Annotated in this window: 51 protein-coding genes and 2 pseudogenes (2 of these 53 only partly in view); 32 read left to right on the top strand and 21 right to left on the bottom strand. The window is 66.4% G+C overall.

The features are described 5' to 3' along the window. Window positions 1-690: the 5' portion of a prolipoprotein diacylglyceryl transferase gene (lgt, locus tag WKH79_RS11885; protein WP_341858996.1), read on the bottom strand. Its footprint begins 186 nt before the window's first position; 690 of the gene's 876 nt are visible here — the first part of the coding sequence; the start codon lies at window positions 688-690; its stop codon lies off the left edge, out of view. Between the two features lie 164 nt (window positions 691-854). On the opposite strand from lgt, the gene WKH79_RS11880 reads away from it, so the two are divergent. Together WKH79_RS11880 and WKH79_RS11875 are read left to right on the top strand one after the other, a co-directional pair. Continuing rightward, complete coding sequence (locus WKH79_RS11880; RefSeq protein ID WP_341858995.1) at window positions 855-2,549, top strand: class I adenylate-forming enzyme family protein; 1,695 nt, start codon at window positions 855-857, stop codon at window positions 2,547-2,549. Further along, window positions 2,546-5,305, top strand: coding sequence for a [protein-PII] uridylyltransferase (locus tag WKH79_RS11875; protein ID WP_341858994.1), 2,760 nt, complete (start codon window positions 2,546-2,548; stop codon window positions 5,303-5,305). The genes WKH79_RS11880 and WKH79_RS11875 overlap by 4 nt, the downstream gene beginning before the upstream one ends. A 42-nt stretch (window positions 5,306-5,347) precedes the next feature. Here WKH79_RS11875 and WKH79_RS11870 read toward each other — a convergent pair whose 3' ends face one another. After that, window positions 5,348-6,019 (bottom strand): YggS family pyridoxal phosphate-dependent enzyme, encoded by a 672-nt coding sequence (locus tag WKH79_RS11870; protein ID WP_341858993.1) that lies wholly within the window; start codon window positions 6,017-6,019, stop codon window positions 5,348-5,350. Window positions 6,020-6,041: 22 nt separating this feature from the next. Here WKH79_RS11870 and WKH79_RS11865 point away from each other — a divergent pair, with 22 nt between their 5' ends. The 4 genes from WKH79_RS11865 to ald all read left to right on the top strand — a co-directional run bounded on the left by WKH79_RS11865 (window position 6,042) and on the right by ald (window position 11,844). Continuing rightward, window positions 6,042-6,569: a thiamine phosphate synthase gene (locus WKH79_RS11865; protein ID WP_341858992.1), complete on the top strand. Its 528-nt coding sequence runs from the start codon at window positions 6,042-6,044 to the stop codon at window positions 6,567-6,569. Between the two features lie 56 nt (window positions 6,570-6,625). Next, on the top strand, window positions 6,626-8,959 hold the full coding sequence (locus tag WKH79_RS11860) for a DNA translocase FtsK 4TM domain-containing protein (RefSeq protein ID WP_050601653.1): 2,334 nt from the start codon (window positions 6,626-6,628) through the stop codon (window positions 8,957-8,959). Between the two features lie 73 nt (window positions 8,960-9,032). Next, window positions 9,033-10,607: a DUF389 domain-containing protein gene (locus tag WKH79_RS11855; RefSeq protein ID WP_341858991.1), complete on the top strand. Its 1,575-nt coding sequence runs from the start codon at window positions 9,033-9,035 to the stop codon at window positions 10,605-10,607. Window positions 10,608-10,728: 121 nt separating this feature from the next. Further along, window positions 10,729-11,844, top strand: a complete 1,116-nt coding sequence (gene ald, locus WKH79_RS11850) for an alanine dehydrogenase (protein WP_341858990.1) — start codon at window positions 10,729-10,731, stop codon at window positions 11,842-11,844. A 1-nt stretch (window position 11,845) separates the two neighbouring features. On the opposite strand, the gene WKH79_RS11845 is transcribed toward ald, so the two are convergent. Both WKH79_RS11845 and WKH79_RS11840 read right to left on the bottom strand, forming a co-directional pair. Further along, window positions 11,846-12,238 (bottom strand): acyl-CoA thioesterase, encoded by a 393-nt coding sequence (locus WKH79_RS11845; protein WP_341858989.1) that lies wholly within the window; start codon window positions 12,236-12,238, stop codon window positions 11,846-11,848. Next, a complete protein-coding gene (locus WKH79_RS11840; RefSeq protein ID WP_341860123.1) occupies window positions 12,235-14,376 on the bottom strand; it encodes a S9 family peptidase in 2,142 nt (713 codons plus the stop codon). The genes WKH79_RS11845 and WKH79_RS11840 overlap by 4 nt, the downstream gene beginning before the upstream one ends. A gap of 151 nt (window positions 14,377-14,527) precedes the next feature. Here WKH79_RS11840 and WKH79_RS11835 point away from each other — a divergent pair, with 151 nt between their 5' ends. The 5 genes from WKH79_RS11835 to WKH79_RS11815 all read left to right on the top strand — a co-directional run bounded on the left by WKH79_RS11835 (window position 14,528) and on the right by WKH79_RS11815 (window position 19,878). After that, window positions 14,528-16,333: an aminopeptidase P family protein gene (locus WKH79_RS11835; protein WP_341858988.1), complete on the top strand. Its 1,806-nt coding sequence runs from the start codon at window positions 14,528-14,530 to the stop codon at window positions 16,331-16,333. 62 nt (window positions 16,334-16,395) lie between these two features. After that, a complete protein-coding gene (locus WKH79_RS11830) occupies window positions 16,396-16,791 on the top strand; it encodes a VOC family protein (protein ID WP_230832127.1) in 396 nt (131 codons plus the stop codon). A gap of 198 nt (window positions 16,792-16,989) precedes the next feature. Then, window positions 16,990-17,676, top strand: a complete 687-nt coding sequence (locus tag WKH79_RS11825; RefSeq protein WP_063511011.1) for a hypothetical protein — start codon at window positions 16,990-16,992, stop codon at window positions 17,674-17,676. A gap of 49 nt (window positions 17,677-17,725) precedes the next feature. Beyond that, complete coding sequence (locus tag WKH79_RS11820; protein WP_341858987.1) at window positions 17,726-18,466, top strand: response regulator; 741 nt, start codon at window positions 17,726-17,728, stop codon at window positions 18,464-18,466. After that, entirely contained in the window at window positions 18,463-19,878 is a 1,416-nt protein-coding gene (locus tag WKH79_RS11815; RefSeq protein WP_341858986.1) for an ATP-binding protein, read from the top strand. The genes WKH79_RS11820 and WKH79_RS11815 overlap by 4 nt, the downstream gene beginning before the upstream one ends. Here the strand turns inward: WKH79_RS11815 and WKH79_RS11810 are convergent. Then, complete coding sequence (locus WKH79_RS11810; protein ID WP_341858985.1) at window positions 19,875-21,449, bottom strand: helicase HerA-like domain-containing protein; 1,575 nt, start codon at window positions 21,447-21,449, stop codon at window positions 19,875-19,877. The two genes, WKH79_RS11815 and WKH79_RS11810, sit on opposite strands and share 4 nt — an antisense overlap. A gap of 113 nt (window positions 21,450-21,562) precedes the next feature. Between WKH79_RS11810 and pabB the strand changes: the two are divergent. The 5 genes and pseudogenes from pabB (at window position 21,563) to WKH79_RS11785 (ending at window position 25,627) form a co-directional block, all read left to right on the top strand. Beyond that, window positions 21,563-23,378 (top strand): annotated as a pseudogene (gene pabB / locus WKH79_RS11805) (aminodeoxychorismate synthase component I). A gap of 103 nt (window positions 23,379-23,481) precedes the next feature. After that, entirely contained in the window at window positions 23,482-24,138 is a 657-nt protein-coding gene (locus WKH79_RS11800) for an RNA pseudouridine synthase (protein WP_050601643.1), read from the top strand. Beyond that, complete coding sequence (gene arfB, locus WKH79_RS11795) at window positions 24,131-24,535, top strand: alternative ribosome rescue aminoacyl-tRNA hydrolase ArfB (RefSeq protein WP_050601642.1); 405 nt, start codon at window positions 24,131-24,133, stop codon at window positions 24,533-24,535. The genes WKH79_RS11800 and arfB overlap by 8 nt, the downstream gene beginning before the upstream one ends. 187 nt (window positions 24,536-24,722) lie before the next feature. Continuing rightward, window positions 24,723-24,890 carry a 50S ribosomal protein L33 gene (gene rpmG / locus WKH79_RS11790; RefSeq protein ID WP_050601641.1) on the top strand — a complete coding sequence of 56 codons (168 nt, stop codon included), beginning with the start codon at window positions 24,723-24,725 and terminating at the stop codon, window positions 24,888-24,890. Between the two features lie 74 nt (window positions 24,891-24,964). Next, on the top strand, window positions 24,965-25,627 hold the full coding sequence (locus WKH79_RS11785) for an outer membrane lipoprotein carrier protein LolA (RefSeq protein ID WP_050601640.1): 663 nt from the start codon (window positions 24,965-24,967) through the stop codon (window positions 25,625-25,627). Between the two features lie 268 nt (window positions 25,628-25,895). Here WKH79_RS11785 and WKH79_RS11780 read toward each other — a convergent pair whose 3' ends face one another. Further along, window positions 25,896-27,347: an alkaline phosphatase gene (locus tag WKH79_RS11780; RefSeq protein WP_341858984.1), complete on the bottom strand. Its 1,452-nt coding sequence runs from the start codon at window positions 27,345-27,347 to the stop codon at window positions 25,896-25,898. Window positions 27,348-27,439: 92 nt separating this feature from the next. Here WKH79_RS11780 and xth point away from each other — a divergent pair, with 92 nt between their 5' ends. Genes xth through WKH79_RS11765 form a run of 3 tightly spaced genes read left to right on the top strand, consistent with a single transcriptional unit; the run spans window position 27,440 to window position 29,798 of the window. Continuing rightward, the gene (xth, locus tag WKH79_RS11775; RefSeq protein ID WP_341858983.1) at window positions 27,440-28,231 is read left to right on the top strand and encodes an exodeoxyribonuclease III; all 792 of its coding nucleotides are present in this window, start codon (window positions 27,440-27,442) and stop codon (window positions 28,229-28,231) included. A 35-nt stretch (window positions 28,232-28,266) separates the two neighbouring features. Then, window positions 28,267-29,286: a GTP cyclohydrolase II gene (gene ribA / locus WKH79_RS11770; protein WP_341858982.1), complete on the top strand. Its 1,020-nt coding sequence runs from the start codon at window positions 28,267-28,269 to the stop codon at window positions 29,284-29,286. Next, window positions 29,283-29,798 (top strand): N-acetyltransferase, encoded by a 516-nt coding sequence (locus WKH79_RS11765; RefSeq protein ID WP_156494032.1) that lies wholly within the window; start codon window positions 29,283-29,285, stop codon window positions 29,796-29,798. Before ribA ends, WKH79_RS11765 begins: the two co-directional genes overlap by 4 nt. On the opposite strand, the gene WKH79_RS11760 is transcribed toward WKH79_RS11765, so the two are convergent. The 6 genes from WKH79_RS11760 to recQ form a co-directional block, all read right to left on the bottom strand. Beyond that, window positions 29,776-30,762 (bottom strand): right-handed parallel beta-helix repeat-containing protein, encoded by a 987-nt coding sequence (locus tag WKH79_RS11760; protein ID WP_341858981.1) that lies wholly within the window; start codon window positions 30,760-30,762, stop codon window positions 29,776-29,778. The genes WKH79_RS11765 and WKH79_RS11760 overlap by 23 nt on opposite strands. Before the next feature lie 61 nt (window positions 30,763-30,823). Beyond that, window positions 30,824-31,087, bottom strand: a complete 264-nt coding sequence (locus WKH79_RS11755; RefSeq protein ID WP_341858980.1) for a hypothetical protein — start codon at window positions 31,085-31,087, stop codon at window positions 30,824-30,826. Beyond that, window positions 31,084-32,055, bottom strand: coding sequence for an alpha/beta fold hydrolase (locus WKH79_RS11750; RefSeq protein ID WP_341858979.1), 972 nt, complete (start codon window positions 32,053-32,055; stop codon window positions 31,084-31,086). Before WKH79_RS11750 ends, WKH79_RS11755 begins: the two co-directional genes overlap by 4 nt. A 1-nt stretch (window position 32,056) precedes the next feature. Further along, window positions 32,057-32,251, bottom strand: coding sequence for a hypothetical protein (locus tag WKH79_RS11745; RefSeq protein WP_082847412.1), 195 nt, complete (start codon window positions 32,249-32,251; stop codon window positions 32,057-32,059). 22 nt (window positions 32,252-32,273) lie between these two features. After that, window positions 32,274-33,188: an SPFH domain-containing protein gene (locus WKH79_RS11740; RefSeq protein ID WP_063505314.1), complete on the bottom strand. Its 915-nt coding sequence runs from the start codon at window positions 33,186-33,188 to the stop codon at window positions 32,274-32,276. A gap of 57 nt (window positions 33,189-33,245) precedes the next feature. Continuing rightward, window positions 33,246-35,015, bottom strand: a complete 1,770-nt coding sequence (gene recQ / locus WKH79_RS11735; RefSeq protein WP_341858978.1) for a DNA helicase RecQ — start codon at window positions 35,013-35,015, stop codon at window positions 33,246-33,248. Window positions 35,016-35,136: 121 nt separating this feature from the next. Between recQ and WKH79_RS11730 the strand changes: the two genes are divergently transcribed. From WKH79_RS11730 to WKH79_RS11705, 6 genes are all read left to right on the top strand, one after another. Further along, window positions 35,137-35,424 (top strand): hypothetical protein, encoded by a 288-nt coding sequence (locus WKH79_RS11730; RefSeq protein ID WP_063511608.1) that lies wholly within the window; start codon window positions 35,137-35,139, stop codon window positions 35,422-35,424. 89 nt (window positions 35,425-35,513) lie between these two features. Continuing rightward, window positions 35,514-35,765 carry a hypothetical protein gene (locus tag WKH79_RS11725; protein ID WP_341858977.1) on the top strand — a complete coding sequence of 84 codons (252 nt, stop codon included), beginning with the start codon at window positions 35,514-35,516 and terminating at the stop codon, window positions 35,763-35,765. Further along, a complete protein-coding gene (locus tag WKH79_RS11720; protein ID WP_341858976.1) occupies window positions 35,762-36,946 on the top strand; it encodes an acyl-CoA dehydrogenase family protein in 1,185 nt (394 codons plus the stop codon). The genes WKH79_RS11725 and WKH79_RS11720 overlap by 4 nt, the downstream gene beginning before the upstream one ends. Window positions 36,947-36,948: 2 nt before the next feature. After that, a complete protein-coding gene (locus tag WKH79_RS11715; protein WP_341858975.1) occupies window positions 36,949-38,187 on the top strand; it encodes a CoA transferase in 1,239 nt (412 codons plus the stop codon). A 3-nt stretch (window positions 38,188-38,190) separates the two neighbouring features. After that, complete coding sequence (locus WKH79_RS11710; RefSeq protein ID WP_341858974.1) at window positions 38,191-39,423, top strand: acetyl-CoA C-acetyltransferase; 1,233 nt, start codon at window positions 38,191-38,193, stop codon at window positions 39,421-39,423. Further along, a complete protein-coding gene (locus WKH79_RS11705; RefSeq protein ID WP_341858973.1) occupies window positions 39,423-40,277 on the top strand; it encodes a MaoC family dehydratase N-terminal domain-containing protein in 855 nt (284 codons plus the stop codon). The genes WKH79_RS11710 and WKH79_RS11705 overlap by 1 nt, the downstream gene beginning before the upstream one ends. Here the strand turns inward: WKH79_RS11705 and ppk2 are convergent. Beyond that, window positions 40,274-41,044 carry a polyphosphate kinase 2 gene (ppk2, locus tag WKH79_RS11700; RefSeq protein WP_341858972.1) on the bottom strand — a complete coding sequence of 257 codons (771 nt, stop codon included), beginning with the start codon at window positions 41,042-41,044 and terminating at the stop codon, window positions 40,274-40,276. The genes WKH79_RS11705 and ppk2 overlap by 4 nt on opposite strands. 53 nt (window positions 41,045-41,097) lie before the next feature. On the opposite strand from ppk2, the gene phhA reads away from it, so the two are divergent. Beyond that, window positions 41,098-42,036, top strand: a complete 939-nt coding sequence (gene phhA / locus WKH79_RS11695) for a phenylalanine 4-monooxygenase (RefSeq protein ID WP_341858971.1) — start codon at window positions 41,098-41,100, stop codon at window positions 42,034-42,036. A gap of 90 nt (window positions 42,037-42,126) precedes the next feature. Here phhA and WKH79_RS11690 read toward each other — a convergent pair whose 3' ends face one another. From WKH79_RS11690 to WKH79_RS11675, 4 genes are all read right to left on the bottom strand, one after another. Next, window positions 42,127-42,378 (bottom strand): hypothetical protein, encoded by a 252-nt coding sequence (locus WKH79_RS11690; protein WP_050601624.1) that lies wholly within the window; start codon window positions 42,376-42,378, stop codon window positions 42,127-42,129. 230 nt (window positions 42,379-42,608) lie between these two features. Continuing rightward, window positions 42,609-42,863, bottom strand: a complete 255-nt coding sequence (locus tag WKH79_RS11685) for a GlsB/YeaQ/YmgE family stress response membrane protein (RefSeq protein ID WP_050601623.1) — start codon at window positions 42,861-42,863, stop codon at window positions 42,609-42,611. A gap of 109 nt (window positions 42,864-42,972) precedes the next feature. Then, a complete protein-coding gene (locus WKH79_RS11680) occupies window positions 42,973-43,788 on the bottom strand; it encodes an undecaprenyl-diphosphate phosphatase (RefSeq protein ID WP_063506293.1) in 816 nt (271 codons plus the stop codon). Window positions 43,789-43,830: 42 nt separating this feature from the next. Further along, window positions 43,831-45,660, bottom strand: coding sequence for an ABC transporter transmembrane domain-containing protein (locus tag WKH79_RS11675; RefSeq protein ID WP_341858970.1), 1,830 nt, complete (start codon window positions 45,658-45,660; stop codon window positions 43,831-43,833). 164 nt (window positions 45,661-45,824) lie between these two features. Between WKH79_RS11675 and phaZ the strand changes: the two genes are divergently transcribed. After that, the gene (gene phaZ, locus WKH79_RS11670) at window positions 45,825-47,078 is read left to right on the top strand and encodes a polyhydroxyalkanoate depolymerase (RefSeq protein ID WP_063506291.1); all 1,254 of its coding nucleotides are present in this window, start codon (window positions 45,825-45,827) and stop codon (window positions 47,076-47,078) included. 119 nt (window positions 47,079-47,197) lie between these two features. Here the strand turns inward: phaZ and WKH79_RS11665 are convergent, their stop codons facing one another. After that, entirely contained in the window at window positions 47,198-48,376 is a 1,179-nt protein-coding gene (locus WKH79_RS11665) for an acetyl-CoA C-acyltransferase (RefSeq protein WP_050601619.1), read from the bottom strand. Between the two features lie 55 nt (window positions 48,377-48,431). Continuing rightward, window positions 48,432-48,881 (bottom strand): MaoC family dehydratase, encoded by a 450-nt coding sequence (locus WKH79_RS11660; protein WP_050601618.1) that lies wholly within the window; start codon window positions 48,879-48,881, stop codon window positions 48,432-48,434. Window positions 48,882-49,037: 156 nt separating this feature from the next. On the opposite strand from WKH79_RS11660, the gene WKH79_RS11655 reads away from it, so the two are divergent. Further along, window positions 49,038-50,900 carry a sulfatase-like hydrolase/transferase gene (locus WKH79_RS11655; RefSeq protein WP_341858969.1) on the top strand — a complete coding sequence of 621 codons (1,863 nt, stop codon included), beginning with the start codon at window positions 49,038-49,040 and terminating at the stop codon, window positions 50,898-50,900. 72 nt (window positions 50,901-50,972) lie between these two features. Here the strand turns inward: WKH79_RS11655 and WKH79_RS11650 are convergent, their stop codons facing one another. Continuing rightward, the gene (locus tag WKH79_RS11650) at window positions 50,973-52,382 is read right to left on the bottom strand and encodes a DUF5935 domain-containing protein (protein WP_230832146.1); all 1,410 of its coding nucleotides are present in this window, start codon (window positions 52,380-52,382) and stop codon (window positions 50,973-50,975) included. Beyond that, a complete protein-coding gene (locus tag WKH79_RS11645; protein ID WP_050601615.1) occupies window positions 52,375-52,557 on the bottom strand; it encodes a hypothetical protein in 183 nt (60 codons plus the stop codon). Before WKH79_RS11645 ends, WKH79_RS11650 begins: the two co-directional genes overlap by 8 nt. 79 nt (window positions 52,558-52,636) lie before the next feature. On the opposite strand from WKH79_RS11645, the pseudogene WKH79_RS11640 reads away from it, so the two are divergent. The 4 genes and pseudogenes from WKH79_RS11640 to gltB form a co-directional block, all read left to right on the top strand. Continuing rightward, window positions 52,637-53,859, top strand: a pseudogene (locus WKH79_RS11640) (TIGR04063 family PEP-CTERM/XrtA system glycosyltransferase). Between the two features lie 28 nt (window positions 53,860-53,887). After that, window positions 53,888-54,601: a hypothetical protein gene (locus WKH79_RS11635; RefSeq protein ID WP_341858968.1), complete on the top strand. Its 714-nt coding sequence runs from the start codon at window positions 53,888-53,890 to the stop codon at window positions 54,599-54,601. Beyond that, window positions 54,583-54,948 (top strand): hypothetical protein, encoded by a 366-nt coding sequence (locus WKH79_RS11630; RefSeq protein ID WP_341858967.1) that lies wholly within the window; start codon window positions 54,583-54,585, stop codon window positions 54,946-54,948. The genes WKH79_RS11635 and WKH79_RS11630 overlap by 19 nt, the downstream gene beginning before the upstream one ends. A gap of 234 nt (window positions 54,949-55,182) precedes the next feature. Continuing rightward, window positions 55,183-56,202, top strand: the beginning of a protein-coding gene (gene gltB / locus WKH79_RS11625) for a glutamate synthase large subunit (protein ID WP_341858966.1). Its footprint extends 3,636 nt past the window's final position; the window shows 1,020 of its 4,656 coding nt (coding positions 1-1,020); its start codon is at window positions 55,183-55,185; the stop codon falls past the right edge of the window.

Below are 56,202 nucleotides of genomic sequence, written 5' to 3'. Positions count from 1 at the left end.
CCCCAGCCCCATGCCGATGGTGAAGACCGCCACCAGCAGGCCGGGCCGGTGCCGGGCACGGGTCTGCCAGAACAATGCCAGCAGCAGCAGCCCCAGCAGCAGCCCTTCGAAGCCTGCCTGGTACAGCTGGCTGGGGTGGCGCGGGAGCTGGTCGGGATCGGTCGGGAAGACCATCGCCAGCGGGAAGTCGCTGGCAACCGCGCGCCCGTAGAGTTCGCCGTTGACGAAATTCGCCAGCCGCCCGAGCATATAGGCCAGCGGCACGTTGACCGCGATATAGTCGCAGATGCGCAGCCAGTTGAGCCCGCCGCGCCAGGCGACCCAGCTGATCGCGATCAGCACGCCGATGACCCCGCCGTGGAAGCTCATCCCGCCTTCCCACAGCTTGAACACGTCCGCGCTGGCGAACAGTTCGGGCTTGTAGAACGCCGCATAGCCGATCCGCCCGCCAAGGATGACGCCGAGCGTGCAATAGAAAAACAGGTCGTCGGCATGGCGCTGCGCCATCGGCGCGCCGGGGGCCTTGATCATCTTCGACAGGTGCCAATAGGCGAACAGGATGCCGAGCAGGTAGGCGAGCGAGTAGAACCGCAGCTGGAACCCGCCGACCTCGAACAGATAGGGCCGCAGCCCCAGATTTTCCCAGTAGATCGGCTCTGCCGCGCCCGATGCAGCCAGTAGTGACAGCAAGTGGTTATCCCCTTAGAGGTGAGTCGAAGGCCGCAACCGGCGACCCATCGGGGCGGCTTTTGGCATAGCAGGGGTTTTGGGGAAAGCCTGCGTCGAGCCGCAATTACTGCGCGAGCCTCGATCACGGGGCCGCGCGCCGATTTGGAGAGGACACTACACCACCCATGCCGACACAACTCGACAAGGATATCAGCCGGATCACCCAGGCGGTTACCGCACCGGGACAGATGTTCGAACTGACCGAAACGACGCGCCGCGGCGTCACCATGCCGGCGTTCAAGAACGCGCCGCCCAGCCTGGCGCATTTCTTCGCGCATTTCTGCAACGAGAAGAAGGACGAGCTGTTCATCGTCGATGGCGACATGCGGCTGACCTTCGGCGAAGTCTGGCATGCCGCCAGCCATGTGGCGCATAGCCTGGCAAGCCAGCACGGGATCGAAAAGGGCGACCGCGTGGGTATCGCCGCGCGCAATTCGGCCAATTGGATCATCGCCTATATGGGCGTGATCATGGCGGGCGGCTGCGCGACCCTGCTCAACGGCTGGTGGACCGGCGAGGAAATGGCTTACGGAATCGGCCTGTGCGACTGCAAGCTGGTGCTGGCCGATGCGCAGCGCGCCGAGCGGCTCGAAGGCGTCGAACACGGTGCGAAGGTCGTCGTGTTCGAGCACGGCGTCCCGTCGGAAGGCCTCGCTCCCGTATGGGCGGCGGGCGACACCGCCATGAGCATGCTGGGGCAGATCGGCCCCGACGATCTCGCCACCATTCTCTACACCTCGGGTTCGACCGGGCACCCCAAGGGGGCCTATTCGGATCATCTCGGCGTCGTTTCGGGCACGATGAACTACGTCTGCCAGACCGCGATGATGCTGCAGCTGCTGACCGAGCGCGGCGAAGCCCCGACCGTCCAGCCCAGCGCGCTGGTGGCGGTGCCGCTGTTCCACGTCACGGGCGAGGTCCCGCTGTTCCTGCAGAGCTTCGCCATGGGCCGCAAGCTGGTGCTGATGCCCAAGTGGGATGCGACCAATGCGCTCGAACTGCTCGACCGGGAACAGATCACCTATTTCGTCGGCGTGCCGCTGATGAGCTACGAGATCGCGGTTCACCCGGAACGCGAGAAATACGATCTGTCGCAGTGCAAGACCTTTGCCGGCGGCGGTGCCGCGCGCCCGATCGAACACGTCAAGAAGATCAAGGATGCCTTCAAGGACGGCTTCCCCGCGCTGGGGTATGGCCTGACCGAGACCAACGGCGTCGGCGCGGGCAATCTCAACGAGAACTATCTCGCCAAGCCCAACAGCACCGGCATGCCTTCGCTGCCGCTGGTCGACATGGCGATTCTCGACGACGATGGAAAGCCGCTGCCGCAGGGCCAGATCGGCGAGGTCTCGATCCGCTCGGTGTGCAACTTCCTCGGCTATTGGAAGAACGAGGATGCCACCAAGGCGGCCTATTCCGACGATGCCTATTTCCGCACTGGTGACCTCGGATACCTCGATGAAGACAATTATCTCTTCATCGTCGACCGCAAGAAGGACATCATCATCCGCGGCGGCGAGAACATCAGCTGCATCGAGGTGGAGGAAGCGATCTACGCGCATCCGAAGGTTGCCGAATGCTCGGTCTTCGGCCTGCCCGACGAACGCTTCGGCGAAATCCCGGCCGCAGTCTATTACCCGCATCCGGGACAGACGCTGTCGGTCGAGGAATTGCAGGACTTCCTGCGCGAGCACATTGCCCCCTTCAAGATCCCCTCGGTGATGTGGCAGAGCGAGGAACAACTGCCCCGCCTCGGCACGCAGAAGGTCGACAAGCGGACGGTCAAGGCCACCTACGCCAAGGAGCATCTTCCGGCTTGAGCACGACCCAGGTTCCCCGCCAGCGCGCGATCATCGACAGGCGCAGGCTTGCCTCCGAAATCGGCTCGCTGGTGGAGGAGCATGGCGAGCAGGCGCGTGGGCCGGTCGTGCAGCTGCTCAAGACCGCGCTCGACAAGGGGCGCGCCGAACTCGAGAGCCGGCTGGAGGCCAAGCCTTCGGCCGGCCACGAGAATGCGGGCGGTTTCGCCTTCCTCATCGACCAGCTGATCCGGGTGATCCACGATCACGCGACCACCCATCTCTACCCCAGCGCCAACCGTTCGCAGGCCGAACGGCTCACGGTGATCGCGGTGGGCGGCTATGGCCGCGCGGAAATGTCACCGCATTCGGATGTCGATGTCGCCTTCCTCGTCGGCGGGAAGAAAACCGCCTGGTGCGAACAGGTGGTCGAGGCGATGCTCTACCTGTTGTGGGACCTCGGGCTGAAGGTCGGCCATTCGACCCGCACGCTGGACGAGGCGATGCGGCTGTCGAAGAACGATCTGACCATCCGCACCGCGCTGCTCGAAGGACGTTACGTCTGGGGCGACCAGGAGCTGTTCGAGGAAGGTTCGCGGCGGTTCACCGCCGAGGTCGTGCAGGGCAATCAGCGCAATTTCGTCACCGAGAAACTGGCCGAACGCAACGCTCGTCACAAGCGCATGGGCGACAGCCGCTACGTCGTCGAACCCAATGTGAAGGACGGCAAGGGCGGGCTGCGCGACCTCCACACGCTCTACTGGATCGGCAAGTTCATCCACCGGGTACGCACCGCCTCCGAACTGGTCGATGTCGGCCTGTTCACCCCGGCCGAGTATCGCAGCTTCCGGCGCGCGGAAAACTTCCTGCTGGCGGTGCGCAGCCACATGCATGTGATCACCGGCCGCGCCGAGGACCGGCTGACCTTCGATCTGCAGCGGCGCATTGCCGAACGCATGAATTTCGCCGAGCGGCCGGGCAAGAGTTCGGTCGAACGGTTCATGCAGTTCTATTTCCTGCAGGCGAAACGCGTCGGTTCGCTGACCGGCGTGTTCCTCGCGCATATCGACGACCAGTTCGAAGCCAAGACCGCGCGGCGCGGCTTCTTCGCCGGCTGGAAGCAGAAAGCCCGCCAGCTCAAGGGCTATCGCGTGTTCGGGGGCAAGATCGCCGCGCCTTCGGACGACTGGTTCAAGAAGGACCCGGTCCGGCTGATCGAGATCTTCCAGCTGGCCGAGGCCGAAGAGCTGGAGATCCATCCCGAAACCATGCGGCAGGCCGACCGCGACAGCGGAGCGATCGACAATGCGGTGCGCGAGGATCCGCGCGCCAACGCGCTGTTCCTCGACCTGCTGTGCGGCCGCAACGATCCCGAAATGGTGCTGCGCTGGATGAACGAGACGGGCGTGTTCGGCAAGTTCGTGCCCGATTTCGGCAAGGTCAATGCGCAGATGCAGTTCGACATGTACCACCACTATACGGTGGACGAGCACACCATCCGCGCGATCGGCCTGCTCAACCAGATCGAGAAGGGCGAACTGGCCGACGACCATCCGCGCGCCACGCGGCTGATCCACAAGGTCGGTTCGCGCCGCACGGCCTATGTCGCGGCGCTGCTGCACGATATCGCCAAGGGCCGCGGGGGGGATCATTCGGTGCTCGGCGCCGAAGTCGCCGAGGACCTGTGCCCGAGGTTCGGCCTCAGCCCCAGCGAGACCGAAATGGTCGCCTGGCTGGTGCGCAACCACCTGCTGATGAGCCACACCGCACAGAAGCGCGATCTGACCGACCCCAAGACGATCGAGGATTTCGTCGCGCTGGTGCAAAGTCAGGAACGGCTGCGCCATCTGGCCATCCTGACCGCGGTCGATATCCGCGCGGTCGGGCCCGGTACGTGGAACAGCTGGAAGGGGCAGTTGCTGGGCGAGCTGTACGATGTCTCAAGCGAACGGCTGCGGCTTGGCCACATGCGCCACGGGCGCGAACAGAAAATGGCCTACAAGCAGCAGGAAGTCGCCAAATTGCTGGGCGAGGACGCCGCGCTGGTCGATGAACTCGCCAAGACCATGGGCGATGCCTACTGGATCGCCGAGCCGACCGATATCATCGCGCTCAACCTGGTGCATTATGCCGCCGCCCGCGCGGCCGAACACGAGCTGTCGATCCACTGCGAATATTACGAAGCACGCGGGGCGACGCTGGTGACCGTGATCGCCGCCGACCATCCGGGCCTGTTCTACCGCATTGCAGGCGGCATCCACCTGGCGGGCGGGAACATCATCGACGCGCGCATCCACACCACCCGCAAGGGCTGGGCGCTGGACAATTTTCTCGTCCAGGACCCGCATGGCGAACCCTTCGCCGAGGCCGGCCAGCTCGACCGGCTGAAGAAAAGCATCGCCGATGCGCTGGCCAACAAGGTCGACCTCGCCCCGCGGCTGGCGCAGCGCCCGCTGCCGCACAGCCGGGCCCGCGCCTTCGACGTCGCCCCGCGCGTGTTGTTCGACAACAAGGCGTCGAACAAGTTCACCGTCATCGAAGTCAATGCGCGCGACCGGTCAGCGCTGCTCAACCGGCTAGCCCGCGCGCTGTTCGAAAGCCGGCTGGTGGTCCATTCCGCGCATGTCACCAATTACGGCGAACGCGCGGCGGATACCTTCTACGTGACCGATCTCACGGGCGGGAAACTGCAGCCGGGCGACCGGATGAACCGGATCGAAGCGCGGCTGATGGAAGCGGCCAGCGATGCCACGCAGGACCGGCTAGAGAACGCCTAGCCCTGCACCCCTCCGTCTTGCCGTTCGAGGACGGTCGAGCAGCTACCGCGCAGCAGGACGGGCGCCGAACAGGGCCGTGCCCACGCGCACATGCGTCGCACCCAGCTTGATCGCGGTTTCGTAATCCCCGCTCATTCCCATGCTGCGCCCTTCCAGCCCGTGATCGCGCGCCAGCTTGTCGAGGAAAGCGAAGAACGGAGCTGGCTCGATGTCCTGCGGGGGCAGGCACATCAGGCCCGCCAGCGGAATGTCCGCCTGCCGCGCCTGTTCGATCAGCGCGGGCAATTCCGCCACCGGGCAGCCCCCCTTCTGATCCTCTTCACCGACATCGACCTGGATGAAGCACGGCACGCGCCGGCCTGATTTGTCCATCGCCTTGCCCAGCGCCTTCACCAGGCTGGGGCGATCGAGCGAGTGGATCGCGTCGAACAGGGCGACCGCGTCCTCCGCCTTGTTCGATTGCAACTGCCCGATCAGGTGCAATTGCACCGCCGGATAGGCTTCGCGCAGCGCGGGCCATTTGCCCTGCGCCTCCTGCACGCGGTTCTCGCCGAAGTGGCGCTGTCCTTCGCGCAGCAGCGGTTCGATCGCCTCTGCGGGATGCATCTTGCTGACCGCGATCAGCGTCACTTCTTCCGGTTCGCGGCGGGCGATCCGGCAGGCGGCGGCAATATTGGCCTGCACGTGTTGAAGCGGGGTCTCTGCCTTTTCCATCTCAGCGCGCTATAGCGACAATATGCGCGATAAACAGTCCTTGCCGCTGATCTGGTTGCTGAGCGATGCCCGCAACGATGCGCAGCTGGAACAGGCGCTCGCCGACCTGCCGCGGGGATCGGGTTTCGTCTTTCGCCACTACCACCTGCCCCCCGATGTGCGGCGCGCGCGATTCGATACGCTCGCTGCGTGCGCGCGGCGGCGCGGGCATGCAGTGGTCCTTGCGGGGCCGCAGGACTGGGGCGCCGATGGCCGCTATGGTGCGCCCGAGCGGCTGGGGCCGGGCCTGCGCCTCGCGACTGCGCATGACCGCGCCGAGATCGAAGCCGCGCTGGCCGCGCGCGCCGACGGTATCTTCCTGTCGCCGGTGTTTCCCACCGCGTCGCATCCCGGGGCAAGCACACTGGGCAGCGCCGGGTTTCACGCGCTCGCACGCCTGTCGAGCGTACCGGTGATCGCGTTGGGGGGCATGACCGCGGCGCGCGCGCGCGACCTTGGCTGGCCGCGCTGGGGGGCGATCGACGGACTCGCTTCGACGAAGGCCGCTTGACGGGCGACTCCCCGAAGATTCATACTGCGCACTTTCTACGGATCAGGGGAACACCGATGGCCTCGCGCGCAGGCGCAGCACCAGACTGGCGCGCGGCATTTCGCCGCAGCTTCCGCCGCGCCACGCACATGGCGGGCGCAGGACTGCTGTTCGTGCTGCTGGTCTTCCTGACGCTGGCGCTGGCCAGCTACACCCAGACCGATCCCAGCCCATCGACTGCCGCGAGCGATGCCAACATCGGCAATTGGATGGGCGCCAGCGGGGCCTGGGCCAGCGAACGCGCGCTCAATTTCCTCGGCCTGCCCGCCGTCCTGCTGCTGCCATTGCTCTATATCGCGGCGCGCCGGCTGTGGAGCGGCGTCGAGCGCGACGACGAGGACGAGACGCCCGGTCGCTGGTGGCGACCCCTGGCCATGCTGCTGGCCGCAATCGCCTTGCTCGGCACGGTGCTGGCGCTGGTGTTCGAACCGGGTAGCGGCAGCCTGCCCGCAGGACCCGGCGGTCTGTTCGGGCAATTGGGCGGCCTCGGGATCGAAGCGGTTGCCGAACGCTTCGGCGGCAGCTTTGCCGGCTGGATCGTGCTGGCGCTGGCGCTGGCCGCGCTGGGCGGCGGTATCGCGCTGGTCACCCGGGTGTTCGCGCTCGACTGGGCGCAGTTCCTGACACTGCCCGAATTCGTCAAGCGCAAGGCGCAGCTCCCCGAATTCGACCTGCCGCTGGCGCCCAAGAAACAGAAGCGCGCCGCCCCCGCCGCAAACGCGCCCGAAGACGCCGATCTGCCGGTTCGCGAACCGCGCCGCGCGCCCGAAATCGCCGACCCGGCGCCCACCCCCGCCCAGCCCAAGCCGGCCACGGCGAAGCAGCGCGACATGTTCGCCAATTACCAGTTGCCGAGCCAGGACCTGCTCGACGACGCGCCCGACAACACCGCGCCCAAGCTCGACAAGATGGCGCTCGAACGCAATGCGCGGCTGCTTGAGAACGTGCTCGACGACTTCAACGTGAAGGGCGAGATCACTGCGGTCCGCGCAGGTCCGGTGGTAACCATGTACGAGCTCGAGCCGGCGCCGGGCATCAAGGCCAGCCGCGTGGTCGGCCTGGCCGAGGATATCGCGCGCAACATGAGCGCGATCAGCGCGCGCGTTTCGCCCATCCCGGGCCGCACGGTAATCGGCATCGAACTGCCCAATGCCGACCGCCAGATGGTCAGTTACAAGCAGCTGTCCAATTCGGCCGCCTTCGTCGACCACAAGGGCAGCCTGCCGATGATCCTGGGCAAGGACATCGCCGGCGAACCGATCGTCGCCGATCTTGCCGCCATGCCGCACCTGCTGGTCGCGGGCACCACCGGTTCGGGCAAGTCGGTCGGCCTCAATGCGATCCTGCTGTCGCTGCTCTATCGCTTCACGCCCGACGAATGCCGCCTGATTCTGATCGACCCCAAGGTGCTGGAACTCAAGAGCTACGACGATATCCCGCATCTCCTTAGCCCGGTCGTCACCGAACCGCACAAGAGCGTGCGCGCGCTTAAATGGGCGGTCGAGGAAATGGAGAAACGCTATCGGATGATGTCGTCGGTCAACTCGCGCAATATCGCCGGCTTCAACGAAAAGATCCGCAAGGCGGCCGAAAAGGGCAAGCCGCTCGGCCGCCGCGTGCAGACCGGCTTCGACCCCGAAACGGGCGAGGAACTCTACGAGGAAGAGCAGCTCGATTACCAGCCGCTGCCGCTGATCGTGCTGATCGTCGACGAGCTGGCCGACCTCATGGTCACGGTGGGCAAGGAAATCGAGGTGCTGATCCAGCGGCTGTCGCAGAAAAGCCGCGCCGCCGGCATCCATCTGATCATGGCGACGCAGCGCCCCTCGGTCGACGTCATCACCGGCGTCATCAAGGCCAACCTGCCCACCCGGATCAGCTTCAAGGTCACCAGCCGCATCGACAGCCGCACGATCCTGGGCGAACAGGGCGCCGAGCAGCTGCTGGGCAAGGGTGACATGCTCTACAAGCCCAATACCGGCGCGATGATCCGCGTCCACGGTCCCTTCGTCTCCGACGAGGAGGTCGAGCGGGTGGCCGATCACTGGCGCGGACAGGGCAAGCCCGACTATGTCGATGCGGTCACCGAGGAGCCCGAGGACGGCGGCTTCAATTTCGAGGACGAGTTCACCGCCAGCGACAATCCCGACGAGCGCAAGTATCGCCAGGCCTGCCAGATCGTGATCGAGAACCAGAAGGCATCGGGTTCGTGGCTGCAGCGCCAGATGGGCGTGGGCTACAACACCGCGGCCAAGTGGATCGAGCGGATGGAAAGCGAAGGCCTGGTCGGCCCCGCCAACCATGTCGGGCGGCGCGAGATCTTCCGCGATCAGGACGGCAACCCGCTGTAGCCATGCCCCGCACCGGCCCCACCGGGCAAATTAGGCGCGACGCGAGCAGATCAACGGGTTAGATCGTCCGGCGATGAGTATTGCGAGCGAAACGACCGGACAGGTCGCCCGGGAAGAGAAGGCCGACAAGGCAGATGGCACTGCCCGCCGGCCGATCAGCCGCTGGACGATCCTGCGCGCATTGGCCGAAATCCGTATCTGGTGGCGCGACGGCGTGGTCGCCGATCTCGATCATGTCGCCACGGTCGAACGGGTTCGCGGCGAATCGCTGCTGACCAGCCGCTATATCTTCATGACTGCGATGAGCGCAGGCATCGCCATCCTCGGCCTGCTGCTGTCCTCGCCGGCCGTGGTGATCGGCGCCATGCTGCTATCGCCGCTGATGAACCCGATCATCGGTACCGGCTTCTCGCTCGCCACCGGTGATGCGGGCTGGTTGCGCCGCTGCGGCAAGGCGCTGATCGCCGGGTCGATCTTCGCCATATTATTCTGCGCGCTGATCGTGTTCCTTTCGCCGCTGCAAACCGTGACCGAAGAAATCGCCGCGCGCACCCGGCCCAACCTGTTCGACCTGCTGGTCGCGCTGTTTTCCGCGCTGGCGGGTTCCTATGCGGTGATTCGCGGGCGCGAAGGCACGATCGTGGGCGTTGCCATCGCCACCGCCTTGATGCCGCCGCTGGCGGTGGTGGGCTTTGGCCTCGCGACGTTCAACTGGACGGTCTTCGGCGGCGCGCTGGGGCTCTACGTCACCAACCTCGTGACCATCGGGCTGACCGCGGCCGTGATGGCGCGGCTGTACGGCTTCCAGTCGGACCTGACGCACCGCCAGAGCCGGGTGCAGTCGATCGGCATCATGGCAATCTTCATCGCGCTGGCGGTGCCGCTCGCCTTCTCGTTGCGCACCATTGCCTGGGAAGCCAATGGCCAGCGGATCGTCAATCAGGAAGTGGCGGAAGCCTTTACCGACCGCGCACGGGTGGAACAGCCGATCGTCAACTGGGCCGCCAAACCGGTGACGGTCTCGGCCAGCGTCTTCACCCCCGAGTTCAACCCGTCGGCCGACACCGATGTGGCCGAGCGCTTGGCCGAACGGCTGGGCCGGCCGGTGGTCGTCACGATCGACCAGTTCCAGGTCGGCACCGATCCGCGCGCGGCCGAACAGGCGGCGCTGGCGCAGGCGCGCGCACGCGAGGCCGCCGAAGCAAGCGAGCGCCAGATTGCCGCGCTGGGCCGCAGCCTCGCGCTGATTGCAGGGGTCGAGCGCAAGGATGTGCTGCTCGACCGGGAGAACCGCCGCGCGCGGGCCGACGCGCGGCCGCTCGAGGGGCTCACGCTCGCCGGCTACCGCGAGCTCGAACAGCGGCTTGAAAACTCCACCCCGGGCTGGGCGGTCGAACTGCGCCCGCCGCTGTCGGCATTGCCCGAGATCAGCGTTGCCGAAGACGGTCTCGACAGCGCGAATGCGAGCCGGGTCGCCCTGATCGCATGGGCGGCGCAGCGTTCGGGCGTCAGGGTATCGCTGTCGGGGAGCGAAGCCGCGTTGCAGGCGGTCACCGGCGCGCTTGGCGATGACACCCGCCTGTTCGACACGCGAACCGAAGGCGAAGGCAATACGGTCGTGGCCGACTGGAGTGTGGCGACCGAATAGCGGCGCGGGAGCGGGCCGACACGAGCGGCACGGGCCACGGGCGCAGGGCGAAGCGGGCGGGCCGGGCTTGCCGCATCTTGGTTGCAGTTGTAACGGACGCGCGCAACCAAGGAGTCCCCCCATGCGCATCGGCAGCCCCAAGGAAATCAAGAACCACGAATACCGCGTCGGCCTGACGCCCGAGAGCGCGAAAGAGCTCGTCATGCAGGGCCACGAGGTGTGGATCGAGACGGAAGCGGGCTGCGGCATCGACGCGACCGACGAGCAGTATATCGCTGCGGGCGCGAAGATCGTCGACGGACCGGACCCGATCTTCGCCGAATGCGAAATGGTGGTGAAGGTCAAGGAACCGCAGGCTGTCGAACGCAAGAAATTGCGCGAGGGCCAGATTCTCTACACCTACCTGCACCTTGCGCCCGATCCGGACCAGACGAAGGAACTGCTCGACAGCGGCGTCACCGCGATCGCCTATGAAACGGTGACCGGGCCGCGTGGCCAGCTGCCGCTGCTCAAGCCGATGAGCCAGGTCGCCGGCCGGATGAGCGTGCAGGCCGGCGCCAGTGCACTGGAGAAGGCGCATGGCGGACGCGGCGTGCTGCTTGGCGGTGTCCCGGGCGTGATGCCCGGCAAGGTCGTGGTGATCGGCGGCGGCGTGGTTGGCTTCAATGCCGCGCAGATGGCGGTCGGCCTCGGTGCCGACGTGACCATTCTCGACCGCGATCCCGAAGTGCTCGAAAAGGTCGGCACGCATTTCGAGGCGCGCGCCAGCACGCGCTTTTCCAACGCGGCCAATCTCTACGACGCAGTGACCAATGCCGATCTGGTGATCGGGGCAGTGCTGATCCCCGGGGCCGCGGCTCCCAAGCTGGTAACGCGCGACACGCTGCGCGATATGCAGAAGGGCGCGGTGCTGGTCGACGTCGCGATCGACCAGGGCGGCTGCTTCGAAACCAGCAAGCCCACCACCCATGCCGATCCGACCTATGTCATCGACGATGTCGTCCATTACTGCGTGGCCAACATGCCCGGCGCAGTGGCGCGCACGAGCACCTATGCGCTCAACAACGTGACGCTGCCGCATGCGCTGCGCATCGCGCGGATGGGCTGGAAGGATGCGCTCGCCGCCGATCCGCATCTCGCCGAAGGGCTGAACGTCCACCGCGGCGAAGTGACCTATGAAGCGGTCGCCACCGAACTCGGCTACGACTATCGCCCGACGGCGGAACTGCTGCGCTAGGTCAGACGAACGGCGCGATCACTTCGGGGCGCACCCGCGCGGGGCGCCCCGAAGTGCGATCGAGCATGGCCCAGGTGGTCGCCGCGCTGACGATCACCCGGCCCGCCGCATCGCGAAAATCGACGCGGCGCAGCGACTTGGCGCCGCGTGCCCCGCCCTCGATCCAGGTCGTGCCTTCGACGCTCTGCCCCAGGTCGATATTGCCGCGGTAGTCGATCTCGTGGCGGACCACGAGCCAGACAAATTGCTCGCGGTCCTCGGGCCGCGCGGCGGCGTCCCAATGCGCGGTCGCCATGTCCTGTATCCACTGCACCCACACCGCATTGTTGACGTGCCCCATCTCGTCGATGTGGCGCGCCTCCGCAGTGAAGCTGCGGGTGAAGCTGGGTATCACTCGGCCTCGCCCATCTGCCACAGGATGAAGGCGACCTCTTCGGCGGTTTCGTAGATCGACTGGAAACGGCCCGACTTGCCGCCATGACCCGCACCCATATTGGTCTTGAGCAGCAGCTCGCTGTCGCCGGTCTTCACCTCGCGCAGCTTGGCGACCCATTTGGCGGGTTCCCAATAGGTCACGCGCGGGTCGTTGAGGCCGGCGGTCACCAGCATCGGCGGGTAATCCTGCGCCGTCACCTGGTCATAGGGGCTGTAGCTGAGGATGTAGGCGAAGGCCTGCTTGCTCAGGATCGGGTTGCCCCATTCCGGCCATTCGCCCGGCGTCAGCGGCAGTTCTCCGTCGAGCATGGTCGACAGCACATCGACGAAGGGCACATGCGCCACCACCGCGCCCCACAGCTCGGGATCGGTGTTGACCACCGCGCCCATCAGCTCGCCGCCCGCCGAACCGCCCGAAATGCTGATCCGGCCTTTCTCGGTATAGCCCTTGGCGACCAGCCCCTTCGCCACGTCAACGAAATCGTTGAAGGTGTTGGTGCGTTCGTTGAGCTTGCCCTGCAGGTACCACTTGCGGCCCAGGTCGTCGCCGCCGCGAATATGCGCGATGGCATAGGCATAGCCGCGATCGACCAGGCTCAGCCGCGAGGTCGAGAAGCCCGGCGGTACCGCATAGCCATAGGCGCCGTAGGCATAGAGGTGCAGCGGCCCGGTCTTCGGCCGGTCCTTGCGCATGATGATGCTGACCGGAACCATCGTGCCGTCGCGCGCGGCGATCTCGACACGCTCAGTGGTGTAGAGCGCGGGGTCGTAACCGCTGGGGATTTCCTGCTGCTTGAGCAGTTCGAGCTCGCCCGTGGCGACGTGGTAGTCATAGACCGAATCCGGCGTGACCATGCTCTCGTAGGCCAGCCGCAGGGTGTCCTGGTCGTATTCGGGATTGTTGCTCAGCCCTGCGCTGAAGCTCGCTTCGGCAAAGGCGATCGGCTTGACCAGATTGGCATCCTTGTAGGAGCGCAGCTGGATCTGGTCGAGCCCGCGCAGTCGCCCTTCGGTGACATAGAAGTCCTTGAACAGTTCGAAACCGGTCAGGTAAAACTCGTCCGATCCGGAGATCAGCGTGGTCCAGTCGCCCGGCGTCTCGAGCTTGGCGGTCGCCAGCCGGAAATTGACGTGGTCGTCATTGGTATGGACCCACACCATCCCGTCGCGCACATCGACATCGTATTCGACGCCCTTCTGCCGCGGCTTGACCAGCACCTGCTCCGCCGTGGGATCGCTGGCGGGCACCAAGCGGACTTCGCTGGTCTCGTTATCGCCGGTCGAGATGATCAGCCAGTCTTCCTGCGCCGACAGGCCGGTGCCGACGCGAAAACCCTCGTCCATGGTTTCGCGGTAGAGTTCGACGTCTTCGCTGACCGGCGTGCCGAGGACATGCATGGTCGCATCGTGGACGCGCCAATTGTCGTCCGCAGTGCCATAGACCAGCGCCGTGTCGTTCTTCACCCAGACGAGGTCCGACAGCGTGCCGGGGATCTCGTCGGGCAGCAGTTCGCCCGTTTCCAGGTCCTTGATCCGCGCGGTAAAGCGTTCGGAGCCGTTGGTATCGGCCGAATAGGCGAGATAGCGGCCGTTCTGCGACACCGAAAACGCGCCCAGGCGGAAATATTCGACCCCTTCGGCCAGCGCGTTCTCGTCGAGGATCAGGACGTCGTCGCCCCCGGCAACCGGCTTGCGGTAATATTTGCGGTATTCCGCGCCTTCCTCGAACTCCGACCAGTAGAGATAATCCCCGCGGCGCTGCGGCACGGTGGAATCGTCTTCCTTGATGCGCGCCTTCATCTCCGCGAACAATTCGTCGACCAGCGGCTGCTGCGGCTTCATCCGCGCTTCGAACCACGCGTTTTCGGCCTTCAGATGGTCGAGCACGTCCTCGTCGTCGATCGTCGGATAGGACTGGTCGCGCAGCCAGTGATAGGGGTCGGAAATCGTGATCCCGTGATGCGAATAGCTGTGGTCGCGTTTTTCGGCAGTCGGCGGCGAAGTCGGCTGTGGCACTGTGGTCCCTTCGGAGTTCTGGGCGTGGAGCGGCGCGCTGAGCGCCAGCGATGCGGCAGATAGGAACGCGGCGTATCGCATGAAAGGCATAGGTGGTCCTCCCCGGGCGGCGCAAAACTGGAAAGGAGCGCCGCGGATGACTATGACGGGGGAGTGATTATGCGGCTGCGCCACGCGCCGCAAGCACCGAGTCGCTCCCCAGCGCGACCGGCGCGAAGGAAAGGATTTCTCGATGCTGATGCAGACCCATGAAGCCCGTCTCGACGGATTGCGCAAGGAACTGGCCCGCCGCGGCCTCGACGGCTTCGTCATTCCCATCTCGGACGAGCACATGAGCGAATATGTCGGCTCCTATGCCCAGCGTCTCAACTGGCTGACCGGTTTCGGCGGCAGCGCCGGAAGTGCCGCCGTGCTGCAGGACCGCGCAGCGATGTTCACCGACGGGCGCTATACCGTTCAGGTGCGCGAGCAGGTCAACGGGGCGCTGTACGATTACGAGGATGTGCCTGCCACATCGCCCGCCAAATGGATCGCCGCGCACGCGCCCGAGGGGGCGAAGATCGGCTATGACGCATGGCTGCACGGGATCGGCTGGGCCGAGGAGGCCGAAGCCGTATTCGCCCGCAAGGGCATCGAACTGGTCCCGGTGGACGGCAATCCGATCGATGCGATCTGGGACGACCGTCCGCAGGCCTCGCTGGCTGCAGCGGTGCCGCATGGCGACGCGCATGCCGGACGCTCGAGCGCCGACAAGCGTTCCGAAGTGGCCGACTGGCTCAAGCAGGAAGGGTATGATGCGACCGTCGTCAGCGCGCTCGATTCGGTCGCGTGGCTGCTGAACATGCGCGGCAGGGATGTCGACAACACTCCGGTCGCGCTGTCCTATGTCCTGGCGCATGCCGATGGCACTGCCGAACTGTTCATCGCGCCCGACAAGGTCACGCCCGAACTCACCCAGCATCTGGGCAATGCGGTGACGGTGCGCGACCGCGCGGAATTCGTACCCGCGCTCGAGGCGCTGGACGGCAAGCGGGTCGCGGTCGATCCGAACCATGCGGTGGCGGGCATCTTCCACGCGCTGGAACAGGGCGGCGCCAGCGTGGTGCGCACCGACGATCCGACCGTGCTGCCCAAGGCGATCAAGAACCCGGCCGAACAGCATGGCCACCGCGATGCCCAGTCGCGCGATGGTGCCGCCGTGGCGCGGTTCCTGCGCTGGCTCGGCATCGAAGCGCCCAAGGGCGGCGTCGACGAGCTCGCCGCGGCGGCCAAGCTGCGCGAATTCCGCGAAGCGGGCGGCCTGCTCAAGGATGCGAGCTTCGACACGATCAGCGCCGCAGCGGGCCATGCCGCGCTGCCGCATTACAAGGTCGATGAAGACAGCAATATCCCGATCCCGCCGTCGTCGATCTACCTCGTCGATTCGGGCGGCCAGTATCTCGACGGCACCACCGACATCACCCGTACCGTGTGGATCGGCCCGGGCGAGCCCAGCGCCGAGATGGTCGAGCGCAACACGCGCGTGCTCAAGGGCCATATCCAGCTCGACATGCAGAAATTCCCCGATCGCACCACTGGCGGTGCGCTCGACGCGCTGGCGCGGATGCATCTGTGGAACGGCGGGGTCGATTACGGCCACGGCACCGGGCATGGCGTCGGCAGCTTCCTTTCGGTCCACGAGGGCCCGCAGCGGATCAGCAAGCCGGGCGGCGCCTTCCCCGGCACCGAAACCCCGCTGCGCGAGGGGATGATCCTGTCGAACGAGCCCGGTTACTACAAGCCCGGCGAATACGGCATCCGGATCGAGAACCTCGTGCTGGTGGTCGATGCGGGCCTTGCGGACAGCGAGGGCAAGTATCTCGGCTTCGAAACGCTGACGATGGTTCCGCTCGACCGGACGCTGGTCGACCGCGCGCTGCTCAGCGAGGCCGAGATCGGCTGGTGGAACGACTATCACACCGCGGTCTACGCCACGCTTGCCCCGCAGCTCGAGGGCGATGATCTCGCCTGGCTCGAGGAGCAATGCGCGCCCTTGTAGGCCAGATCATGTTCCCCTAATGTTCCGCCGGTCGCGAGTCGTTTTCGACAAGGAGAGTGCAGATGATCGGATATGTGACAGTGGGGACCAACGATCTCGAGCGGGCGGCTCGGTTCTACGATCCCATCGCGGCCGAACTGGGCGTGGGGCGGATGATGGATTTCGACAGCTTCATTGCCTGGGGGGCGATGGATGGCGCGCCGGGCATCGCGGCAACCAAGCCGTTCGACGGGAACGAGGCCAGTGTGGGCAACGGCACGATGGTGGCGCTTCAGGCGAAGGACCGCGACCAGGTCCGCCGGCTGTATGACATTGCGCTCGCCAATGGCGGCAGCGACGAGGGCGAACCGGGACCGCGCGGCGAGCCCGATGCCAATGGCATGGTGTTTTATGCGGCCTATTTCCGCGACCCGGATGGCAACAAGCTCAACGCCTTCCTGATGGACAAGGCGGCCTGACGGGGCGATCGCGCCGACGCGCTTGCTGCGCGATGAACGCGGCCGGCGGCGTGATACCTTCCGTTACAATTCAGGCCAGGTTCGGGATATTGCTGCGACATTGTCGGCCTAGAACAGGGACACGAGCTGCGGCGGGCATGACCTCCCTCCCCTCAGACCCCGGTCCGTCACAGCTCTTCAGTCCTTTGGAGATATCCTATGAACAAGACCATCCTTGCCCTTTCCGCCGCCGCACTGGCGCTGACCGGTACCACCGCGATCGCGCAGCACCGCGGGGCGCATAATCCCGATACCGATGGCAACGGCAGTGTCACGCTGACCGAAATGCAGGCCGCGAGCGCCGAACGTTTCGCCCGCATGGATGCCAATGGCGACGGCGTGATCAACGCTGCCGACCGCCAGGCGCGCGGTGCCCAGATGTTCGCCCGCGCCGATGCCAATGGTGACGGCGAGCTCACCGCAGCCGAAATGCAGGCCGCCCGCGAGGCGCGCAAGGCCGATCGTCCCGAGCGCGGCGAACGCAGCGAACGGCGGGCCAAGCGCGGCGGTGACCGGACCGAACGGATGGCCCAGCGTTTCGCGCAGGCCGATACCGACAATTCGGGCGGCCTCTCGCAAGCCGAACTCGCCGCAATGCACGAAGCGCGCGGCGAACGCGGCAAGCGGGGCAACCGCGGCGGGAAGCGCGGCGGCATGTTCCTGAGCGCCGATGCCAATGGCGACCAGGCGATCAGCCGCGCCGAATTCGATGCCGCGGTGCAGGCACGTTTCGCCAAGCTCGACAGCGATGGCAATGGCGCGATCTCGGCCGAGGAGCGCGAAGCCCACAAGGCGGAACGCCGGGCCGAACGGCAGGCCAAGCGCGGCGAGCGCCGCGGCCAGTAACGCTTGATCGCATGGACCGCTGGACGGTAGGCGCGCAAGTGCAAGACCTATGACCGAACCCGCGCCCACCTCCATCCTGCTCGTCGATGACGAGCCCAGCCTGCGCGAACCCCTGGCGGAGTATCTCTCCCGCCAGGGGTTCGTCGTGCGCGACGCGGACAGCGCCGCGCAGGCGCGCACGCTGATCGCGCAGGAATTGCCCGATCTCGCCCTGCTCGACATCATGATGCCGGGCGAGGACGGCTTGTCGCTGTGCCGCCACCTCGTCGAAAGCCGCGGCCTGCCCACGATCCTGCTGACCGCCAAGGGCGAAGCGATGGACCGGATCATCGGATTGGAAATCGGCGCCGACGATTATGTCACCAAGCCGTTCGAACCGCGCGAGCTGGTGGCGCGCATTCGTTCGGTGCTGCGCCGCGCCGAACGGCCGGCCGCTGCGGCGGCGGACGAGGAGCTGCTCTACCATTTCGAGGGCTGGCAGCTCGATCCGCTCAAGCACCGGCTGACCGATCCGACCGGCGCGCTCGTACCGCTGTCGACTGCCGAGTTCCGCATGCTCCGGGCGTTTTGCGATCATCCGCGCCAGGTGCTCGACCGCGACCGCCTGCTCGATATGGTGCAGGGGCGCGAAGCCCAATTGTTCGACCGCGCGGTCGACAACCAGATCAGCCGGCTGAGACGCAAGATCGAAACCGACAGCCGCAATCCCCATTTCATCCAGACCGTGCGCGGCGGCGGCTATCGCTTCGGCGCCGAAGTGACGCGCGTCGCGCGCGGCGAGACGGCATGACGCGATTGCTGCCGCGCAGCCTGCTGGGCCAGGTCATGCTGGCACTGGCCGCGGCGCTGCTGATCGCACAGGCGATTTCGGCAGTCATGCTGTACCGGGCCGCATCCGAACGGCGCGAGTTCGCACTGGCCAGTGCCGCCAGTTTCCAATTGCTGGCCGGCCAGCGGCGCGATCTGCGCGGCGAGCGGCGTGCCTCCGGCCCGCCCCGTCCAGTCACTCGCCGCATCCCCGGTGCCGAGCGCGGCCTGCGCCTTCCCCGCCGAATCCGCTTTACCGAGACGGCTGCCGTTCCGCTGCTTCCCGGCGAGAGCCGCAACCCCGCGCGCGAAGCCACCATAACCCAGCAGCTCGAACGGCAGGGGCTGGCCGTGGCCGAAGTGGTCGCGACCGAGCGCGCCGTATCGGCCGATCCGCTGATCGCGCAGTCCGCGGCCGATTCCCCCGAATGGCGCGAGCGGCTGCCCGCAAACCGCGAGACATTGCTGGTCGTGGGACTGAGGCAGGCGGGCAGCGACGACTGGCAGGTCGCGCGCCTTGCCGTGCCACCGCCCGATCGCGGACCCGTGCGCTCGCTGGTGCTGCAGACGGTGATCCTGTTCCTCGTGCTGGTCGGCCTGCTCTATTTCGTCCTGCGGCGGATCACCCGCCCGCTGGCCACGCTGGCCGAGCGCACGCGGCGTTTCGGCAGCGGCGCGGTCCCCGGCGAGCCGCTCAGCCCGAGCGGTCCCGACGATGTCCGCCGGTTGATCCACGCGCATAATGCGATGGAGGCGCGGATCGGTTCGATGCTCGACGAGAAGGACGTCATGCTCGGGGCGATCGGCCACGACCTCAAGACCCCTCTGGCGGCGCTGCGCGTGCGCATAGAAAGCGTCGAGGACGAAGCCGCACGGGCAAAGATGGCGGCCACGATCGAGGATATCACCCGCACGCTCGACGAGATCCTTTCGCTCGCGCGGATCGGGCGCAGCGACGCCCCGCCCGAGATGACCGAACTGGGCGCGCTGGCCGCTTCGGTGATCGAGGAATTCGAGGACATGGGCCAGCCGGTCACGCTTGCCAGCGGGAGCCGCATCGCCGCGGCGGTCCATCTCACCTGGCTCAAGCGCGGGCTGCGCAACCTGGTCACCAATGCGCTGCGCTATGCCGGCACGGCGCAAGTCAGCGTGCTGCGCGAGAACGGCATGGCGGTGCTGCGGGTGGAAGATGATGGCCCCGGCATTCCCGAAGAGCGCATCCACGACATGCTCGAACCGTTCACGCGCGGCGAGGCCAGCCGCAATCGCGAAACGGGCGGGTCGGGGCTGGGGCTGACGCTCGCGCGTGCGGTGGCCGAACAGCATGGCGGCACGCTGTCGCTCGCCAATCGCGCGCAGGGCGGCCTGCGCGCCGAGATCCGCCTGCCGCTCTAGCGCATCAGGCCGCCGACCAGATTGCGGACGAAACGGCCCGCGATGCTGCCGCCGAATTCAGTGGCGATCGTCCCCGCCGCAGAGGTTGCCGCAGTGCGCACCGGATTGGCACGGCTGGTCCGGCCCATCACCTTGGCCGCGATGATCGAGGCCGCGCTACTGGCGGCGGCCCCTGCCGCGGCCTTGCCTGCACGCTCCCATAGCGAAGTGGTCTTGCGGCTGCGCTTGCGCACTTCCTTCTCGCCCTTCTCGGCGACTTCCTCGGCAGTGGCGGCGGCGTCGGCGGCCTTGGCAGCAAGCACTTCCTCGGCGCTTTCACGATCGACCGCGACGTCGTATTTGCCATCGACCGCGCTCACCGAATTGACGATCGCGCGTTCCTTCTCGGTCACCGGGCCAAGCCGCGATTGCGGAGGCTTGATCAGCGTCCGCTGGACCACGGTGGGCGCGCCGTCCCCGTCGAGCGTCGAGACCAGCGCCTCGCCCACCTTGAGCTCGGTGATCGCCTGCTCGACATCGAGTTCGGGATTGATGCGGAAGGTCTCCGCTGCCGCCTTGATCGCCCGCTGGTCGCGCGGGGTGAAGGCGCGCAGCGCATGCTGGACGCGGTTGCCCAGCTGGCCGGCGATCTTCTCGGGAATGTCCACCGGGTTCTGCGTGACAAAATAGACCCCGACGCCTTTCGAGCGGATCAGGCGGACGACCTGTTCGACCTTGTCTTCGAGGGCTTCGGGCGCATCATCGAAGAGAAGGTGCGCTTCATCGAAGAAGAACACCAGCTTCGGCTTGTCCGGGTCGCCCACTTCGGGGAGGCTCTCGAACAGTTCGGCGAGCAGCCACAGCAGGAAGGTGGCATAGAGCTTGGGCGCGCGCATCAGCTTGCTCGCGGCGAGCACGTTGATGACGCCGCGACCCTGCGCATCGCATGCGAGGAAATCGTCGATTTCCAGCGCAGGCTCGCCGAAGAACCTGTCGGCGCCCTGGCTCTCGAAGCTGAGCAGCTGGCGCTGGATCGCGCCGACGCTCTGTTTGGCCACATTGCCGTATTTGCCCGACAGGTCTTTCGCATTGTCGTAGGCATAGGCCAGCATCGATTGCAGATCGCCCAGGTCGAGCAGCAGCAGCCCGTTGTCGTCGGCATAGCGGAAGACGATGTTGAGCACGCCTTCCTGCGTCTCGTTCAGGTCGAGCAGCCGTGCGAGCAGCATCGGGCCCATTTCCGAGATGGTGGTGCGGATCGGGAAGCCCTGTTCGCCATACAGGTCCCAGAACACCGCGGCGTTGTCGGCATAGGCGTAATCGTCCATGCCCAGTTCCTGTGCACGCGCCTCGAGCTTGTCGGCATGCTTGAATTGCGGCGATCCCGCCAGCGAGACCCCGGCGAGGTCACCCTTCACATCGGCGACGAACACCGGCACCCCATGCGCCGAAAAGCTTTCGGCAAGGCCCTGCAAAGTAACCGTTTTCCCGGTCCCGGTGGCGCCCGCGATCAACCCGTGCCGATTGGCCTGGTCGAGCCGCAGGTGCTGGCGCTGGCCATTCGCCCCCAGTCCCAGAAAAATCTCGCTCATGCACTCAATTCCCATTCCGCAGGCCCGCCGATGCCGGCCATCTGACGCAGCCTTGTGGGTGCGGTCAAGCAATCCCTCGACAGGCGCTGCGCTTGCGGTAAAGGCTGGCACCGATGGCGGAACGGCAGCCCTTTGTCCTGCTCGACGATGCGCGTGAAACGGGCGCAGCCGATGCCTTGCTGTTCGAAAACCCGCGCCGGGTCTTCGTTGCCCACCGTCCCGAACAAGTCGCCCGGGTGCTTGCCGATGCCGATGACGCGCGCCGCGAAGGCGGCGAGCTGGCGGGCTATATCGCCTATGAGGCCGGGCTCGCGCTCGAAGACCGGCTGGCCGACCGCGCGGCGGTGCGCAGCGGCGGTGCGGGTCCGCTGGTGTGGCTGGGCCTGTTCGGCGAACCGGTCCGGATCCCCGCTGACGAAATGCCGCACTGGCTGGCGGCGCGCGCACCGGGTGGCGGCAGCGTCGGCCCGCTGGAACCGCAGCTTTCGCCCGGCGGCTATACGCAGGCCTTCGCGCAGTTGCAGGAGGCGATTCGCGCGGGCGATATCTACCAGGCCAACCTGACTTTCCCGCTGGCGGGCGGCTTCTCGGGCGATCCGCTGGGCCTCTATGCCGCGCTCAGGCCTGCGGCGCAGGCCGGTTACGGCGGCGTGGTTTTCGACGGCGCGCACTGGCTGCTCAGCCTCAGCCCCGAACTGTTCGTGTCGCTTAAGGACGGCGAGGCCAAGGCCAAGCCGATGAAGGGCACGCGCCCCCGCGGCGGAGATAGCGCCGCGGACGACGCGCTGGCGGGCGAGCTGGCCGCATCGGTCAAGGACAAGGCCGAAAACCTGATGATCGTCGACCTGATGCGCAACGACCTGTCGCGCGTCGCGGAAGCGGGCAGCGTGCGCGTCGACAATCCGTTCGCGGTCGAAAGCTACCCGACAGTGCACCAGATGGTCAGCGTGGTGCGCGCGCGGCTCAAGCCGGAATGCGGCGCAGCCGACCTCGTGCGTGCGCTGTTCCCCTGCGGATCGATTACCGGCGCCCCCAAGATCCGCGCGATGGAATTGATCGACGCCGCCGAACGCGACCCGCGCGGGCCCTATTGCGGCGCGATCGGGCGGATCGGCGCGGGGGGCGATGCCGCCTTCAACGTCGCGATCCGGACGCTGCGGCTGACCGAGATAGAAAACGCCCGCGGCAAGGCCGTGCTGGGTGTCGGCGGGGCGATCGTCGCCGACAGCGAGCCGCGCACCGAATGGCGCGAAGCGCTGCTCAAGGGCGCTTTCGCGCGCACGTCCTCGCCCGCGCATCAGGCCGCGCAATTCGACCTGATCGAAACCATGCGCTTCGTCCCCGAAACCGGGATCGCCATGCTCGAGACCCATCTCGAACGGCTGAAGGCGAGCGCTGGAGAACTGGGCTTCTCCTTCGACCGGCACGATGCCCGCAACCAGCTGCACGCGCTGTGTTTCGTGCTGGAGAAGCCAAGCCGCGTGCGCCTGCTTGCTGCACGTTCGGGTGCGATCGCGCTCGAGGCGCAGGACATGCCCGCGCCCTGGGGCGAGCCGGCCCGCTGCATTATCCTGCCGCTGCCCGTCGATCCGGGCGACTGGCGGCTGCGCCATAAGTCGAGCGACCGCGGGTTCTACGACGAGGCGCGCCGCGTGGCGCAGCCGCATGACGCCGACGAGGCGCTGTTCGTGCGCGAGGACGGCCTGCTCACCGAAGGCAGCGTCACCAACATCTTCGTCCCCGGCCCCGACGGAGTGCTGCTGACCCCGCCCGCCCGGCTGGGCCTGCTGCCCGGTGTCTTCCGCCGGACGCTGATCGAGGAAGGCCGCGCGCGAGAGGCGGAATTGCAGAATCGAGGACCTCGCGGGCGGCTTCATGCTCGGCAATGCGCTGCGGCTGATGATGGATGCGCGGCTGGTCGGGGAATGACGCCCGCACGCCTGCCGCTTGTCGCGCGGCGGGTTTTTCTTCAAGGACGGCGCATCCCTCCCCCTACGGCCCTTCGACACGCTCGGGGCGAACGGAAAGCTCTATGTCCCATATCCCCATCCTGTTCGAAGACGGCGAAGCGCTCGTCATCAACAAGCCTTCCGGGCTGCCGATCGAACGCCCCCGCCGCGGCGGGGCCTCGCTCGAGGACCATTTCGAGGAATTGAAGCTGGGTTTCCAGCGCGCGCCCATGCCCGTGCACCGGATCGATACCGATACCAGCGGCTGCCTGCTGCTGGCGCGCAACGCCAAGGCGCTCAAGCGCTTTGCCAAGGCGTTCGAGGAACGCCTGGTCGAGAAGCGCTATCTCGGGGTGCTGTCGGGCGTGCCCGCCGATAGCGAAGGCACGATCGAACTGTCGCTGTCCAAGATCAGCAGCGCGGAAAAGGGCTGGCGGATGATCGCCGCGAAAAAGGGCAAGCCCTCGATCACCCATTGGCGGGTGCTGGCCGAGCACGGTGGACACACGCTGGTGGAATTCCGCCCCGAAACCGGGCGGACGCACCAGATCCGCGTGCATTGCCAGGCGGGGCTGAACCTGCCGCTGCTGGGCGACCCGGTCTATGGCAATGGCAAGGGCGCGCCGCGCACCATGCTGCATGCCGCGGCGCTGACCGTGCCGCGCACGGGCAAGCCGCCGATCGATGCCGCCGCCCCGCTGCCGCGCGATTTCGCCGCGCTCGGCTTTGCCGATGGGTAAGATTGCCGACCGGGCACTCGAAATCGCCGAAGAGAAGTTCATCGCTTCCTCCGGCCCCGGTGGGCAAAACGTCAACAAGGTCGCAACCTCGGTCCAACTGCGGGTGGACGTCTTCCAGATCGGCCTGCCGCCCGAGGCTTTCGAACGGCTGAAGGACATCGCGGGAAGCAAGCTGACCAAGAATGGCGAGATCGTCTTTACCGCCAACGAATACCGCACGCAGGAGCAGAACCGCGAGGCCGCGCGCGAACGGCTGGTGGCGCTGCTCCACGAAGCGCTGAACCCGCCGCGCAAGCGCAAGAAGAGCCGGGTCAACCGTGTGGGCAAGGTCAAGCGGCTGAAGGCGAAGAAGGTCCGCGGCGATGTCAAAGCCAAGCGCGGCAAGGTGGACTGGTAGGATAGCGCTGGCCCGCCAGCCCGCGCTGCGCCGCCGGAGGGTCGACCGGCAGCGCAATTTGCCGCCGCCGGATGCTTGACTTTCGCGCGTGAATCGCCCAATGGCCGCGCCGGAACGGCGGTGCTGTGCGCGCCGCCCTTGTTTTTTCGGGCCCGACCGGCCCCTTTCAGATCTTTAGGAACACGCCATGGCGAAGCCCGCAACCGTCAAGATCAAGCTCGTCTCGACTGCCGATACGGGCTTCTATTACGTGACCAAGAAGAACCCGCGCAACCACACGGAAAAGTTCACCTTCCGCAAGTACGATCCGGTTGCCCGCAAGCACGTCGAATTCAAGGAAGCGAAGATCAAGTAAGGCGCGCCTTGCTGAACCGCGGGAACGCAGTTGGTTCAGTGATGGTTCAACGCTCCGTGTCTATCAGCAGGAGCATGAGCACCTTGTCTTCGAAATCGAACAAAACGATCCGCGCCGCGCTGGCTCTTTCGCTGGCTGCGGCGCTTCCCGTATCGGCCGTGCTTACGCCTGCGCCCGCAGTGGCGGCTGAAGGCGATCTCGATCGCGCGGTGACCGCGCTGCGCGGGATTTCCACCATGAAGGCCGATTTCGTCCAGACCGACCGCAGCGGCCAGACGGTCCGCGGCGTGATGACGCTCAAGCGTCCCGGCAAGATCCGCTTCGAATACGAAAAGGGCGTCCCCATGCTCGTCGTGTCGAACGGCAAGTCGATGTACATGGTCGATTACGAGGTCAATCAGGTGCAGCGCTGGCCGATCAGCAATTCGCCGCTGGGGGCGTTGCTCGACCCCAGCCGCGACGTGAAACGGTATGGCAAGCTGGTCCCGACCAGCCATCCCGATGTGGTCAGCGTCGAGGTGCGCGACACCAAGCGGCCCGAATTCGGCGTGATCACGCTGATTTTCGCACGGGACCGCGCCGCGCCCGGCGGGCTGCGGCTGACGCATTGGGTCTCGCTCGATTCGCAGAACCACCGGACCACGGTGCAGCTCGCTAACCAGCGCTATGGCGTCGCGGTGGCGGACAGTGCGTTCACCTTCCGCGATCCGCGCCGTTCATCCCGTCGCCCGGGATAAACGGCCTCGCGGCGAACGGTGCGCGGTGTGCGATATCCCGCAACGGCGCGTTCATAGAACAGCAATCGGCCCCGGCCTAATTTAACCATCACGAGACGACACGAAGCGGGTTTCCCCCTGTTGACCCCTTCGATCAGGTTCATCTCGTACCAAGCGTGACGAACGCTCACAGGAAACCCCCGCACCAATGCCCCCGGTGCGGGGGTTTTTTGTGTCTGGGCGCCGTGCTGGTGGCGGCCCGGACGCAAGGTCCGCGCCGCGCCGCCGATCAGTCCGCCGGCCAGCCGTATGCCTTGCGGATCACGTCGTAGATCAGGTTCTGCTCCATCACGCCGCGCACGCTGCCCGCGCCCGGGCCATTGGCGTAGAGCGCGACATCCTCGCCCGCATGCGTTTCCGACCCCAGGGGGACCAGCGCCTGCTGATGCGCCATCACCCCGGTTTCGGGGGTCGGTCGGCCGGCGCCCGCATCGTGCTTCACAGCCCCCGGACCATTGGCATAGCCAAGCGTGGTGTAGGGCTGGCCATCGGCGGCCAGCATCGGATCGGCGTCGTCCCCGCCCCCGCCGGCGGGCGGGACGACGAGGCCGAGGATATCGTTGCCGCGCCGCGGATAGCCCGCGATGGTGAACACATGGCTGTGATCGGCCGTGACCATGATCAGCGTTTCGGCCGGGTCGGTGTTGTCGATCGCCCACTGGATTGCGCGCGCGAACTCGACCGCTTCCTCCAGCGCGTAGCCCGCCTGCCCCGCGTGGTGGCCGTGATCGATCCGCCCGCTTTCGACCATCAAATAGAAGCCGTCCGGGTCGCCTGCCAGCCGGGTAACGGCCGCGGCAGTCATGTCGGTCAGCGTGGGTTCGCTGCTCTCGGCGTCGCGATCGACCATGTAGGTCATGTGGCTGGGCGAAAAGAGCCCGAGCAGCGGCGCATCGGCGGGAGCTGCGGCCAGATCGGCGGCGGTGGTGACGAAATGGCCCCCGGTGGCGGCCTGCCAGTCGCCGGGCAGGTCGGCGCCGTCATCGAGCCGCAGTCCGCCGTTCTGCTTGCCATAAAATGCCACGCTGCCGCCGCCCAGCGCGACATCGAACGGCGCGGCGACCAATTGCTGCGCGATGTCGCTGCAGCCCCGTCCGCGCTGGTCTTCGGGAATGGCGGTATCGCCTTCCCAGTCGCGCGACACGCTGCGCGCATAGACCGAGGCGGGGGTCGCATGCGTGAGCCGCGCGGTGCTGACGATGCCCAGCGCCAGTCCGCGCTGCTTCACCTCTTCGCCCAGCAGGCCCAGTTCGTGCCCGCTGCCCGAAGCGCAGTCGCCCGTGGTCACGCCCGGCCCGTAGCCGAGCACGCCGATCCGGGTTTTCACGCCCGTATGCATGGCGCTGGCCGTGCCCGCGCTGTCGGCGACCTGCGCGTCGGTGTTGTAGGTCTTGACCAGCGCGACATTGTCGAAGGTCTCGAACGGCAGGACGTATTCCTCGCCGCTTTGCCCCTGTTTCTGACCCGCATAGATGCGCGCGGCGGTGACGGTGGAAATGCCCATGCCGTCGCCGATGAACAGGATGACGTTCTTCGCCTTGCCCGCGGCCTGCGTTTCGCTGGCAGCCGGGGCGGCGGCGCGCGCCTTGTCGGGATAGTTGTAATTGTTGGTGGTGGTGCAGCCACCCAGCAACAGCGCGGCGGATGCCGCCAGCGCGGCGAGGGAAGGGGTCCGGATCATGTAGCTCTCCTGGCAATCGCCCCCCGCGCTATCGGCTCGATGCGAAAAGGGAAAGGTGGAGTTTTCCCGGCGCGCGTCCTAAGTCGCTGGCCATGGTTTCTATCGCTACCTGGAACATCAATTCCGTCCGCCTGCGCATGCCCATCGTCGAGCGCTTCATCGAAGAGCAGGCGCCCGATGTGCTGTGCCTGCAGGAGATCAAGTGCCAGGAGCACCAGTTCCCCTACGAGGCGTTCCGCGCGCTGGGATACGAGCATTTCGCCGTGCATGGGCAGAAGGGCTATCACGGCGTCGCGACGGTGGCGAAAACGCCGCTCAGGGAATTCAGCCGCCACGACTGGCAGGACAATGGCGAGGCGCGCCATGTCGGGGTCGAGCTGACCGAGCATGACGGGATGATCGTCGAGAATGTCTATGTCCCGGCGGGCGGCGACGAGCCCGACCGCGAGAAAAACGCCAAGTTCGGCCAGAAACTCGATTTCCTTGAGCGGATGACCCGCTGGGCCGATGCGGTCGACCGCCCGACGCTGATCGTCGGCGATTTCAACATCGCCCCGCTCGAAAGCGACGTGTGGAACCACAAGCAATTGCTCAAGGTGGTCAGCCACACGCCGATCGAGGTCGAGAGCCTGCAGCGCTTCATGGACGCGCACGGCTGGAGCGATATCGGGCGCGAACACGTCAAGGCGCCCGAACGCTATTACAGCTGGTGGAGCTACCGGTCGAAGGACTGGAAGGTGAACGACCGCGGCCGCCGGCTCGACCACATGTGGGCCAGCCCCGAACTCGCGCAGCAGGCCACCGGCCATTCGATCCACGAATATGCGCGCGACTGGGAGAAACCGTCGGACCATGTGCCGCTGGTGACGGAGTTCACGCTCTGAGCACGGCCTCCCCTTCACGGCGTGCGGCGCAGGCGGTGGACGCGCTGCGCCACGGCTGGCCGCTCGCCATCGAAGGGGCCCCGCTGCTGCAACCGGTCGAAACCGCTTTCGGCGAGCTGGCGGGATCGGCCATGCTGATCTCCGCCACGCGCGCGGCGACGCTCAAGCTGGCCAACCAGATCGAAGCCGCCGCGCCGCGCCAGCCGGTGCTGATGCGCGGCGCCGACCCGTTCGACCTGCCGGCCGCGCTGGCGGTCGCCGATCCGGCGCTCGACATGGCCAACCCGCTCAAGGGGCCGTTCAAGGCCATGGCGCTCGAATGGGAGGAGCAGGCGCGCGCCGCGCTCGACCTCGCCCGCCTCGCCGGCGTGCTGCCCGCCTTTCTGGTCGATCCCGAGAATGCCGGCGAAGCGGTTGCGCTGAATGCTGCCGATGTGGGCGCCTTTACCGATGCCGCGCGGCTGCAGATCGCCTCGCGCGCGCGGCTGCCCGTGGCCGCCGCCGACGATGCGCGGATCGTCGCCTTCCGCAGCCCCGACGACACGCGCGAGCATGTCGCGCTGATCATCGGCGAGCAATCGGCCGACCGCATTCCGCTGGTCCGGCTCCACTCCGAATGCCTCACGGGCGATATCCTCGGCAGCCTCAAATGCGACTGCGGCCCGCAGCTCGCCGCCGCGCTGCAGGCGATGGCGCAGGAAGCGGACAAGGGCGGCTGGGGCATATTGCTATACATGCGGCAGGAAGGCCGCGGGATCGGCATCATCAACAAGCTGCGCGCCTACCGCCTGCAGGATCAGGGCTTCGACACGGTCGACGCGAACACAAGGCTGGGCCTGCCCGACGAAGCGCGCGATTTTCCCACAGCAGCGCGGATGCTGAAGCTGCTCAATGTCGGGGAGATCCGGCTGATGACGAACAATCCGGCCAAGGTCGCGGCGCTCGCCGCGGTGGGCGTATCGATTGCCGAACGCGTGCCGCATGCGCTGCCCGACAACCCGCACAACGCCCATTACCTTGCGACCAAGCGCGACCGGTCGGGACATTTGCTGTGACCGCGATCGCGATCCGGCCCGAACGCGGCGGCGATGCACCGGCGATCTTCGCGCTGACCGAGGCAGCGTTTCGGGACATGCCCCATGCCGACGGCGACGAGCAGCAGCTGGTGGGCCAGCTGCGCGCAGAAGGCGATCTGGCGCTGTCGCTGGTGGCCGAGGATGCGACGCGGATCGTCGGCCATGCCGCGTTTTCGCCGGTCACCATCTCCGATGGCAGCAAGGGGTGGTTCGGGCTCGGCCCGGTCAGCGTCTCGCCCGAATTGCAGCGGCAGGGCATCGGTTCGGCGTTGATCAAGCGCGGCATTGCCGATCTGCGGGAAAGCGGTGGGCGCGGGATCGTGCTGGTCGGCGACCCGGCCTATTACGCGCGCTTCGGTTTCGAATGCGATCCCGCGCTGCGCTACGACGGGGCGGAGCCCCGCTATTTCCAGCGATTGGTGCTTGAAGGCGACGCACCGCGCGGCGCGGTGACCTTCGCCCCGGCGTTCAGCGGCGCTCGAAGCGCCTGACGTTGCTGCCGAGCCTGTTGTTCTCGATCACCAGCGCGTCATTGGTCCAGTCGGCAATAAAGAACGGACTGCGCGACAGCCCCGGGACCATCCGCGCATCGTTGTCGGCAATGACCAGCCCGTCGGACGTGTAACGCGCCCCTTCGGCGCCGATGGCGATCATCGTCGACCAGTTTTCCTTGTCGCGCCCCTGGACGAACCAGTTTCCGCGGATCGCACCGGTCCCGCCATTGGGCAGGTCGATCAGGTAATTGGTTCCGTGGCCGTTGGCATCGTCGAAACTGTTGCCCTCGATCACGTTGCGCGCCGCGCGCGACTTGAGGTAATGGCCGCCGGAGCCCTGTTCGAACCGGCTGCGTGTCACCGTGACACGGCCGTAATCGCCGGCATAGATCGAATGGGCGCAGCCGCCCGAATTTTCGCAGGTTCCCAGCCGGGTGAAGGTCGATTTGTCGACCACCAGCTCGCTGTCGACGCCATTGGTGGTCAGAATGCCCTGCTGGCTGTCACGGAACCAGCTTTGCGAAACGCGCAGCGGCCCCTCTTCAAGACGGATACCCGCGCCATTGCCATCGGCAACCGCGATATCGGCAAACACCAGGCCTTCGACGCTGGCCCCGCGTCCGCGCAGCACCAGCGATGCCTTGCCTTCGCACGCCTTGCCGCCCAGCAGCGCCTTGCCCGGCTGTTCGGCACGGAAATGGACCACGCCGTCACGTTGCACGGCGCATTCGTTCCAATTGCCTGCGGCAATCACCACCGTGCCTTCGCTATCGCCGATCGCATCGACTGCAGCCTGCAGCGACACGTAGCCGCGGCCGGTTTCGGCCACGGTGAAACTGGCGCGGCCCTCCCCCTGCGCCAGCAGCGCGGCCAGCGGGATCACGCCCACCGCCGCCGCGGCGATCGCGGCGAGTAGCCAGCGCGGCAGGCGCGAGGCAGGAGGGACGAAAGGCGAAGCCATGCGGAGCGTCTAGCCCATAATGGTTAATGGGCGAATAACTCCGTCCATCGCGCTGTTCCTGTCAATCGCGTTCGCCGTGGCGCCAGCGCCAGCCGCCGCGTGTCTTGCGCTTTGCGACGAGTAGGAAAAGCACTGTCGCGGCGATCCAGACGGCTGCGGCGATGCCGGTGCCGAGGATGGGATCCCATTCGAGGAGGGGGGTGGGGGCGAGCATCACCGCGATGTAACCGGCCAGCAACGCCCAGCCCTGCCAAGCGATCGGCAGCCCTGCACCATAGCCGTAGCGCTTGGGTGCGAACCATGCCCCGTCATCACGCTCGCTCATTCGCTTGCTCCCCTATCGCGCGTCACGAAATCCGCCACGCCCGCGACCAATGCGCGCGATACCGGGAGCGAGGGGTCGCCATAGCTTGCGCGGTTCGCTGCGGGCGCGCCGTCCGGAATGTCCTTGAGCACATGGTTCATCGCCGGAATTTCGAGATACTTGGCCTGTGGGGCCGCCGCACGAAGCATTTGGGCATCGGTTGCGGTGACTTGCAGATCGGTCCCGCCATGGACGATCAGCATGGGCAGGTCGGTCTGCTTTGCCAGCGCTGCGGGATCCTGCGCCATCAAATCGATGAGATAGCCCTGCACTGCGGGCGCGAAGAGGCTCTGGAGTGCAGGATGCAGCGGCGTGGCATCGACGCGTTCGCCGGTTTCCAGAGTCGCGATGGCCGCCTCGGCTTCGTCCAACAAGGGCGCATTGGCGGGATTGGCGCGCAATTGCTCGCGCAGCACGGTGGCCAGCGGGCGGCCCGGCACAGCGACGAGGATGATCCCGCACAGATCGGGCACCTCCTGCGCCGCGGCGAGCGCAACGATCCCGCCCTCGCTATGCCCCAGCAGCCAGAGGCACTCGGCCCCGGTCGCAGTGCGCGCCGCGCCAACCCAGCTTGCAGTGTCGGTGACATAATCGGCAATCGTGACCGCATTGGCGTCCGCTACCGCCGCCTTGCTGGCGAACATACCGCGCTTGTCGATCCGCAATGTGCCGATGCCGCGCTCGGCCAGCGCGTCGGCGAGCAGGCGATAAGGTGCCGCAGTCACTCCCAGCGGACTGTTTCCATCGCGGTCAGTCGGGCCCGAACCCGGGATGATCAGGACCAGCGGCTGCCCTTCGGCGGGCGCAACCAGCGTTCCTGCAAGATCGCCTTGCGGCCCGGGGGCAACCAGCGTTTCCTGGGCCACCACGGACGCGGTGCCCACCGATGCCAGCAGGGCCCCGGCGCTCAGCCAGTGAATCACTGTCATCTCACTCCTCCTCCTTCTTTGGTCGGCCGCGCTTGGGCGGCTTCGAAACCGGCACCTCGATCCCGCGCTTTGCCAGCGCTTCGCGCAGCAGCATTTCGATCTGCGCATTGGCGCTGCGCAATTCGCTTGCCGCGAGCCGCTCGATCGCGGCATGGACCGCCGGGTCGAGGCGCAGGGCGAAGGCCTTCTTCGTCATCGGATCCTGGGGCCGCGCATGGCTACTGGTAGAGCGAGCCCGCATTGATGACGGGATGCACGTCCTTCTCGCCGCACAGCACGACCATCAGATTGCTGACCATGGCCGCGCGGCGTTCGTCGTCCAGTTCGACGATGTCGTCCTGCGCCAGCTTGGTCAGCGCATCCTCCACCATGCCGACCGCGCCGAGCACGATCTTGGCCCGTGCCGCGATGATCGCATCGGCCTGCTGCCGCTTGAGCATGGCGCTGGCGATCTCGCTGGCATAGGCGAGGTGAGTGAGGCCCGCCTCGTCGACGAGGATCCCGGCAGCTTTCAGCCGGTCGTTGAGTTCCTCGAGCAGTTCGCGGTTGATGACGTCGGCGCTGCCGCGCAGCGTCACTTCCTCGTTCTCGAAATCGTCATAGGGATGGCGCGACCCGACAGTGCGCAGCCCCGCCTCGATCTGGATGTTCACGAATTCCTTGTAATCGTCGACGTCGAAACTGGCCTGCGCAGTATCCGCCACCCGCCACACGACGTTGCAGGCAATTTCGATCGGATTGCCGCGCAGATCGTTGATCTTCACCCGCTCCGAATGGATGTTGTGCGCGCGGACCGAGAGCTTGGTCCGGACCATCCACGGCCACACCCAGCGCAGGCCCTCGCGCCGCTCGGTGCCGCGATAGGCGCCGAACAGCGTGATCACCGCGGCCTGGTTGGGCTGGATCATGAAAAAACCCGCCGCCAGGAAGGCGAGCACCAGTATCGGCAGGATCAGCAGGCCGACGAAGGTCAGCTTGGCGGCCCTGTCGGCGTCATGCAGCGGCATGTTGCCCGCGATGTTCCATGCCGCCAGCACCAGCAGCAGCGCGATCAGCGCCAGCACCGGATAACCGCTGAAGCTGGAGCCAGGATGCTCGCTGCTGGTTTTCATTCCCCTTAGTTCGACAGCCATGACGAATCATCCCTCCAATAATTATGATATCACTTTTATATCACAGGGTGACGGGGTTCAATGGTCTCCGATCACACGGAGGAAGCGCTCGCCATAGGCTTCGAGCTTTTTCGCTCCGATACCGGGGAGCCGGCCCAGTTCGCCGAGCGTGCCGGGGCGCGCGCCGGCCATCTCGCGCAGCGTCGAATCGTGGAAGACGACATAGGGCGGCACCTGCGCTTCCTCGGCCAGTTCCTTGCGCAGCGCGCGCAGCGCCTCGAACAATGGATCGCCCACCGGGTTGGGGGTCGCATCGCCGCGGCGGCGCCGCTGGCGCTTGGGCGGCACAACGATCTCGACCGCGCGCCCGCCGGTCAGGATCGCGCGCGCCGAGCCGCCCAGCGCGAGCCCGCCATGCTCGGTCGCGACCAGGTCGCCGCGCGCCTGCAACGCCCGCGCGACCGGCTGCAGCAGGCGCGCGTCCTCGCCCTCGACGATCCCGAAGACACTCAACCGGTCGTGCCCGCGCTGGCGCACGCGCTCGTCCTCGCTCCCGGTCAGGACCTTCTGCAGGTGGCCCATGCCGAAGCTTTGCCCCGTGCGGTAAACCGCCGAGAGCAGCTTGCGCGCCAGCTCGGTGACATCGGTCACGCTCGGCTGTTCGAGGCAATTGTCGCAATTACCGCAGGTCTCGGGCGGGTTCTCCCCGAAATGGCGCAGCAGCACCGCGCGGCGGCAGGCGGCGGTCTCGACCAGCCCGGCAAGCGCGTCGAGCCGCGCACGCTCCGCACCGCGCCGCGTCTCGTCGATTTCGGCCAGCCGCTGCCGCGCGGTGGCGAAATCACCCGCGCCCCAGAACATCACCGCTTGGGCCGGATCGCCGTCGCGCCCCGCCCGGCCGGTTTCCTGGTAATAGCCCTCGATCGACTTGGGCACGCCGACATGCGCGACGAAGCGCACGTCGGGCTTGTCGATCCCCATGCCGAAGGCGACCGTGGCGACGATGACCATGTCCTCGCTGGTCACGAATGCCGCCTGGTTGGCAGCGCGCGTCCCCGCATCGAGCCCCGCGTGATAGGGCAGCACCGCGCGCCCGGTGGCAGCGGCCAGCTTGTCCGCCAGATCCTCCACCTTGCGCCGCGTCGGGGCGTAGACGATCCCCGGACCGGGTGCGGCGGCCATCAGATCGGTCAGCTGGCGCACCGGGTTGTCGCGGTGGCGAATGGCATAGCGGATATTGGGCCGGTCGAAGCCTGCGAGCACCAGCCCGTCGTCGGGGATGCCCAGCTGCGCCATCACGTCGCTGCGGGTCTGCTTGTCGGCGGTGGCGGTCAGAGCCAGCCGCGGGACCTGCGGGAAGGCATCGAGCATGCTGCGCAGCATGCGGTAGTCGGGGCGGAAGTCGTGCCCCCATTCGGACACGCAATGCGCCTCGTCGATCGCGAAGAGACATAGCGGTGCGGCACCCAGCAGGTCGCGGAAACCCGGCTGGCTGGCGCGTTCGGGCGCGACATAGAGCAGGTCCAGTTCGCCCGCGCGGAAGGCATCCTGCGTTTCGCGCCAGTCGGCATCGGCGCTAGTCAGCGTGGCCGCCCGGATGCCGTTGGCGCGCGCGCTGCGCAGCTGGTCGTGCATCAGCGCGATCAGCGGGCTGATGACCACGCAGGTCCCCGGCAACATGACTGCGGGCAGCTGGTAGGTCAGCGACTTGCCCGCCCCCGTCGGCATGACCGCCAGCGTCGACTGCCCGTCCAGCACGCGCGCAACGACCTCTTCCTGCCGCCCGCGGAAACCGTCGAAGCCGAAGACATCCTTGAGGGAATGATATGCGCTGGCGATCCCGGTCATGTGCGCCTGATGGCAGATGGTTTGGCGCGCGCAACCGGCGCACCGCGATTTTCCCCTTGCCCAGCGCCCGTCGCTTGCGCTTTACCCGCCGCGCAAGTTCGAAACCGGAGAGAGAACCGCCATGAAATTCCGTATCGCCCTGACTGCTGCCGCCTCGCTCGCGCTCGCCGCCTGTGGCAGCAGCGAAGATGCCTCGACCGAAGCCGAGGCCGACACCGTCGAAATGACCGCCGACGAAGCGCTGACCGATGTCGAGGAAATGCCCGTCGAGGATCCCGCCGCCAACACCGCCCCGGTCGAGATGGACACCGCCTCGCCGAGCGAGGAAGCGGAGATCCAGGAAGCCGGCGACAGCGCCGCCGACACCGCTGCCGCAGCCATGGATGCGATGGCCGAAGACGCGAACTGACCGGCCTGCACACGCGCCGCGTTCTTCCGGACGCAGCCACGCCGTAACGTCCTTTGCGCGGCCCGTGTGTACGCCTAGCCTTCGCGTCCATGACCCGACTCGTCGCCCCTACCGCCGCGCTGCTTGCGCTGTCCGCCACGCTCGCCTGCAGCGATAGCAGCGAGGGCGATCAGCCGCCCGGAGCCGTGACCCAGAGCGAGGCTGCCGCGCTCGACGATGCGGCCGCCATGATCGACGAGCGGCGCCGGCCCGAAGGCCTCGTGCCCGACGACGGGGCGATGCCGCCCGCCGCGGCCCCGCGCGAAACGGGCGGACCGGAACCAATGGAGCTTCCCCAATGAGTGTCACCACTGCCCCCGGCATGGATGCCGAAACCTTCGACCAGTTCCTCGACCAGCTCGAACGCTATGTCCGCGAACGGCTGATCCCGGCCGAGACCGAAGTCATCGCCAACGACCGCATCCCCGACGATATCGTCGCGGAAATGAAGGAGATGGGGCTTTTCGGCCTGACCGTGCCCGAGGATTTCGGCGGCGCCGGCCTCAACACCACCCAATATGCCAAGGTCGTGCAGACGATGGCCTATGCCGCGCCCGCCTATCGCTCGATCTTCTCGATCAATGTCGGCATGTTCAATTCGGCGATCAAGAATGGCGGGACCGACGCGCAGAAGGCCGAATGGTGGCCCAGGATCGCCGAGGGCGCGATCGCCTGCTTCGGCCTGACCGAACCCGGTTCGGGCAGCGACAGCGCCGCCATGGCGACCACCGCGCGGCCCGATCCCGAAGGCAACGGCTGGATCCTCAACGGGACCAAGCGCTACATCACCAATGCCCCGCATGCCGATGTCGGGCTGATCATGGCCCGCACCGAGAAGGACGCGCAGCCCAAGAACGCGCATGTCAGCGCTTTCATCGTGCCGATGGACACGCCCGGCGTATCGACCAGCAGCCCCGACAAGAAGATGGGCCAGGCGGGCAGCCATATCTCCGACATCATGCTCGACGACGTGCATGTCCCCGGCGACGCGTTGCTGGGCGAGCAGACCGGGCAAGGCTTCCGCTTCGCCATGATGAGCCTCGACAATGGCCGTATCTCGGTCGGTGCAGCGAGCACCGGCTATGCGCGCCGCGCGCTCGATTCGGCGCTCAAATACGCCAATGAGCGGCAGGCGTTCGGCGAACCGATTGCCAATTTCCAGCTGATCCAGCAGATGCTCAGCGAAAGCTGGACCGAAATCTACGCTGCCGAAGCGATGATGGCCGATGTCACCGCGCGGGTCGATCGCGGCGAGAACACCGTCAAGCACGCCGCGGCATTCAAGGTGTTCGCCTCCGAAATGTGCGGCCGCGTGGTCGACCGGGTGGTGCAGATCTACGGCGGCGCGGGCTATCTGGCCGAATACGATGCCGAACGTTTCTTCCGCGATGCGCGCATCTACCGCATCTATGAAGGCACGACGCAGATCCTCCAGCTGCAGATCGCCAAGCACATGCTGCGCGATTACGCGGCGGGGATCTGAGCGTGTACCAGCTTCTCGACGGACTGAGCATCATCGAGGCATCGAGCTTCGTCGCCTCGCCCACCGCCGGCCTCTATTGCGCGCAACTGGGCGCCGAAGTGATCCGCGTCGATCACAAGGAAGGCGGGCTCGATTACGACCGCTACATGCTGACCGAGCAGGGCCGCAGCCTGAGCTGGGAAAATCTCAACCGGGCGAAGAAATCGGTCGCGCTCGACCTGCGCAGCGGCGAGGGGCGCGAACTGCTGGTCGCGCTGTCGGCCAATACGGGCAATCTCATCACCAACCTGCCGGAAAAGAGCTTCCTTGGGCATGGTGCCATCGCCGCGCAGCAGCCCGAAGGCGCGCCCGAACTGGTCAGCGTACGCATCATGGGCTGGCACGATGGGCGCCAGGCGATGGATTTCACTGTTAATGCGGCAAGCGGCTATCCGCTGATGTGCGGTCCCGAGGACTGGGACATGGCCACCGCGCCGCCGGTCAACCAGGTGCTGCCCGCGTGGGATTTCATCACCGGTGCCTATTGCGCCTTCGCGCTGCTCGCCGCGCTGCGCCAGCGCGATGCCACAGGCCAGGGCAGCGAATTGCGCGTGCCGCTGGGCGATGTCGCGATCGGGACCATGGCCAATAGCGGTGCGATGGCCGAAATGCTCTATCGCGGCGGCGACCGCGAACGGCTGGGCAATGCGATATGGGGCGCGTTCGGGCGCGACTTCCGCAGCCGCGACGGGGTGCGCTTCATGGTCGCGGCACTGACGGCCAAGCAATGGGACGGCCTCGTCGCCGCCTTCGGGATCGCGGACGCGATTGCCGCGCTCGAGGCCGAGCTGGGCGTGCGCTTCGCCGATGGCGACCGGCCACGTTTCGAACACCGCCACCGCCTGTTCGCGCTGTTCCAAGAGCGCGCGGACAGGATGGACTGGGACGAATTGTCCGCCAGTCTCGCCGCGCATGGCACCACTTTCGAACGCTACCGCACGATGCACGAAGCGGCGAACGACGCCGCGCTGGTGGCCGACAACCCGCTGTTCGGTGCCTCGCCCGCCAATCCCAGCGGCTTCGAATATCCGGCCACGCGCAGCTTTGCGAACATCCCTTCGCGCGAAGCCGCTGGGCCCGCACCCGCGCCCTATCTGGGCCAGCACACCGAGGAAGTGCTCGCCGAACGGCTCGGCCTGTCCTCGGGCGCGATCGGCAAGCTCGTCGATCGCGATATCGCCCGCCTCTCCGATAAGGATTAAGCCATGACGACACTCCGCCGCGTAGCCATCTGCAAGCCCCTGCGTACACCGGTCGGCAAGTTCCTCGGCAGCCTCGCTCCGCTCGAGGCGGGCGCGCTCGGCGCGGTGATCATCAAGGCGCTGGTCGAACGCAGCGGGATCGACCCGCTGCGGGTGGACGACGTGGTGTTCAGCCAGGGCTATGGCAGCGGCGAGGCCCCGGCGATCGGGCGCTGGAGCTGGCTGGCGGCGGGCTATCCGATCGAGGTGCCCGGCTTCCAGCTCGACCGGCGCTGTGGCTCGGGCCTGCAGGCGGTCGCGACCGCGGCGATGATGGTGCAGACCGGCGTCGCCGACTGCGTGCTCGCGGGCGGGGTCGAGAGCATGTCCAATGTCGAGCATTACACCACCAAGGCGCGCCACGGCGCACGGCTGGGCGACATGGTGCTGTGGGACCGGCTGACGCGCGGCCGGCTGATGAGCCAGCCGATCGAACGCTTCGGCGTGATCACCGGCATGATCGAAACCGCGGAGAATCTCGCCAAGGATTACGACATCAGCCGCGAGGCCGCCGATGCATTCGCGGTGCGCAGCCACCAGAACGCCGCCCGCGCCTGGGCCGAAGGCCGGTTCGACGACCATTTGGTCCCGGTGGAAATCCCGCAGCGGCGCGGCGATCCGGTGGTCTTCGCGCGTGACGAGGGTTTCCGCGAGGATGCCAGCATGGACACGCTGGGCAAGCTGCGCCCGATCGACGGCAAGCGCGATGCGGATGCGATCGTGACGGCGGGCAATGCCAGCCAGCAGAACGACGCCGCCGCCGCCTGCCTGGTGGTGGCAGAAGACAAGGTGGAGGAACTGGGCCTCGAACCGATCCTGTGGTTCCATTCGTGGAGCGCGGCCGGCTGCGATCCCAGCCGGATGGGGATCGGCCCCGTTCCCGCGGTCGAACGGCTGTTCGCCAAGACCAACATGGGCTGGGACGATATCGGGCTGATCGAACTCAACGAGGCCTTCGCCCCGCAGGCGCTCGCCGTGCTGAAGGGCTGGGGTTTCGCCGAGGACGACAGCCGCCGCGAGCTGGTCAACGTCAACGGGTCGGGCATTTCGCTGGGCCACCCGATCGGCGCGACGGGGATCCGCATCCTCGCCGACATGGCGCATGAAATGCAGCGCCGCGAGGTGCGCTACGGACTCGAGACCATGTGCATCGGCGGGGGCCAGGGAATGGCCGCCGTCTTCGAACGCGCCGCCTGATGTCCGATTGGGCCGACTGGATCGGGCGCGAGCAGCGCGCGGCAGACCGGCTCGATCCGGCGCTCGCCGCGCGGTGGTACGCGACCTTCGATCACGGCGCGCCGGCCTCGACCGCCATGCCGCAGGGGATCCATTTCTGCCTCTGCACGCCCGAAGCACCGACTGCGCGGCTGGGCCCCGACGGGCATCCGCTGCGCGAGGACGACCCGGCGAGCTTCCTTCCCCCGATCCCGCTGCCGCGGCGGATGTGGGCGTCGAGCGATATCGAATTCCGCGCCCCCATGACGATCGGTGCGACGATCGAGCGGACCAGCCGCGTCGTCTCGATCACGCCCAAGTCGGGCAGCCGCGGCGAAATGGTTTTCGTCGAGATCGACCACGAGACCAGCGCCGACGGCAAACTCGCCGTGCGCGAGCGGCAGAGCGCGGTCTATCTCGAGGCGCTGGCACCCGATGCCCCCCTGTCGCCGCCGGCACCATCCCCCGAAGTGTTCGACCCGCAGGCATGGGACCTCCATCGCCAGCTTGTGCCCGATACGCGGCTGCTGTTCCGCTATTCGGCGCTGACCTTCAACACCCACCGCATCCATTACGATGCGCCCTATGCGCTGGAGCAGGAGCGCTATCGCGGCCTGGTGGTCCACGGCCCGCTGACCGCCAGCCTGCTGCTGCAACTGGCCGCCGAACGCTTTGGCGAGAACCGGCTGGCGCAGTTCGGTTTCCGCGGGGTCAGCCCCGCGATTGCCGGCGAAGCGCTGAATCTGGTCCTGCGCGGGGCCGGCGACGACATCGAGCTCGCCGCTTTCGCGGGGGACGGGCGGCAGGTGACCAAGGCCTCTGCGCGCCTCGCCTAGGCGCTCGGGAAGCTCTCGATCGGTTCGATCACCGTATAGCGTTCGACTTTGGGCTCGCGGCCCAGCGGCGGAAAGTCGATCTGCGGCGCTGCGACACGCGTATCCGGCAGGCGGTCGAGCAGGTCGCGCAGCAGCGTCAGCCGGCCGCGCTTCTGATCGTTGAAATCGACCAGTGTCCACGGCGCCCATTCGGTATGCGTCGCCGCCAGCATCGCCTCACGCGCTTCGGTATAGGCATCGTATTTCCCCCGCGCCGCCAGGTCGACGGGGGACAGCTTCCAGCGTTTGAGCGGATCGTCCAGCCGTTCGCGCAGCCGTTCCTCCTGCTGCGCCTGATCGGTGCCGAGCCAGTATTTGAACAGCAAGATGCCGTCATCGACCAGCATCTTCTCGAAGGTCGGGGCCTGCTCGAGAAACCGTGCGACCTGCGGCGCATCGGCATAGCCCATGACCTTCTCGACGCCCGCGCGATTGTACCAGCTGCGATCGAACAGCACGATTTCGCCCGCGCTCGGCAGGTGCCGGACATAACGCTGGAAATACCACTGGCTCTGTTCGGCCTCGGTCGGCTTGGCGAGCGCGGCGATATGGCACTGGCGCGGGTTGAGCTTTTCGGACACCGCACGAATCGCGCCGCCCTTGCCCGCAGTATCGCGCCCCTCGAACAGGACGACGATGCGCTGCCCCGTCGCTTGCGCCCAGCGCGCCATGGCGGCCAGTTCCTCGCGCATCGGTGCGAGCGCGGCCTTGTAGTCCCTCGATTTCATCACGCCCTCGGCATTTGTGTGCGGCCGTCAATGATAGTATCATCCGCGACGATATGGCTACACTTGCACAGACCGAACAGGATTTTACCCGTTTGCCGGACCTTCCGGCAGAGGTATTCACCGCCCCGCTCAAGAAACCGGACCGCGTGGGCGACGACTGGCTCGAGCCCGAACAGACCCAGTATTCGAGCGACGACGACGGGATCTGGAACGACCTGTTCGAACGGCAGATGAAAGTGCTGCCGGGGCGCGCGGCCAGCGCGTTCATGGCCGGGCTGGACAAGCTCGACCTCAGCCGCGGCGGGGTGCCCGAATTCGGCCGCCTGTCCGAAGAGCTCGATACGCTCACCGGGTGGAGCGTGGTTCCCGTGCCGATGCTGATCCCCGATCACGTGTTCTTCTGGCACCTGGCCAACCGGCGCTTCCCCGCGGGCAATTTCATTCGCACGCGCGACACCTTCGATTACATCCAGGAACCCGACGTGTTCCACGACGTGTTCGGCCACGTCCCGATGCTGACCGATCCGGTCTATGCCGATTACATGCAGGAATATGGCCGCGCGGGCTGGAAGGCGATGCGCTACAACCGGCTCAAGGCGCTTGGTTCGCTCTACTGGTACACCGTTGAATTCGGGCTGCTGCAGGAAGCCGACGGGATCAAGGCCTATGGGGCGGGGATCCTCTCGGGCCCGACCGAGGTGGTCTATGCCACCGAGGCCAAGAGCCCCAACCGCATCATGCTCAATGTCGACCGCGTCATGCGCACCGACTACGTGATCAGCGATCTGCAGCCGACCTATTTCGTGATCGAGAGCTTCGAGGACCTCTACCGCCAGACGGTCGAGCGCGATTTCGACCAGCTCTACAAAAGCCTCGGGCCCGGGTTCACCTATGCCAACACTGCGGTGATCGATGTCGACCATGTGGTGAACCACGGCTCGCTCGAATACACGCTGCGCGGCGGGCGCGGGTCGGGCGCGGCCCCGGTCTGACCTCCGCAAGGTCCGGCGAAAAGCAGCGCCGAACGAAAAACGGCCCCGGATCGCTCCGGGGCCGCATGATCGCATAACGATCGACGATGCTTACATTTCGTCGATTTCGTCAGCCTGCTCTTCCATGGATTCTTCCATGGCGTCGGTCTGGTCGTCCATGACGTCAGCCTGGTCTTCGGTGATTTCACCGGCTTCTTCCATGGCGTCAACCTGGTTGTCGCGAGCGTCTTCCATCTCTTCGATGTTTTCTTCGGCTTCGTTTTCTGCTGCGCTGTCGCAAGCGGCGAGGCCGAGGCTCATGGCGGCGGCGGTAGCGACGAGCGTTGCTTTATTGAACTTCATGTAAATTCCCCTTTTGTCGTTCCAGCCGCGTTTTCGAAATGCGGCAAGAATGTGATGAACGGACTATTGTTCCTTCAGTTCCCGGCAGTCAAGCAAGAACGCCGGGGGTGGAGGTTTGCCGTATCGGATACGAAATGACCCGGGGAACGCCCGGGCCGTCAACCATATGCGAGACGCCAATCCATTCCGTCCGCGTTTGTACCCGATGATCGGGCGATGTGAAGCGGGATTCAGTTATAGGCCCGCTGGCGGATGAGGTTGAACACCCCGATCGCGACGACCGATCCGAGCACTGCCCACAGCAGCGCGACGCCGCTGACCGTGCCGAAAACCGCCCCGTTGCCGGCGATCAGCCCGGTCACGAGCGAGCCGAGCACGCCGACGAGCGCATTGGCGAGGATGCTGCGGCCATCTTCGATCCTGAGAATAATCGTTGCCAGCCAGCCCAGGAGGGCTCCTACGACAACCAGAATCAACAAACCCATCGGTGCGTACCTTTGTCTTTCATTCACCGGAGACAAGCACGCAAATGATCAAAGGTTCCTTACGGCAGACCCCGGATCGCTCGCCCCGTGGCATCCATGCCACACTTCGTCAGGCGAAAGTCAGCCAGGCCAGGGCGGCGGAGCCGGCGATGATCCGGTACCACGCGAAGGGCGTGAAGCCGCTGCGGCTGACATAGGCGACGAAGGCGCGGATCACGAACAGCGCGACGATGAAGCTGACCGCGAAGCCGAGCGCGATATGGTCCCAGCCCACCCGCGTCGCGCCGGCCATCATCTCGTCATATTTGGTGGCGACTTCGAGCGTGGTCGCGCCGACCATCGTCGGCACCGCCAGGAAGAAGGAGAATTCAGCCGCCGTCTTGCGATTGATGCCCATCGCCAGCGCCCCCATGATCGTCGCGCCCGAACGGCTGACGCCCGGCACCATGGCGAGACATTGGGCGAACCCGACGCCGAGCACCTTGGCGAGCGGCAGTTCGGCCACGCCGCGCCCTTCGTCGCGGGGGTTGGCCGCGCGTTCGATCACGATGATCGCCACCCCGCCGGCAATCAGCGCCCAAGGCACGATCCCCGGGTTGCCGAGCATGGCCTCGAAGCTTTCGTAGAGCGCGAAGCCGATCACTGCACTGGGCAGGAAGCCGAGCAGGATGTTGCGTGCGAACATCAGACCTTCGCGTTCGCGCTTGAGCACGCCGATCCCGGCCGACCAGAAGGTGCCCCAGTATTGGTAGACCACCGCCAGGATCGCGCCCAGCTGGATCACCACGTTGAACATCGCCCATTCGTTGGGATCCGCGCCCGACAGTTCGGTCGCGAGAATGAGGTGACCGGTCGATGAAACCGGGATGAATTCGGTGAGCCCCTCGACGATGCCGAGGAAGATCGCGGTGATGTAATCGTTCATTGCGGGACGCCCCAAGAGCAGTGGACTGCGCGAGTCAAGCGGTCAGGCGCTTTCCAGACCGAACTGGAGCGAAGCGAGCCGGGCGTAGAGCCCGCCATTGGCCGACAGCGTGTCGTGCGTACCCTGTTCGACGATCCGGCCATCCTCCATCACGACGATGCGGTCGGAAGCGCGGACGGTCGACAGGCGGTGGGCGATGACCAGCGTCGTACGCTCGCGCATCAGGTGTTCGAGCGCATCCTGCACCAACCGCTCGCTCTCGGCATCGAGTGCGCTGGTGGCCTCGTCGAGCAGCAGGATCGGCGCATCGCGCAGCAGCGCGCGGGCAATGGCGATGCGCTGGCGCTGGCCGCCCGACAGCTGCGTGCCGCTTTCCCCAAGATAGGTGTCGAGCCCCTGCGGAAGCTTGTCGAGGAATTCGGCAGCATTGGCCGCCTGTGCAGCGGCCCGGATCTCGTCCTCGCTCGCATCCCAATTGCCATAGCGCAGATTGTCGCGCGCATTGGCGCTGAACAGGACGCCTTCCTGCGGGACATAGGCGATGCGCCGCCGGATTTCGGCGGGATCGGCGCTGGTCAGCGGAATGCCGTCGAGCCGGATCGAGCCTGCCTGCGGATCGTAGAAGCGTTCTGCCAGCTGGAAGATGGTCGACTTGCCCGCCCCCGACGGCCCCACGATGGCGACGGTTTCGCCCGGTTCGACCTCGAGGCTGAAATCGGTGATCGCTGGCGCATCGAGCCGGGTCGGATAGCGGAAGGTGACGTTGCGGAACGACAGCCCACCGCGCGGCGGCGCGGGCAGAGCCTGCGGCCGTGCGGGTGCGGTGATCGAGGGTCTTTCCTCGAGCAGTTCGGACAGCCTGCTCGCCGCGCCCGCGCCGCGCAGCAGGTCGCCGTAGACTTCGGTCAGCGCACCGATCGCGCCTGCGACGAGGCCTGCGGTGAGCACGAATGCGGCGATCGTCCCGCCCGAGATTGCGCCTTCGCTGACCGCCTGCGCGCCGCGCCAGACCAGCAGGGTGATGCCGCCGAAAACCAGCAGGATCACGATCGCGGTCATCGCCGCGCGGATGATGACCCGGCGCCGCGCGACCGAGAAGGTGCGTTCGACCGCCTCGCGGAAGCGCGCATGTTCGCGTTCTTCCTGGTTGAAACCCTGGACGATCTTCATCGCCGACAGCACTTCGGTGACCATCGCCCCGATATCGGCGACGCGGTCCTGGCTGGTGCGCGAGACCTTGCGCAGGCGCCGCCCGAACAGCGTGATCGGGATAACGATGGCGGGGATCAGCAGGAACAGCCCCATGGTCAGGCCGGGGACCAGCCAGAACAGATAGGCCGTGCCCCCGATCGCCATCAGCGCATTGCGCAGCGCGACCGAGACAGTGGTGCCGACCACCTGTTCGATCAGCGCGGTGTCGCTGGTCATGCGGCTGGAGATTTCCTTGGGACTGTTCTCTTCATAGAAGCCCGGCGCCAGGCGCAGCAGGTTTTCCTGCACCCGCAGGCGGATGTCGGCGACCACGCGCTCGCCCAGCCAGCTGACGAAATAGAACCGCATCGCAGTGCCCGCGGCAAGCACGGCGACGATCATCAACAAATAGCGGAACCAGCGGCCCATGTCCTCGGGCGTCGCTCCTTCGGCAAAGCCGCGGTCGATCACCATCTTGAAGCCCGCGGGGATCGCCAGCGTCGCCGCCGCAGTGATGAACAGCGCGAGGATGGCGAGCGCGACATGGCCGGGATAGCGTGTGCCCGCCTGCCATACCATGCGCAGTGAACCCAGCGAACGCTGGCGCGGGGCATCCGCAGCGGCGCGCTTGCGTGCGAACCGGCCGCGGCCGTCGGTTTCCGTCTGGTCCTTGGCTGACATGCGCACGCAGTTACGTCGCCGCGCGGCTAAAATCCACTGTGCTGCACATGCTCAGGCACATTTAAACCGATTGTGCATTGCACAATTATCGATCGACCGGCAGGATTGCCATATTCCACCCGCACGACACAGCCATACAATGCCGGGTACGCAGGGGACATCTATTGCTCTACCACGCCTATGAACTGCAGCGCAGCTGGCTCAACTCGGCCAGCGCCTTCGCCTCGATCGGGGTGGAAATGCTGAACAACCCGGCCAATCCGTTCAATTACGTCGGCCCGATGGGCTATATGAACATCGGCCCGGTGGCGGCGAGCGCGCTGGAAGTCTTCGCGCATGCGACGGCATCCTACGGCAAGCCGGCGTGGAACCTCGAGGCGATCGATGTCGATGGTAAGCCCGTGGCGATCGTCGAATCGACTGTGGTCAACCGGCCCTTCGGCGATCTGAAGGCGTTCCACCGCGAAGACCTGCCCGAAGACGCCCCGCGCCTGCTGGTCGTCGCGCCGATGAGCGGGCATTACGCCACGCTGCTGCGCGGCACGGTCGAACGGATGCTGCAAGGCTACCGCGTCTATGTCACCGACTGGGCCGATGCGAAGACCGTCCCGCTGCACGAAGGGACCTTCGATCTCGATGATTACATCGATTACGTGATCGGCTATCTCGAACACATCGGCCCCGATGCACAGGGCGGCGGTGCGCATGTGATGGCGGTGTGCCAGCCTTCGGTGCCCGTCTTTGCCGCCACTGCAATCATGAACCGCGATGGCCATCCGTGCACGCCGCGCACGCTGACCATGATGGGCGGGCCGATCGACACGCGCTGTTCGCCGACCAGCGTCAACGATCTGGCGATGGACCGCCCGATCGAGTGGTTCCGCCACAATGTCATCGCCACCGTGCCGATGCAGTATCGCGGTGCGGGCCGGCGGGTCTATCCCGGCTTCATGCAGCTGGCCGGGTTCATGAGCATGAACCTCGGCAATCACATGATCAGCCATTACGAGATGTTCAAACACCTCACCGTCGGCGACGACGAAAGCGCGCAGGCGACCAAGGATTTCTACGACGAATACCGCAGCGTGTGCGACATGACCGCCGAGTTCTACCTGCAGACGGTGCAGGAGGTGTTCCAGGACCATGCGCTGCCCAACGGCACTTTCCTGCATCGCGGCAAGCGCATCGACCTGGGCGACATCACGCAGACCGCGCTGCTGGCGATCGAGGGCGAACGCGACGATATCTCGGGCCTGGGGCAGACGCGGGCCGCGCTCGAACTGACGCCGCAGCTCGATGCCGGCAAGAAGCGGTATTACATGGCCGAAGGCGCGGGCCATTACGGCATTTTCAACGGCAGCCGCTGGCGCGACAAGATCGCCCCCGTGGTCGAGGAGTTCATCGCCGAACACGGCTAGGCGTCGGCGGCCTCCCACGCGGTCAGCCGCGGTGAAGCCGTTCCAGCGAGCAGGCCAAGAAGAAGGGCGGCGCGGGGTTTTGCCCCGGCCGCCCTTCTCGGTTTCAGGCTAGGTTGACCCTAGAAGATTTCGAACAGGCCGGCTGCGCCCATGCCGCCGCCGACGCACATGGTGACGACGCCGTATTTCGCGCCCATGCGCTTGCCTTCGAGCAGCACGTGGCCGGTGCAGCGTGCGCCGGTCATGCCATAGGGGTGGCCGATCGAGATCGAGCCGCCGTTGACGTTGAGCTTGGCGTTATCGATGCCGAGCTTGTCGCGGCAGTAGAGCACCTGCACCGCGAAGGCTTCGTTCAGTTCCCAGATGCCGATGTCGTCGACGCTGAGGTCGAAGCGCTTGAGCAGCTTGGGAATCGCGAAGACAGGGCCGATGCCCATTTCGTCGGGTTCGGTCCCGGCGACCGCCATGCCGACATAGCGGCCGAGCGGCTCGAGGCCCTTCTGTTCGGCGACCTTGGCTTCCATGAGCACGCTGGCCGACGAACCGTCCGACAGCTGCGAAGCATTGCCCGCAGTGATCGTGGTGCCTTCGCCCATCACCGGCTTGAGGCTGTTGAGGCCTTCGAGCGTGGTCTGCGGGCGATTGCCCTCGTCCTTGTCGATGGTGATTTCGACGTCCGAAATCTCGCCCGTTTCCTTGTCCTGCACCTTGTGCGTGGTGCTGACCGAGACGATTTCGTCGTCGAACTTGCCGGCTTCCTGCGCGGCGGCGGTACGCTGCTGGCTCTGCAGCGCGTATTCGTCCTGCGCTTCGCGGCTGATGCCGTAACGCTGCGCGACCGTTTCGGCGGTCTGCAGCATCGGCATGTAGATCGCGCCGTGCATGTTAACCAGCTCGGGATCGGGCATCACGCGCATTTCCTTGGTCTGCACGAGGCTGATCGATTCCTGCCCACCGGCGGCCACCACGTCCATGCGGTCGGTGATGATCTGCTTGGCGGCGGTGGCGATGCTCATCAGGCCGCTCGAACACTGGCGGTCGATGGTCATGCCGCTGGTGCCGATCGGGCAACCGGCGCGCAGCGCGACCTGGCGGGCGAGGTTGCCGGCCTGCGCACCCTGCTGGAGCGCGCTGCCCCACAGCACGTCGTCGACCTCGCCGGCGTCGATGCCGGCACGCTCGATCGCGGGCTTGAGCGAATAGGCGCCGAGCGTCGGGCCCTTGGTGTCGTTGAACCCGCCCTTGTAGGCACGGCCGATGGCGGTGCGGGCGGTGGAGACGATGACTGCGTCACGCATGGGTATTTCCTTGGTTGTGGTTGTGTCTGGATCCTCGCCGGGGAGGAGGGGGAAATCAGACGAAAATCTGGGTGATCCACTCGGTGATCAGCGCGGGCTTTTCCTCGCCCTCGATCTCCATGGTGATCTCGCAGGTCTGCTGCCACTGGCCGGGACGCTTCTCGGTCATTTCGACCAGCTTCCAGTGGCCGCGGATGCGCTTGCCGCTGCGGACGGGCGAGATGAAGCGGGTTTTGTTGCCGCCGTAGTTCACGCCCATCTTCACGCCGTCGAGCTTGGGCATGTCCGATTTGGCGCTTAGATAGGGGATCATCGACAGCGTGAGGAAGCCATGCGCGATGGTGCCGCCGAACGGCGTCATCTTGGCCTTTTCCTCGTCGATATGGATAAACTGGTGATCGCCGGTGGCATCGGCGAACTGGTTGATACGCTCCTGGCTCATGTCGACCCATTCGCTCGTGCCGATGTTCTCGCCGACCTTGTCTGCCAGTTCCTGCGGGCTCATACGCCTCTCCTCTGTTCGAAAATCATGGTTTGGCGCGACTCCGGTCGCGCGTGCGGCGCGAGTCATGGCGCATGTGCGGGATGCGCGCAACACCGCCGAACGTGCCGCTACGGCATGGGGAAGCGCCATGTCCGGTGATGGAGGAGGCGGCACGTATTGAGCCGATTCGTACAGGCGGTATGGTCCGGCAGGCGGCGCACCGGTGCCCGCGATGCTGGAGAAACCATGCTGGCCCGTATCCTCGGCACTGCGCTCAAGCCTGCGCTCGGCGTCCCGCTGGTCGCTGCCATCGTCGCCGCCGCAGAGCTCATCGTCGCCGACCGCAAGTACGGCGTGTTCACCGGCGGGTTCGGCCAGTCGAGCGCGGTCGACACCGGCGGGGAACTGGCCCTGTTCCTGATCGGCTTCACGCTGGCACATACCGCAGTCGCCCTGCTCGCCTGGAAGCTGGCAGCCCGGCTGGCCCGATCTTCCGGGGCGCAGTCCGCCGTACTGCATTTCGCGTTCCTCTATGGCGGAACCAGCCTGCTGGTGCTCAGCCTGCGTTACCAGCTCCATTCCTATTTCAGCGATGCGGTCAGCTTCGCGCTGCTAAAGCAGCTGGGCGGTGGCAGCGCGGCCGATGCGCTGCTGTTCGCCAAGAACGAGATCATGCTCGGTGTGGGCGCGCTGCTGCTCTTCCTCGCGGCATGGTGGCTGGCAGCACACCTGCTGCGCAAATGGCTCGGCAGACAGCCGGCGCTGGCGTCCCCCTGGCCGCGCTGGAAGACAGTCGCCCTCGTGTGGCTGGCCTTCGCCGGCGCGGTAATCGTGTTGCCGCGTCTCGGCGGCGATGCGCCGCGCGGGCTGGAGCGGATCGTCGCCTGGCAGGGGCTGGCCGACGGGCTGGCACTGGCGAGCGATTTCGACGGCGATGGTTACGGCCTTGCCGGGCGGACCATCGACCCGGCCCCGTTCGATGCCGGGCGCCATCCGCTCGCGCTCGACATTCCCGGCAATGGGATCGACGAGGATGGCTACGGCGGCGATCTTGCGCTGGTCCCGGTTGCCGAGCCCCTGCCCGCCACGCCAATCGGCGGCGCGAAGCCGCATCTCGTCATCGTCGTTTTCGAAAGCACCCGCGCGGATGTGCTGGGCAAGCGCATCGACGGGAAACCCGTCGCCCCCAATCTCGCGCGCGTGGCGGCGCAGGGCGGCGCCCTCGCGCCCGCCTACAGCCATGTCGGTTTCACCACCGCCTCGCTCAAATCGCTCTTCGCGGGCAGCTTGGTCGTGCCGCCCGGATCGCCGAGCCTGTTCCGCGAGCTCGATGCTAGCGGTTACGAGATCGGCGTGTTCTCGGGACAACCGGAGGATTTCGGCGGTATTTCGGCAGCTGTCGGAATGCGCGAGGTTGCCGACCGCTTCGTCGATGCCGAAGTGCTCAAGGACCAGCGCGCCTTCAGTTTCGCCGCGCAGGGCTCGCTGCTGGTCGACGAGAACATCGTGCTCGATCGCTTCGACGCCGGGCTCGGCGATGCCGCAGCGTGGGAGACGCCGCAATTCGTCTACCTCAATTTCCAGACGCCGCATTTCCCCTATCACCACGACGCCGTCCCGCACCGCTTCGCCACCCCCGCTGGAACGCGGCCAGATCGCCGAAGACAATCGCGAGGCGCTGGAGCGGACCTACTGGAACGCGGTCGCGCATACCGACGCCGCGCTGGGCCGGCTGATTGCGAAGCTGGAGACGATGGGCGTGTGGCAGGGCACCGTGCTGATCGTCACCGGCGATCACGGCGAGGCGCTGTTCGAGGACGGCTTCCTGGGTCACGGCCATGTCATCAACGACCGGCAGAATGCGACTTTCCTCGCCAGCAACCGTCCGCTGGGCGCAGCAAGCGCGCCGCTGGCGCTAAGCGACTACCGCGCGATAATCCTGCGGCTTCTGGGCGCGGATGTTCCCGCCGCCGCGCCGCCCGCGCCCTTCCTCCACATCGGGCCGCTGGACGAACCGACCGCGATCGGTCTCGCGCATGAAGAGCTCGGCGTGATTTCGCTGCGGCTCGACAGCGGCGAAGCCTGCGTCACGCGCGCACGGCAGTGTGCAGATTACGCCTCGCTCGCCGGGGCGGAACGGGCCGCGTTCGATGCGCTGGTGGCGCGTTGGGGCTCCGAGCGTTGGGCCGCGCGCCTGCGCGAGGAGCGCGGCTCGGCGGCCGCTTCCTCGCAGCGCTTGAGATAGGTCCACAGACCGCATTGCAGGGCGATGATCAGCAGGATCACCGGCTGGTAGGCGATCCCCTGGAACAGCGACCCGACCAGCGCGATGACCTGCGTCATCTGTAGCGCGCTTGCCAATGGCGATTGCCAGCTTGCCCCCTCGCGCCCGCGCCACCGCCGCCGCAGCTTTTCCATCTGCCACAGCCCGCTGGCATGGAGCCAGACCCACAGGAACAGGCCGATCCATCCCTGTTCACCCAGCACCTCGAAGATCGACGAGTGAAAGGCGCGGGCTTCGTCGACCACGTCCTTGTATTCGACGGTGGTCGTGCTGCCATTCTCGCTGACCTGCGGCAGGCGGTATTCGAACTTGTTGCCGCGGTAGGAATCGAATCCGCCGCCAAGCGGGTTCTCAAGCGCGTATTCATAGGTCCATTGCCAGACCGCAAGGCGGGTCGATGCCGACTGGTCCTGTTCGTGCCCGGTGATCAGCCCCATGCGTTCGTAATAGCTGGTCGGCAGGAAGGGCGCGGCCATCAGCACGAGGGCAATGCCGCCGACGATGAAGGTCATCCGCCGCTTCACGTCGCGCAGCAGCAGCAGCGCGAGAACGCCGATACAGACGAGCCCGGTGCGTGCTTCGGTTCCGACGGGGATCAGCAGGCAGGCAAAGATGAACGCGCCGCCGAACAGCTTGACCCGCCAGTCGGGCGGGAAGATCCGCCCGTGGTTCATGAACCACCAGATGATCGGGATCAGGCCGATCGCGACCGTCGCGAGCGTCGAACTTTCGTAGATGTTCGAATTGTCGTTCACGAAGAAATACAGGCTGCCATAGCCCCCGCCGCCAAGCGCGGTCTTGAGACCGGAGGAAATGATAATGGCCCCCGCGGTGAGCGTGACGACCAGCAGCGCGAGCTCCAGCCGCAATCGCGTGACCAGCGTGAAGGGCAGGAAGATGGCGAACACCATCGCGCGCCAGACCCATTCCCACTTGTAGGCCGCATCCTCGGGGAAGTCGGCCCATTGCAGCGTGAGGAAGCACCATCCCAGGAAGGCGATGAGAATGCCCTGCCGCAGGGTGAAGCGGATCTGCGATTTCGCATCGACCAGTGCCCATCCTGCGAAGGCGAGCATGAAGGCGATGAAGGAAATCGGCAGCATCGGCGTCAGCGTCCAGCCGATCTTCTGCGGGGCCAGGATGTCGATATAGAGATAGGCGAGCACCCAGACGAAGGGGCGCCTGAGGCCGAGCGCGAACAGCGTCATCACGAAAAGGAACAGCGCCGCGTCAAGCATTGCGCGCCTTTCCGCCTGCGCGCCGCGCACGGCGGGCCTCGCGCCGGCTCGGTTTCGCCTCCTCCGGCTCCGCGCCCGGCGGATCCTCGCGGTCGAGGTCGTCGCGCATGAACACGCGCAGGATCGCGATGAGGATCAGCGCATGCGTCAGTGCGAGGGCGAAATAGTCGATCACGAGTGCTTGGTCTCCGCAGCGGCTCCTAATGCATCGCAGTTGACGCGCCGTTAAGCGTAATGTGACACATCAGCCCGCGATGACCCGCGTGCTTCACATCCTCGACCATTCGCTGCCGCTGCAATCGGGCTATACGTTCCGCACGCGTGCGATCCTCACCAGCCTGCAGAAAGCGGGGGTGGAGGTGCGCGCGATTACCGGCGCGCGGCATTCGGCCGAAGGTCCGCCCCGGGAAACGATCGACGGACTGACTTTCGAACGCCTGCCGGCTGCGCCAGCGCCGGGGGGCCGCCTGGCCTGCGCGAATGGCGCGAGATCGAGACCTTGCGCAAGCAGATCGAACGCGTCGCCCACGACTGGCAGCCGGATATCCTGCATGCCCATTCGCCCGCGCTGTGCGGAATGGCCGGCCTGCGCGCGGCGCGGCGGCTGGGCCTGCCACTAGTCTATGAAATCCGCGCTTTCTGGGAGGATGCCGCGGTCGGCAATGGCATGGGCCGCGAAGGATCGCTCAAGTACCGCCTCACGCGTGCGCTCGAAAACCGCGTGGTCGCGGGGGCCGACGCCGTGTTCACGATCTGCGAAGGGCTGCGTGCCGACTTGGTCGGGCGCGGTCATGATGCAGGCAAGATCGCCCTGTCGCCCAACGGTGTCGACCTGTCGTTGTTCGGCGAACCCGTCCCGCGCGACGATGCGCTGGCGCGCGAGATCGGTATCGGCGAAGGCCCGGTGATCGGCTTTATCGGCAGCTTCTACGATTACGAGGGGCTCGATGACCTGATCGCCGCGCTGCCCGCGCTGCGCGAGCGGCACCCCGGTGCCCAGCTGCTTCTGGTGGGCGGCGGACCGATGGATGCGGCGCTGCGCGCGCAGGCCGCGGCCTCGACTGCGACCGGCGCGATCGTCTTCACCGGACGCGTGCCGCATAGCGAGGTCGAACGCTATTATTCGCTGATCGACGTGCTCGCCTATCCGCGCAAACGCTCTCGGCTGACCGATCTGGTGACCCCGCTCAAACCGCTCGAGGCGATGGCGCAGCAGCGTATCGTCGCGGCCAGCGATGTCGGGGGACACCGCGAACTGATCGAAGCTGGAACCACCGGTCTGCTGTTCCCGCCCGGCGATCCGCCCGCGATCGCGGGCGCGCTGGCCGCGTTCATCGATGCCCGCGACAAGTGGCCCGACATGCGCCGCGCGGGGCGGGAGCATGTTGCCCGCCACCACGACTGGGCGCGGAATATCGAAGGTTATCAGCATATTTACCAAAAGCTGCTAGCAACCGATTCTTCCGCAGCCGCATAAGCGCCTGCCTAGTCTATAACGGGATCCCATGAGCGCAGCGAATCACCCTGCCCCGATCAGCAGCCATCCGCTTTTCAAATGGGCGGTAGGCGCGTGGTTCGCGCTGTTGCTGGGTCTCGGCCTCTTCGTCATGCCGGCTGCCGTGCATTTGTCACTGGGCGAACGGCTGGCGCTCGACACGGTGCTGACCGAACCAGCCTTGTTGCGGATCGCGCTCTCCGTTCTCGCTGCTGCACTCGGCCTGCTGATCGGCCTGGCGATCGCGATGCGCGTCACCGCGCTCAACGACGCCACCTACGGGGATGAGGAAACCGCCGACGACGGCCCCGTCGAGCCCAAGCCCGATCCCAAGTTCTGGCTGGGCGATGCGGACGAGACCGCCGAACACGTCACGGCTGCGCCGCCGCCCGAACCAATCGCCGCACCTGCGCCGCGGCGGCTGTTCAATCCGCGCGAGGATCTGGCCGAGGAGGGCATCGCCCCCTTCCGCGATCCGACTGCCATCCCCCCGCTTGCCGCCGATCCCATCGAAACGGCGCCGGGAGATGCCGAATTCGAGGATGTCGAACCGGCTGCGCAAGACCCTTTCTCCACCGAGCTATGGGCCGATCCGCTATCCGACGACAGCGACGATGATGCCTGGATCGTGACGGAACACGATCCGCTGGATCATCCGGACGAACCGATCGAGCTCCCCCCTCGGCACCCGAACCTTCGATCACCGTGGCCGTCGATCCGGTAGACGAAGACCATCACGCTTTCGGCAGCGAAATGGCGGGCGAAGGTCGTTTCGAAACCGCCGAGGGCGCGGGTGAACCGTCCGTGGCCCCGCTGATGGTCCGGCCCTCGTTAGGGGAACTTTCGCTCGAGGAACTGACCCAGCGGTTGGGTGACGCGTTGGCAGCCTGTAAGGCCGAGGATGCGGACGCAGCGCAGCCATCCGATTCGGTGGTTGCGTTCCTCCAGCGCGAAACCGCGCGCGAGTCTGCGCAGCATCACGCAGACCGTGGCGAACCGGAGCAAGAGGATCCGCAGGCCGAACTACGCCGCGCGCTCGACAAGCTTACCCGGATCGGGAAGCCCGACTAATCCCTACGGGCTGACCCGGGGCCTTCCGTTACGGAATCGCGCAATACAGCGTAATTCTTGCGGCGGCTGAAATTTTGCTACGCGTCTCGCAGTTGCAAAATTTCGATGCTGTCGGCATGAAGCTCCTTCGCGCAATTTTGCAGGTGTCGCCAGCGGCACTGCCAGACCATGCTCCCGGCCGCCCCGCCATCGCTGCGAGGCCGGTCGGCGGGCCCGAAGAAGGACGCTTCGCCCATGGGACGCACGCCGCCCCAAGCCGCCACGGGTCTTTACGATCCGCGTAACGAACACGACGCCTGCGGCGTCGGCATGGTCGCGCATATCAAGGGCGCGAAGAGCCATGACATCGTTACCCAGGCGCTCGAAATCCTCGCCAATCTCGACCACCGCGGGGCGGTGGGCGCCGATCCGCTGCTGGGTGACGGCGCTGGGATCCTGCTGCAGGTGCCCGACCCGCTGTTCCGCAAATGGGCGGACGAGCACGGCCATTACCTGCCGCAGGCAGGCGATTATGCGGTGGCGATGTGCTTCCTCCCCGCGCAGGACGAGGCGCGCGATTTCGTGGAGAAACAGCTGGAGCGGTTCGCCGAGAAGGAAGGCCAGCGCGTGGTCGGCTGGCGCGACGTCCCCACCACGCTCGACGGTCTCGGCAAGGCCGTGATCAATTCGATGCCCGTCATCCGCCAGTGCATCATCGCGCGCGGCGAAAACTGCCCCGACGGCGACGCGTTCGAACGCAAGCTGGTGGTGATTCGCAAGCAGACGCTCAATCCGCTGGCTGCGCTCGAGGGCAAATACGACCTTCCGGGCCTGACCACTGCCTACATCCCGAGCTTCTCGAGCCGCACCGTGGTCTACAAGGGGCTGCTGCTGGCGAACCAGGTGGGCAGCTTCTACGACGACCTGCGCGATCCCGATTGCGTATCGGCGCTCGGCCTCGTCCACCAGCGTTTCAGCACCAACACCTTCCCCAGCTGGCGGCTGGCGCACCCCTATCGCTTCATGGCGCACAATGGGGAAATCAACACGGTTCGCGGCAATGTGAACTGGATGGAAGCGCGCCGCCGGACGATGGAAAGCGAGCTGCTCGGCTCGGATCTCGACAAGATGTGGCCGCTGATCCCGCATGGCCAGTCGGACACCGCCTGCCTCGACAACGCGCTCGAACTGCTCGTGACGGGCGGTTACAGCCTCGCGCATGCGATGATGATGCTGATGCCCGAAGCCTGGGCGAAGAACGCGCTGATGGACCCG

This window comes from Qipengyuania sp. GPGPB31 (assembly GCF_038396345.1).
GTDB lineage: Bacteria > Pseudomonadota > Alphaproteobacteria > Sphingomonadales > Sphingomonadaceae > Qipengyuania > Qipengyuania citrea.
This window is presented reverse-complemented; position numbering and strand designations above follow the sequence as displayed.

Excerpts from the sequence above, each read along its gene's own strand:
- WKH79_RS11755 (WP_341858980.1), bottom strand. The coding sequence starts at position 31,087 with ATGAGCGAGCGTGATGACGGGGCATGGTTCGCACCCAAGCGCTACGGC.
- WKH79_RS11860 (WP_050601653.1), top strand. The coding sequence starts at position 6,626 with ATGGCCTCGCGCGCAGGCGCAGCACCAGACTGGCGCGCGGCATTTCGC.
- WKH79_RS11685 (WP_050601623.1), bottom strand. The coding sequence starts at position 42,863 with ATGGGTTTGTTGATTCTGGTTGTCGTAGGAGCCCTCCTGGGCTGGCTG.
- WKH79_RS11835 (WP_341858988.1), top strand. The coding sequence starts at position 14,528 with ATGCTGATGCAGACCCATGAAGCCCGTCTCGACGGATTGCGCAAGGAA.
- ppk2 (WP_341858972.1), bottom strand. The coding sequence starts at position 41,044 with ATGAAATCGAGGGACTACAAGGCCGCGCTCGCACCGATGCGCGAGGAA.
- WKH79_RS11760 (WP_341858981.1), bottom strand. The coding sequence starts at position 30,762 with ATGGCTTCGCCTTTCGTCCCTCCTGCCTCGCGCCTGCCGCGCTGGCTA.
- WKH79_RS11880 (WP_341858995.1), top strand. The coding sequence starts at position 855 with ATGCCGACACAACTCGACAAGGATATCAGCCGGATCACCCAGGCGGTT.
- WKH79_RS11675 (WP_341858970.1), bottom strand. The coding sequence starts at position 45,660 with ATGTCAGCCAAGGACCAGACGGAAACCGACGGCCGCGGCCGGTTCGCA.
- WKH79_RS11740 (WP_063505314.1), bottom strand. The coding sequence starts at position 33,188 with ATGGCTGTCGAACTAAGGGGAATGAAAACCAGCAGCGAGCATCCTGGC.
- WKH79_RS11825 (WP_063511011.1), top strand. The coding sequence starts at position 16,990 with ATGAACAAGACCATCCTTGCCCTTTCCGCCGCCGCACTGGCGCTGACC.
- WKH79_RS11660 (WP_050601618.1), bottom strand. The coding sequence starts at position 48,881 with ATGAGCCCGCAGGAACTGGCAGACAAGGTCGGCGAGAACATCGGCACG.
- WKH79_RS11730 (WP_063511608.1), top strand. The coding sequence starts at position 35,137 with ATGAAATTCCGTATCGCCCTGACTGCTGCCGCCTCGCTCGCGCTCGCC.
- WKH79_RS11820 (WP_341858987.1), top strand. The coding sequence starts at position 17,726 with ATGACCGAACCCGCGCCCACCTCCATCCTGCTCGTCGATGACGAGCCC.
- WKH79_RS11680 (WP_063506293.1), bottom strand. The coding sequence starts at position 43,788 with ATGAACGATTACATCACCGCGATCTTCCTCGGCATCGTCGAGGGGCTC.
- WKH79_RS11650 (WP_230832146.1), bottom strand. The coding sequence starts at position 52,382 with ATGCTTGACGCGGCGCTGTTCCTTTTCGTGATGACGCTGTTCGCGCTC.
- rpmG (WP_050601641.1), top strand. The coding sequence starts at position 24,723 with ATGGCGAAGCCCGCAACCGTCAAGATCAAGCTCGTCTCGACTGCCGAT.
- WKH79_RS11785 (WP_050601640.1), top strand. The coding sequence starts at position 24,965 with ATGAGCACCTTGTCTTCGAAATCGAACAAAACGATCCGCGCCGCGCTG.
- WKH79_RS11750 (WP_341858979.1), bottom strand. The coding sequence starts at position 32,055 with ATGACAGTGATTCACTGGCTGAGCGCCGGGGCCCTGCTGGCATCGGTG.
- WKH79_RS11840 (WP_341860123.1), bottom strand. The coding sequence starts at position 14,376 with ATGCGATACGCCGCGTTCCTATCTGCCGCATCGCTGGCGCTCAGCGCG.
- WKH79_RS11725 (WP_341858977.1), top strand. The coding sequence starts at position 35,514 with ATGACCCGACTCGTCGCCCCTACCGCCGCGCTGCTTGCGCTGTCCGCC.
- WKH79_RS11810 (WP_341858985.1), bottom strand. The coding sequence starts at position 21,449 with ATGAGCGAGATTTTTCTGGGACTGGGGGCGAATGGCCAGCGCCAGCAC.
- WKH79_RS11665 (WP_050601619.1), bottom strand. The coding sequence starts at position 48,376 with ATGCGTGACGCAGTCATCGTCTCCACCGCCCGCACCGCCATCGGCCGT.
- phhA (WP_341858971.1), top strand. The coding sequence starts at position 41,098 with ATGGCTACACTTGCACAGACCGAACAGGATTTTACCCGTTTGCCGGAC.
- recQ (WP_341858978.1), bottom strand. The coding sequence starts at position 35,015 with ATGACCGGGATCGCCAGCGCATATCATTCCCTCAAGGATGTCTTCGGC.
- arfB (WP_050601642.1), top strand. The coding sequence starts at position 24,131 with ATGGGTAAGATTGCCGACCGGGCACTCGAAATCGCCGAAGAGAAGTTC.
- WKH79_RS11865 (WP_341858992.1), top strand. The coding sequence starts at position 6,042 with ATGCGCGATAAACAGTCCTTGCCGCTGATCTGGTTGCTGAGCGATGCC.
- xth (WP_341858983.1), top strand. The coding sequence starts at position 27,440 with ATGGTTTCTATCGCTACCTGGAACATCAATTCCGTCCGCCTGCGCATG.
- WKH79_RS11815 (WP_341858986.1), top strand. The coding sequence starts at position 18,463 with ATGACGCGATTGCTGCCGCGCAGCCTGCTGGGCCAGGTCATGCTGGCA.
- WKH79_RS11780 (WP_341858984.1), bottom strand. The coding sequence starts at position 27,347 with ATGATCCGGACCCCTTCCCTCGCCGCGCTGGCGGCATCCGCCGCGCTG.
- WKH79_RS11870 (WP_341858993.1), bottom strand. The coding sequence starts at position 6,019 with ATGGAAAAGGCAGAGACCCCGCTTCAACACGTGCAGGCCAATATTGCC.
- WKH79_RS11710 (WP_341858974.1), top strand. The coding sequence starts at position 38,191 with ATGACGACACTCCGCCGCGTAGCCATCTGCAAGCCCCTGCGTACACCG.
- WKH79_RS11800 (WP_050601643.1), top strand. The coding sequence starts at position 23,482 with ATGTCCCATATCCCCATCCTGTTCGAAGACGGCGAAGCGCTCGTCATC.
- WKH79_RS11830 (WP_230832127.1), top strand. The coding sequence starts at position 16,396 with ATGATCGGATATGTGACAGTGGGGACCAACGATCTCGAGCGGGCGGCT.
- ald (WP_341858990.1), top strand. The coding sequence starts at position 10,729 with ATGCGCATCGGCAGCCCCAAGGAAATCAAGAACCACGAATACCGCGTC.
- WKH79_RS11705 (WP_341858973.1), top strand. The coding sequence starts at position 39,423 with ATGTCCGATTGGGCCGACTGGATCGGGCGCGAGCAGCGCGCGGCAGAC.
- WKH79_RS11690 (WP_050601624.1), bottom strand. The coding sequence starts at position 42,378 with ATGAAGTTCAATAAAGCAACGCTCGTCGCTACCGCCGCCGCCATGAGC.
- WKH79_RS11635 (WP_341858968.1), top strand. The coding sequence starts at position 53,888 with ATGAGCGCAGCGAATCACCCTGCCCCGATCAGCAGCCATCCGCTTTTC.
- WKH79_RS11855 (WP_341858991.1), top strand. The coding sequence starts at position 9,033 with ATGAGTATTGCGAGCGAAACGACCGGACAGGTCGCCCGGGAAGAGAAG.
- WKH79_RS11745 (WP_082847412.1), bottom strand. The coding sequence starts at position 32,251 with ATGACGAAGAAGGCCTTCGCCCTGCGCCTCGACCCGGCGGTCCATGCC.
- WKH79_RS11720 (WP_341858976.1), top strand. The coding sequence starts at position 35,762 with ATGAGTGTCACCACTGCCCCCGGCATGGATGCCGAAACCTTCGACCAG.